The 56,678-nt window shown below is 60.5% G+C and carries 51 protein-coding genes and 2 pseudogenes (2 of these 53 running past the window's edge); 25 read left to right on the top strand and 28 right to left on the bottom strand.

The annotated features are described in order from the left end of the window. Nucleotides 1–1,330, top strand: the 3' portion of a protein-coding gene (locus AC1Z24_RS04375) for an Lnb N-terminal periplasmic domain-containing protein (protein WP_483744687.1). The gene continues 545 nt to the left of window position 1, outside the view; only the last 1,330 of its 1,875 coding nucleotides appear in the window; its start codon lies off the left edge, out of view; its stop codon occupies nucleotides 1,328–1,330. 79 nt (nucleotides 1,331–1,409) lie between these two features. Then, nucleotides 1,410–1,760, top strand: a complete 351-nt coding sequence (locus AC1Z24_RS04370) for a hypothetical protein (RefSeq protein WP_483744686.1) — start codon at nucleotides 1,410–1,412, stop codon at nucleotides 1,758–1,760. A 180-nt stretch (nucleotides 1,761–1,940) separates the two neighbouring features. On the opposite strand, the gene ettA is transcribed toward AC1Z24_RS04370, so the two are convergent. Next, nucleotides 1,941–3,605, bottom strand: coding sequence for an energy-dependent translational throttle protein EttA (gene ettA / locus AC1Z24_RS04365; protein ID WP_483744685.1), 1,665 nt, complete (start codon nucleotides 3,603–3,605; stop codon nucleotides 1,941–1,943). Nucleotides 3,606–3,973: 368 nt separating this feature from the next. Here ettA and AC1Z24_RS04360 point away from each other — a divergent pair, with 368 nt between their 5' ends. Continuing rightward, on the top strand, nucleotides 3,974–7,828 hold the full coding sequence (locus tag AC1Z24_RS04360) for a sensor domain-containing protein (RefSeq protein WP_483744684.1): 3,855 nt from the start codon (nucleotides 3,974–3,976) through the stop codon (nucleotides 7,826–7,828). 171 nt (nucleotides 7,829–7,999) lie between these two features. Then, the gene (gene glyA, locus AC1Z24_RS04355) at nucleotides 8,000–9,253 is read left to right on the top strand and encodes a serine hydroxymethyltransferase (RefSeq protein ID WP_483744683.1); all 1,254 of its coding nucleotides are present in this window, start codon (nucleotides 8,000–8,002) and stop codon (nucleotides 9,251–9,253) included. A 139-nt stretch (nucleotides 9,254–9,392) separates the two neighbouring features. Here glyA and yjiA read toward each other — a convergent pair whose 3' ends face one another. From yjiA to AC1Z24_RS04340, 3 genes are all read right to left on the bottom strand, one after another. Continuing rightward, nucleotides 9,393–10,373: a GTPase gene (gene yjiA, locus AC1Z24_RS04350; RefSeq protein ID WP_483744682.1), complete on the bottom strand. Its 981-nt coding sequence runs from the start codon at nucleotides 10,371–10,373 to the stop codon at nucleotides 9,393–9,395. A gap of 118 nt (nucleotides 10,374–10,491) precedes the next feature. Then, a complete protein-coding gene (locus AC1Z24_RS04345; protein WP_259103250.1) occupies nucleotides 10,492–10,689 on the bottom strand; it encodes a YbdD/YjiX family protein in 198 nt (65 codons plus the stop codon). 18 nt (nucleotides 10,690–10,707) lie between these two features. Then, entirely contained in the window at nucleotides 10,708–12,780 is a 2,073-nt protein-coding gene (locus AC1Z24_RS04340) for a carbon starvation CstA family protein (RefSeq protein ID WP_259104826.1), read from the bottom strand. Nucleotides 12,781–13,041: 261 nt separating this feature from the next. On the opposite strand from AC1Z24_RS04340, the gene AC1Z24_RS04335 reads away from it, so the two are divergent. Continuing rightward, a complete protein-coding gene (locus AC1Z24_RS04335) occupies nucleotides 13,042–13,416 on the top strand; it encodes a PilZ domain-containing protein (protein WP_483744681.1) in 375 nt (124 codons plus the stop codon). Nucleotides 13,417–13,434: 18 nt separating this feature from the next. On the opposite strand, the gene radA is transcribed toward AC1Z24_RS04335, so the two are convergent. Beyond that, a complete protein-coding gene (gene radA, locus AC1Z24_RS04330) occupies nucleotides 13,435–14,802 on the bottom strand; it encodes a DNA repair protein RadA (RefSeq protein ID WP_483744680.1) in 1,368 nt (455 codons plus the stop codon). 174 nt (nucleotides 14,803–14,976) lie between these two features. Between radA and mscL the strand changes: the two genes are divergently transcribed. Further along, nucleotides 14,977–15,441, top strand: a complete 465-nt coding sequence (gene mscL / locus AC1Z24_RS04325) for a large-conductance mechanosensitive channel protein MscL (RefSeq protein ID WP_259104822.1) — start codon at nucleotides 14,977–14,979, stop codon at nucleotides 15,439–15,441. Here the strand turns inward: mscL and AC1Z24_RS04320 are convergent. Continuing rightward, nucleotides 15,398–16,174, bottom strand: coding sequence for a ferredoxin--NADP reductase (locus tag AC1Z24_RS04320; RefSeq protein WP_483744679.1), 777 nt, complete (start codon nucleotides 16,172–16,174; stop codon nucleotides 15,398–15,400). The genes mscL and AC1Z24_RS04320 overlap by 44 nt on opposite strands. 338 nt (nucleotides 16,175–16,512) lie before the next feature. Here AC1Z24_RS04320 and AC1Z24_RS04315 point away from each other — a divergent pair, with 338 nt between their 5' ends. Then, nucleotides 16,513–16,746 carry a helix-turn-helix domain-containing protein gene (locus AC1Z24_RS04315; protein ID WP_483744678.1) on the top strand — a complete coding sequence of 78 codons (234 nt, stop codon included), beginning with the start codon at nucleotides 16,513–16,515 and terminating at the stop codon, nucleotides 16,744–16,746. Nucleotides 16,747–16,866: 120 nt separating this feature from the next. Beyond that, nucleotides 16,867–17,991 carry a methyltransferase gene (locus tag AC1Z24_RS04310; RefSeq protein ID WP_483744677.1) on the top strand — a complete coding sequence of 375 codons (1,125 nt, stop codon included), beginning with the start codon at nucleotides 16,867–16,869 and terminating at the stop codon, nucleotides 17,989–17,991. Nucleotides 17,992–17,994: 3 nt separating this feature from the next. On the opposite strand, the gene AC1Z24_RS04305 is transcribed toward AC1Z24_RS04310, so the two are convergent. The 3 genes from AC1Z24_RS04305 to AC1Z24_RS04295 all read right to left on the bottom strand — a co-directional run bounded on the left by AC1Z24_RS04305 (nucleotide 17,995) and on the right by AC1Z24_RS04295 (nucleotide 20,737). After that, nucleotides 17,995–18,165 carry a DUF2474 domain-containing protein gene (locus tag AC1Z24_RS04305; protein WP_483744676.1) on the bottom strand — a complete coding sequence of 57 codons (171 nt, stop codon included), beginning with the start codon at nucleotides 18,163–18,165 and terminating at the stop codon, nucleotides 17,995–17,997. A gap of 124 nt (nucleotides 18,166–18,289) precedes the next feature. Further along, complete coding sequence (cydB, locus tag AC1Z24_RS04300; RefSeq protein WP_483744675.1) at nucleotides 18,290–19,297, bottom strand: cytochrome d ubiquinol oxidase subunit II; 1,008 nt, start codon at nucleotides 19,295–19,297, stop codon at nucleotides 18,290–18,292. 3 nt (nucleotides 19,298–19,300) lie between these two features. Next, nucleotides 19,301–20,737: a cytochrome ubiquinol oxidase subunit I gene (locus tag AC1Z24_RS04295; protein ID WP_483744674.1), complete on the bottom strand. Its 1,437-nt coding sequence runs from the start codon at nucleotides 20,735–20,737 to the stop codon at nucleotides 19,301–19,303. 386 nt (nucleotides 20,738–21,123) lie between these two features. Here AC1Z24_RS04295 and AC1Z24_RS04290 point away from each other — a divergent pair, with 386 nt between their 5' ends. Next, nucleotides 21,124–22,371: an MFS transporter gene (locus AC1Z24_RS04290; RefSeq protein ID WP_483744673.1), complete on the top strand. Its 1,248-nt coding sequence runs from the start codon at nucleotides 21,124–21,126 to the stop codon at nucleotides 22,369–22,371. Nucleotides 22,372–22,520: 149 nt separating this feature from the next. Here AC1Z24_RS04290 and AC1Z24_RS04285 read toward each other — a convergent pair whose 3' ends face one another. After that, nucleotides 22,521–23,450, bottom strand: coding sequence for an alpha/beta hydrolase (locus AC1Z24_RS04285; RefSeq protein WP_483744672.1), 930 nt, complete (start codon nucleotides 23,448–23,450; stop codon nucleotides 22,521–22,523). A 164-nt stretch (nucleotides 23,451–23,614) separates the two neighbouring features. Then, entirely contained in the window at nucleotides 23,615–24,553 is a 939-nt protein-coding gene (locus AC1Z24_RS04280) for a choline ABC transporter substrate-binding protein (protein WP_483744671.1), read from the bottom strand. 367 nt (nucleotides 24,554–24,920) lie between these two features. On the opposite strand from AC1Z24_RS04280, the gene AC1Z24_RS04275 reads away from it, so the two are divergent. After that, nucleotides 24,921–26,216 (top strand): NCS2 family permease, encoded by a 1,296-nt coding sequence (locus AC1Z24_RS04275; protein WP_483744670.1) that lies wholly within the window; start codon nucleotides 24,921–24,923, stop codon nucleotides 26,214–26,216. Continuing rightward, the gene (gene trmA / locus AC1Z24_RS04270; protein ID WP_483744669.1) at nucleotides 26,213–27,298 is read left to right on the top strand and encodes a tRNA (uridine(54)-C5)-methyltransferase TrmA; all 1,086 of its coding nucleotides are present in this window, start codon (nucleotides 26,213–26,215) and stop codon (nucleotides 27,296–27,298) included. The genes AC1Z24_RS04275 and trmA overlap by 4 nt, the downstream gene beginning before the upstream one ends. 74 nt (nucleotides 27,299–27,372) lie before the next feature. Here the strand turns inward: trmA and AC1Z24_RS04265 are convergent, their stop codons facing one another. Next, nucleotides 27,373–27,678 (bottom strand): hypothetical protein, encoded by a 306-nt coding sequence (locus tag AC1Z24_RS04265; protein ID WP_483744668.1) that lies wholly within the window; start codon nucleotides 27,676–27,678, stop codon nucleotides 27,373–27,375. A gap of 457 nt (nucleotides 27,679–28,135) precedes the next feature. On the opposite strand from AC1Z24_RS04265, the gene AC1Z24_RS04260 reads away from it, so the two are divergent. The 9 genes from AC1Z24_RS04260 (at nucleotide 28,136) to AC1Z24_RS04220 (ending at nucleotide 36,446) form a co-directional block, all read left to right on the top strand. Continuing rightward, nucleotides 28,136–29,101 (top strand): hypothetical protein, encoded by a 966-nt coding sequence (locus tag AC1Z24_RS04260; RefSeq protein ID WP_483744667.1) that lies wholly within the window; start codon nucleotides 28,136–28,138, stop codon nucleotides 29,099–29,101. 26 nt (nucleotides 29,102–29,127) lie between these two features. Beyond that, entirely contained in the window at nucleotides 29,128–29,466 is a 339-nt protein-coding gene (locus tag AC1Z24_RS04255; protein ID WP_483744666.1) for a hypothetical protein, read from the top strand. 381 nt (nucleotides 29,467–29,847) lie between these two features. Continuing rightward, a complete protein-coding gene (gene ypfJ, locus AC1Z24_RS04250) occupies nucleotides 29,848–30,738 on the top strand; it encodes a KPN_02809 family neutral zinc metallopeptidase (RefSeq protein WP_483744665.1) in 891 nt (296 codons plus the stop codon). Between the two features lie 3 nt (nucleotides 30,739–30,741). Then, entirely contained in the window at nucleotides 30,742–31,728 is a 987-nt protein-coding gene (locus AC1Z24_RS04245; RefSeq protein ID WP_483744664.1) for an alpha/beta hydrolase, read from the top strand. Between the two features lie 110 nt (nucleotides 31,729–31,838). Further along, a complete protein-coding gene (locus AC1Z24_RS04240) occupies nucleotides 31,839–32,144 on the top strand; it encodes a nucleotide pyrophosphohydrolase (RefSeq protein WP_483744663.1) in 306 nt (101 codons plus the stop codon). Beyond that, nucleotides 32,141–32,890: a methyltransferase domain-containing protein gene (locus tag AC1Z24_RS04235; protein ID WP_483744662.1), complete on the top strand. Its 750-nt coding sequence runs from the start codon at nucleotides 32,141–32,143 to the stop codon at nucleotides 32,888–32,890. Before AC1Z24_RS04240 ends, AC1Z24_RS04235 begins: the two co-directional genes overlap by 4 nt. A 161-nt stretch (nucleotides 32,891–33,051) precedes the next feature. Beyond that, entirely contained in the window at nucleotides 33,052–33,651 is a 600-nt protein-coding gene (locus AC1Z24_RS04230; protein WP_483744661.1) for a DUF4136 domain-containing protein, read from the top strand. A 17-nt stretch (nucleotides 33,652–33,668) separates the two neighbouring features. Continuing rightward, nucleotides 33,669–34,229, top strand: a complete 561-nt coding sequence (locus AC1Z24_RS04225; RefSeq protein ID WP_483744660.1) for a DUF4136 domain-containing protein — start codon at nucleotides 33,669–33,671, stop codon at nucleotides 34,227–34,229. 219 nt (nucleotides 34,230–34,448) lie between these two features. Next, nucleotides 34,449–36,446 carry a pilus assembly protein TadG-related protein gene (locus tag AC1Z24_RS04220; protein ID WP_483744659.1) on the top strand — a complete coding sequence of 666 codons (1,998 nt, stop codon included), beginning with the start codon at nucleotides 34,449–34,451 and terminating at the stop codon, nucleotides 36,444–36,446. Between the two features lie 53 nt (nucleotides 36,447–36,499). Here the strand turns inward: AC1Z24_RS04220 and AC1Z24_RS04215 are convergent, their stop codons facing one another. Together AC1Z24_RS04215 and AC1Z24_RS04210 are read right to left on the bottom strand one after the other, a co-directional pair. Continuing rightward, entirely contained in the window at nucleotides 36,500–39,262 is a 2,763-nt protein-coding gene (locus AC1Z24_RS04215) for a PAS domain-containing sensor histidine kinase (protein WP_483744658.1), read from the bottom strand. After that, nucleotides 39,252–39,716, bottom strand: a complete 465-nt coding sequence (locus AC1Z24_RS04210) for a TadE/TadG family type IV pilus assembly protein (protein ID WP_483744657.1) — start codon at nucleotides 39,714–39,716, stop codon at nucleotides 39,252–39,254. Before AC1Z24_RS04210 ends, AC1Z24_RS04215 begins: the two co-directional genes overlap by 11 nt. Nucleotides 39,717–39,791: 75 nt before the next feature. On the opposite strand from AC1Z24_RS04210, the gene AC1Z24_RS04205 reads away from it, so the two are divergent. Both AC1Z24_RS04205 and AC1Z24_RS04200 read left to right on the top strand, forming a co-directional pair. Further along, nucleotides 39,792–40,274 (top strand): A24 family peptidase, encoded by a 483-nt coding sequence (locus AC1Z24_RS04205; RefSeq protein ID WP_483744656.1) that lies wholly within the window; start codon nucleotides 39,792–39,794, stop codon nucleotides 40,272–40,274. 147 nt (nucleotides 40,275–40,421) lie between these two features. Beyond that, the gene (locus AC1Z24_RS04200) at nucleotides 40,422–41,186 is read left to right on the top strand and encodes a response regulator transcription factor (RefSeq protein WP_483744655.1); all 765 of its coding nucleotides are present in this window, start codon (nucleotides 40,422–40,424) and stop codon (nucleotides 41,184–41,186) included. A gap of 61 nt (nucleotides 41,187–41,247) precedes the next feature. Here the strand turns inward: AC1Z24_RS04200 and AC1Z24_RS04195 are convergent, their stop codons facing one another. The 9 genes and pseudogenes from AC1Z24_RS04195 to cpaB form a co-directional block, all read right to left on the bottom strand. Then, on the bottom strand, nucleotides 41,248–41,514 hold the full coding sequence (locus AC1Z24_RS04195) for a DUF3613 domain-containing protein (protein ID WP_483744654.1): 267 nt from the start codon (nucleotides 41,512–41,514) through the stop codon (nucleotides 41,248–41,250). Nucleotides 41,515–41,528: 14 nt separating this feature from the next. Continuing rightward, the gene (locus tag AC1Z24_RS04190; protein WP_483746521.1) at nucleotides 41,529–42,236 is read right to left on the bottom strand and encodes a tetratricopeptide repeat protein; all 708 of its coding nucleotides are present in this window, start codon (nucleotides 42,234–42,236) and stop codon (nucleotides 41,529–41,531) included. An 8-nt stretch (nucleotides 42,237–42,244) separates the two neighbouring features. Continuing rightward, nucleotides 42,245–42,757, bottom strand: a pseudogene (locus AC1Z24_RS04185) (type II secretion system F family protein); the annotation flags it as partial. Between the two features lie 86 nt (nucleotides 42,758–42,843). Continuing rightward, a pseudogene (locus AC1Z24_RS04180) lies at nucleotides 42,844–43,108 on the bottom strand (type II secretion system F family protein); the annotation flags it as partial. 26 nt (nucleotides 43,109–43,134) lie between these two features. Beyond that, nucleotides 43,135–44,022, bottom strand: coding sequence for a type II secretion system F family protein (locus AC1Z24_RS04175; RefSeq protein WP_483744653.1), 888 nt, complete (start codon nucleotides 44,020–44,022; stop codon nucleotides 43,135–43,137). Between the two features lie 9 nt (nucleotides 44,023–44,031). Next, complete coding sequence (locus tag AC1Z24_RS04170) at nucleotides 44,032–45,285, bottom strand: TadA family conjugal transfer-associated ATPase (RefSeq protein WP_483744652.1); 1,254 nt, start codon at nucleotides 45,283–45,285, stop codon at nucleotides 44,032–44,034. Continuing rightward, nucleotides 45,285–46,475: a CpaE/TadZ family protein gene (locus AC1Z24_RS04165; RefSeq protein ID WP_483744651.1), complete on the bottom strand. Its 1,191-nt coding sequence runs from the start codon at nucleotides 46,473–46,475 to the stop codon at nucleotides 45,285–45,287. The genes AC1Z24_RS04170 and AC1Z24_RS04165 overlap by 1 nt, the downstream gene beginning before the upstream one ends. Further along, nucleotides 46,472–47,725: a type II and III secretion system protein family protein gene (locus tag AC1Z24_RS04160; RefSeq protein ID WP_483744650.1), complete on the bottom strand. Its 1,254-nt coding sequence runs from the start codon at nucleotides 47,723–47,725 to the stop codon at nucleotides 46,472–46,474. Before AC1Z24_RS04160 ends, AC1Z24_RS04165 begins: the two co-directional genes overlap by 4 nt. Before the next feature lie 20 nt (nucleotides 47,726–47,745). After that, on the bottom strand, nucleotides 47,746–48,720 hold the full coding sequence (gene cpaB / locus AC1Z24_RS04155; RefSeq protein WP_483744649.1) for a Flp pilus assembly protein CpaB: 975 nt from the start codon (nucleotides 48,718–48,720) through the stop codon (nucleotides 47,746–47,748). A gap of 321 nt (nucleotides 48,721–49,041) precedes the next feature. Here cpaB and AC1Z24_RS04150 point away from each other — a divergent pair, with 321 nt between their 5' ends. Continuing rightward, the gene (locus AC1Z24_RS04150) at nucleotides 49,042–49,227 is read left to right on the top strand and encodes a Flp family type IVb pilin (RefSeq protein ID WP_483744648.1); all 186 of its coding nucleotides are present in this window, start codon (nucleotides 49,042–49,044) and stop codon (nucleotides 49,225–49,227) included. Between the two features lie 44 nt (nucleotides 49,228–49,271). Further along, nucleotides 49,272–49,682: a response regulator gene (locus AC1Z24_RS04145; protein WP_483744647.1), complete on the top strand. Its 411-nt coding sequence runs from the start codon at nucleotides 49,272–49,274 to the stop codon at nucleotides 49,680–49,682. Between the two features lie 141 nt (nucleotides 49,683–49,823). On the opposite strand, the gene AC1Z24_RS04140 is transcribed toward AC1Z24_RS04145, so the two are convergent. The 5 genes from AC1Z24_RS04140 to AC1Z24_RS04120 form a co-directional block, all read right to left on the bottom strand. Then, nucleotides 49,824–51,503: a ShlB/FhaC/HecB family hemolysin secretion/activation protein gene (locus AC1Z24_RS04140; RefSeq protein WP_483744646.1), complete on the bottom strand. Its 1,680-nt coding sequence runs from the start codon at nucleotides 51,501–51,503 to the stop codon at nucleotides 49,824–49,826. 128 nt (nucleotides 51,504–51,631) lie between these two features. Beyond that, entirely contained in the window at nucleotides 51,632–53,242 is a 1,611-nt protein-coding gene (locus AC1Z24_RS04135; protein ID WP_483744645.1) for a collagen-like triple helix repeat-containing protein, read from the bottom strand. 348 nt (nucleotides 53,243–53,590) lie between these two features. Further along, nucleotides 53,591–54,199 carry an HAD family hydrolase gene (locus AC1Z24_RS04130; protein ID WP_483744644.1) on the bottom strand — a complete coding sequence of 203 codons (609 nt, stop codon included), beginning with the start codon at nucleotides 54,197–54,199 and terminating at the stop codon, nucleotides 53,591–53,593. Next, nucleotides 54,196–55,065 (bottom strand): acyl-CoA thioesterase II, encoded by an 870-nt coding sequence (tesB, locus tag AC1Z24_RS04125; protein ID WP_483744643.1) that lies wholly within the window; start codon nucleotides 55,063–55,065, stop codon nucleotides 54,196–54,198. The genes AC1Z24_RS04130 and tesB overlap by 4 nt, the downstream gene beginning before the upstream one ends. Nucleotides 55,066–55,192: 127 nt before the next feature. After that, entirely contained in the window at nucleotides 55,193–55,762 is a 570-nt protein-coding gene (locus AC1Z24_RS04120) for a GNAT family N-acetyltransferase (protein WP_483744642.1), read from the bottom strand. A 125-nt stretch (nucleotides 55,763–55,887) separates the two neighbouring features. On the opposite strand from AC1Z24_RS04120, the gene AC1Z24_RS04115 reads away from it, so the two are divergent. Further along, a protein-coding gene (locus AC1Z24_RS04115) for a histone deacetylase family protein (protein ID WP_483744641.1) crosses the window boundary here: on the top strand, nucleotides 55,888–56,678 show its 5' portion. Its footprint extends 127 nt past the window's final position; the window shows 791 of its 918 coding nt (coding positions 1–791); the start codon lies at nucleotides 55,888–55,890; the stop codon falls past the right edge of the window.

Genomic DNA, 56,678 nt, shown 5'->3' with positions numbered 1-56,678 from the left:
CTATATCGAAGGCTCCGACAACAGCATTCTGTACGCCTGGAAGGGACTGATGGGCGGTTATCCGGGCCTGTTCGCTCTGGTTCCATATCAGGAAAAGCTTTCGGAATACCGCAGCCTGGAAAACCGCGACCTGTGGGAATACCACCTGAACCTGACCGCCGAAGAAACCGGGCGCATGGTCGAGCATGTCTGGGAGCTGAAACAGATTCGCTTCGGCTACTTCTTCTTCGACGAAAACTGCTCCTACCGCCTGCTAGAACTGCTGCAAGTCGCCCGCCCCGGCCTCGACCTGCTGAAACAATTCCCCCTGACGGCCATCCCTACCGACACCGTAAAAGCGGTCAAGGCCTCGGGACTGGTGGAGAAAATCGACTACCGTCCGTCCCGCGAACGTGAGCTGCTGGAGCGAGCCAAGCCCCTGAGCCATGACGAGCAGGACTGGGTCCTTAAAGTCAGCGCCGATCAACGCCGGCTCAAGGACGCCGACTACCTGGCCGTACCCGCCGAGCGCCGTGCGCTGATCCAGGATGCCGCCTATCGTCTGGAGCGCTACAGGGCCAACGGTGAGGAACGGGATCCTGCGCGCGCGCAACGCAGCTTCGAATTGCTCGGTGCCATCAGCAAGAATCCGCCGCCGGAACTGGATATCCAACGCCCCGGCCTGCCGGAAGACGGCCATGAATCGCGCACCTGGCAGGCCGGTCTCGGCACCCGTGGCGACAAGGCATTCGGCGAATACGGCCTGCGCATGGCCTATCACGACCTCAATGACAACGCTTACGGTTTCCCCCTGGGCGCGCAGATCGAGATCCTGCAACTCAAACTGCGCCAGTACGAAGGCAATCACTGGCAGTTGCACCAACTGGACCTGGCCACCATTCGCTCCCTGACCCCGCGCAACGAGCTGCTGCAACCCTGGTCATGGCAGGTGGCAGGCGGGCTGGAGCGAGTGCTGGGCAAGCATGGTGATGAAAGCCTGGTCAGCCACGTCAACGGCGGCGCAGGCGGCACCTGGCAGCTGACCGACGACATGCTCGGTTTTGCCCTCGGCACCGTGCGGGTCGAGCACAACAACGACTTCGCTGCACTGATCTCCCCCGCTGCCGGGTTCAATACCGGCATGCTGTGGCGCAACCCGCTGGGCAACCTGAGCCTGGAAGCCAAGGGCGACTATTTCACCAATGGCGAAGTGCGCCGTACGGTCAGCCTCAATCAGCAGTGGGAGCTGTCGCGCAACCTCGGCCTGCGCCTGAGCGCCCAGCGCGAATTCAGCCAACTGGCTTCGCCTGAGAACGAAGTGATGCTGGAAGTGAAGTGGTACCACTACTGACAACGAATTTATAACAACGCTTTTACAGCCCACTGACAGTAAGGCTTCTAGACTTCCTCCATATGCAGAGGAATTCATCATGAACGCGCGTTGGGCTGTACTGTTGTGGGTTGTCGTACTGGCTGGTTGCCAGTCAACTCATGAACAGCTGATCGCCGAGGGCTATCCCCCTGCCTTCGCCGATGGTTTTCAGGATGGTTGTGGCAGTGGTCGCGATGCAGCAGGCGCCAATGGCCTGTACAAGAAGGACGTACCGCGATATTTGAAGGACAAAGTGTATGCAGGCGGCTGGGATGACGGTTTCCGTCAGTGCCAGGGGGAAGTGCTCAGTAAAGACCGGCCGGATGCCGGGAGCATCTACAACGACCGCCAGCGACGCTGGGAACAGCAGAAGACTCAGGATGCGGGTCGGGCCTATAAGCCTAAATAGCGAATAATTTGTGCCACAACACAGAACCTCTGTGGGACCGGCTTTAGCCGGGAAGAGGCCAGTACATCCGATACATATGCGTCGAATGTGATACTGCCTTCCCGGCTAAAGCCGGTCCCACGCAAATCATTCCAGCCGAAGAAAATGTGAGGGCGCAAATTACCGCCCTCACGTAGGCCCTCAAGCCAGCTTCTTGTGCCGTACCCGATGCGGCTGGGCAGCGGCTTCGCCGAGGCGTTTCTTGCGATCGGCTTCGTACTCGGTGTAGTTGCCTTCGAAGAAGATCGCCTGCGAGTCGTCTTCGTACGCCAGGATATGGGTTGCCACGCGGTCAAGGAACCACCGATCGTGGGAGATCACAATGGCGGCGCCCGGGAAGTCCAGCAGGGCTTCTTCCAGGGAACGCAGGGTTTCGACGTCGAGGTCGTTGGACGGTTCGTCGAGCAGCAGGACGTTGCCACCCTCCTTCAGGGTCAACGCCAGGTGCAGGCGGCCACGCTCACCACCGGAGAGGTCCTTGACGAACTTCTGCTGGTCGCCGCCCTTGAAGTTGAAGCGACCGACATAGGTACGCGACGGGATTTCATAGTTGCCGATACGGATCTGGTCGGAGCCGTCGGAAATCTGCTGGAACACCGTCTTACTGCCGTCCAGGTCATCACGGCTCTGATCGACGCAGGCCAGTTGCACGGTTTCACCGATTTCGATGCTGCCCGAATCCGGTGTTTCTTTGCCCATCAACATGCGAAACAGGGTCGATTTACCGGCACCGTTACCGCCGATCACGCCGACGATGGCGCCTTTGGGCATGGCGAACGACAGGTTGTCGATCAGCACGCGATCGCCGTAACCCTTGGTGACGTTCTTGAACTCGATAACCTTGTCACCCAGGCGCGGACCGGCCGGAATGTAGATTTCGTTGGTTTCGCTGCGCTTCTGGAATTCCTGGGACTGCATTTCTTCGAAGCGTTGCAGACGCGCCTTGGACTTCGACTGACGCGCCTTGGCGCCCTTGCGCACCCACTCCAGCTCTTCTTTCATGGCCTTTTCATGGGCCGACTGCTGCTTGGATTCCTGGGCCAGACGATCGGACTTGGCTTCCAGCCAGCCCGAATAGTTGCCCTCGTAAGGAATACCGGCGCCGCGGTCGAGTTCCAGAATCCAGCCGGCGACGTTGTCGAGGAAGTAACGGTCGTGCGTGATCGCAACCACGGTGCCCGGGAAGTCGTGCAGGAAGTGCTCAAGCCAGGCCACCGAATCGGCATCCAGGTGGTTGGTTGGTTCGTCGAGCAGCAGCATGTCAGGGGCCGACAGCAGCAGGCGGCACAAGGCCACACGGCGCTTCTCACCACCGGACAGGTGCTCGACCTTGGCGTCCCAGGCCGGCAGTCGCAGGGCGTCGGCGGCGACTTCCAGTTGACGATCAAGGTTGTGACCGTCAGAGGCCTGCAGGATGGCTTCGAGCTTGGCCTGTTCGGCAGCCAGCTTGTCGAAGTCGGCATCCGGCTCGGCGTAGGCGGCGTAGACCTCGTCCAGACGAGCCTGGGCATCCTTGATCACGCTGACCGCTTCCTCGACCACTTCGCGTACGGTCTTGCTCGGGTCCAGTTGCGGCTCTTGCGGCAGGTAGCCGACATTGAGGTCCGGCATCGGACGCGCTTCACCGTCGAACTCGGTATCGACACCCGCCATGATCTTCAGCAGCGTGGATTTACCCGAACCGTTGAGGCCCAGTACACCGATCTTGGCGCCGGGGAAGAACGACAGGGAGATGTTCTTGAGGATTTCCCGCTTCGGCGGCACAACTTTGCTCAGCCGATGCATGGTAAAGACGTATTGAGCCATGGAATGAAAACCTGGGTTTGTGACAGATAAATAGGATGCGAGCTTAGTCGTCGATCCCGAAAAAAGCTTTTTTTGCGACGGCGCTTGCTGTCCGGCAGTTCCCGGCCTTGAATCAATCCAGTTCGAAGCATTATCGAAAGGCATGAAAGGCAGGAGCTGGATCAATGTTTGCAAGCAATGCTGTTATGCGTGCAGGATTTGGCCGTACGTCGGGCAAAGCTACCCGAATGGCGCCGACAGGGCAAACGGCCCCGGATTTACGGGACTGGCACTTAGCCACAACTCCGGGCATGCTAGGCGCCATTTGGCCGTCCGGCTTATAGTGCGCTGCGCATTCGCTGCTTCTATCCAGTAGTCAGGGTCCAGGTTTGCCTACACCTAAACATACATCTCCTTCGCGCACGAACAACGGCGCGACAGCGACGCCTTGGCGTGGCTCACTGAAAGGTGGGCTAGCGGCACTGGTGCTGTTGATGCTCGCCCTGCTTTTGTGGCAACTGATCGAGCAGTTTCACCTGACCCAGGAGCGCCAGCGTCAGCGCAGCGTCGACTACAGCGTGCAGTTGGCAGACCGCCTGAGCCTGAATATGGCCCTCAGCGCCCAGGTCGCCCTGAACCTGCTCGACGATTCCCGACAGAAGGCACAGGGCATGGGTCAGCAGACCATGCTGCTGGACATGCTGCGCCAGGCCCTGCCCGGCATCCGCAGCGTCGCCTGGCTCAACGCGGCGGGCGACATCGCCCGCGACAGCCTCGAAGGCACCAACGACGACGATTTCCTCAAGCGCTCGTTCCAGCAGGCGCTGGGGCGGCCTTATTACTACGACAACTCCGAAGACAGCTCGCAACTCTATCTGCTGGTACGCCAGCCCGGCGAGCTGACGCCAGGCTATTGGGCCTTACGGATGGCCCCGGACACCCTGAAAACCCTGACCCGCCAGACGAGCCAGGACTTCCAGCCCCTCTGGCGTCTGGAAAACCGCACCACGCAAAAAGTCATCTTCCGCGACACCAATGGCATCACCATCACCGGCCCACAGGTCATACCCGATGATCGCCCGGAAAGCGTATTGCTCGAGGTGTTGACCAACAGTGACTGGCAACTGCGCGGCCTGTTCGACGCTAACAAGGCCCGTGAGGACCTGCTGGCCCCTTTGTTCATAAAGTGCCTGATCGCCCTGGCCTGCTCCATCGTGCCGCTGCTGGCCCTGCTCAGCCTGCGTCGCCGCCAGCGTCAGTTGCATGAGAGCCAGAAGCGCTACCAGAACATCTTCGACGGCGTCGGTATCGCCATCTGCGTACTCGACATGTCCGGGCTGCGCCACTACCTCGACACCCTGCAACTGCGCAGCAGCGAAGACCTGACGCATCTGCTGGAACGCCAGCCCGGCCAGCTCAAGGGCCTGTTGCAGAGCGTGCGCATCACCGAGGTCAACCAGGTTGCCCTGAGCCTGCTCAAGGTCGAGTCCAGTGACGAGGCCTGGGAGAAGCTGATCTTCGGCAACCCGCGCTCACGCCAGAGTGTCGGCGAGTTGCTGATTCATGCCGTACTGGATTCGCGCGACCAGTTGGAACTGGAAGTGCGCCTGAGCCACGAAAACGGCGCCGATCAGCATCTGTGGCTGGTGGTGCGCCTGCCCGCCGATCAGGAAGACCGTCATTCGGTCATTTTGAGCATTGGTGACATCACCAGCCGCAAGCAAGTTGAACTGTCTTTGGTCGAGCGCGAGGGTTTCTGGTCCGATGTGGTGCGTACCGTGCCTGATCACCTGTATGTGCAGGATGTCCTGACGCAGCGGATGATCTACAGCAACCATAATCTCGGCCAGACCCTGGGCTACAGCCGCACCGAGCTGCACCGCATGGGCGAGTACTTCTGGGAGATCCTGCTGCACCCGGATGACGCCGAACGTTATCAGGACATGCGCCTTCGCCAGCGCCACCATGGCCACAGCGAACTGCTGCACTGTCAGTTGCGTTTCCGCGATGTGCATAACAACTGGCGCCGCTTCGATATCCGCGAACAGGCCCTGTCACGGGATCGCAACGACCAGGTCACGCGAATCATTGGCGTGGCCAAGGACATCACTGAACAGCTGGAGGCCAGCGAGTCCCTGCGTGACAGCGAACAGCGCTACCGCATGCTCGCCGAAAGCATCAGCGACGTGATTTTCTCCACCGACAGCCGCCTGCAACCCAACTACGTCAGCCCGTCGGTCACCAGCGTGCTGGGTTACGACGCTGAGTGGATCTTCGAGCACGGCTGGAACTCCACGGTTGCCAACCCGCAGCAACTGGCCGGCGTCTACACCCTGATCGAGCGTATCGGCAAGGCCTTGGGCAAGCCGGAAGAACTGGCCAAATTGCGCCATGAGATCCCGACCCAACTGTTCCTGTTCGACTGCCTGCGTGCCGATGGTCGCAAGATCCCCATCGAGCTGCGTCTGGTGCTGGTCTGGGACGAAAACGACACCTTCGAAGGTATCCTCGGCGTCGGCCGCGATATCAGCCAGCAGCGCCGCGCCGAGAAAGATCTGCGCATGGCCGCCACCGTCTTCGAGCACTCCACCTCGGCGATCCTGATCACCGACCCGGCCGGCTACATCGTTCAGGCCAACGACGCCTTCAGCCGCGTCAGCGGTTATGCGGTGGCTCAGGTCCTCGACCAGCTGCCGACCATGCTCACCGCCGACGAGCAGCAGGAAGCCCATCTGCAATACATCCTCAAGCAGCTGCATCAGCGCGGCAGCTGGGAGGGCGAGGTCTGGCTCAAGCGCCGCAGCGGCGAGCATTACCCGGCGTGGGTCGGCATCACGGCGGTGTTCGACGAAGAAGGCGACCTGGCCAGCTACGTGTGCTTTTTCACCGATATCAGCGAGCGCAAGGCCAGCGAACAGCGCATCCACCGCCTGGCCTACTACGACGCCCTGACTCACCTGCCCAACCGCACCCTGTTCCAGGACCGCCTGCATTCGGCCCTGCAACAGGCCGAGCGGCAGCAGGCCTGGGTGGTGCTGATGTTCCTCGATCTGGACCGCTTCAAACCGATCAACGACTCCCTGGGCCACGCCGCCGGCGACCGCATGCTCAAGGAAATGGCCACGCGCCTGCTCGAATGCGTCGACGATGACGACACCGTGGCGCGCATGGGTGGCGACGAATTCACCCTGCTGTTGCAACCTGGTGCTACCCGGCAGATCGCCCTGACCCGGGCCATTCATGTGGCCGAACAGATTCTCAACAGTCTGGTCACGCCCTTCGTGCTGGAAGGCCGCGAGTTCTTCGTCACCGCCAGTATCGGCATCGCCCTCAGCCCGCAGGATGGCAAAGAGCTGAGCCAGCTGATGAAGAACGCCGACACGGCGATGTATCACGCCAAGGAACGCGGCAAGAACAACTTCCAGTTCTATCAGGCCGATATGAACGCCTCGGCTCTGGAACGTCTGGAGCTGGAAAGCGATCTGCGCCATGCTCTGGAGCAGAAGGAATTCACCCTGTTCTATCAGCCTCAGTTCAGCGGCGACGGTAAACGCCTGACCGGTGCCGAAGCCCTGCTGCGCTGGCGCCATCCGCGGCGCGGGCTGGTCTCGCCCATTGAGTTCATTCCGGTGCTCGAAGAACTCGGTCTGGTGGTGGAAGTCGGCGACTGGGTACTGACCGAAGCCTGCCGCCAGCTCAAGGCCTGGCATCAGGCCAAGGTGCGGGTGCCGAAGGTGTCGGTGAATATCTCGGCGCGGCAGTTCTCCGACGGCCAACTGGGCACGCGCATCGCCAATATCCTCAAGGAAACCGGCCTGCCCCCGGCCTGCCTGGAGCTGGAACTGACCGAAAGTATCCTGATGCGCGAAGTCAGCGAAGCCATGCAGATCCTCGACGGCCTCAAGTACCTGGGCCTGAGCATCGCCGTGGACGACTTCGGCACCGGCTATTCGTCGCTCAACTACCTCAAGCAGTTCCCCATCGACGTGCTGAAGATCGACCGTACCTTCGTCGACGGCCTGCCCTCCGGCGAGCAGGACGCGCAGATTGCCCGAGCCATTATCGCCATGGCCCACAGCCTCAACCTCGCGGTGATCGCCGAAGGGGTCGAGACCCACGAGCAACTGGACTTCCTGCGTGAACACGGTTGCGACGAAGTGCAAGGCTACCTGTTCGGCCGACCGATGCCGCCGAATCGCTTTGAAGCGCAATTCAGCAATGATGCGTTGTTCATGTTTGACTAGAGACAGCTGCAAGCTTTAAGCCTCAAGCGGCAAGTGAGCCTGAGGCCGCGCCTTCTTGTCGCTTGAAGCTTGAAGCTCGCAACTGATCAACATGACTGCCTTTCATATGCCAGATAAAACCCGATGCGTTAGAATGCCCTCCTTTTCCCCTGCCAGACCCCGAGGAACGCTATGTTCAGCCGTAATTTGACTATCGCCAAGTACGACTCCGACCTGTATGCCGCCATGGAGCAAGAAGCTCAGCGCCAGGAAGAGCACATCGAGCTGATCGCCTCGGAAAACTACACCAGCCCTGCGGTCATGGAAGCTCAGGGCTCGGTTCTGACCAACAAGTACGCCGAAGGCTACCCAGGCAAGCGTTACTACGGCGGCTGCGAATACGTCGACGTGGTTGAGCAACTGGCCATCGATCGCGCCAAAGAGCTGTTCGGTGCCGACTACGCCAACGTCCAGCCACACGCCGGTTCCCAGGCCAACAGCGCTGTCTACCTGGCTCTGCTGCAAGCGGGCGACACCATTCTGGGCATGAGCCTGGCTCACGGTGGTCACCTGACCCACGGCGCCAGCGTCAGCTCCTCGGGCAAGCTGTACAACGCCGTCCAGTACGGCATCGACGGCAACGGCCTGATCGACTACGACGAAGTTGAGCGCCTGGCGGTCGAGCACAAGCCAAAAATGATCGTTGCCGGTTTCTCGGCCTACTCGCAGATCCTCGACTTTCCGCGCTTCCGCGAAATCGCTGACAAGGTCGGCGCTTACCTGTTCGTCGACATGGCCCACGTGGCCGGTCTGGTTGCCGCTGGTGTCTACCCGAACCCGGTGCCATTCGCTGACGTCGTGACCACCACCACCCACAAGACCCTGCGCGGTCCTCGTGGCGGTCTGATCCTGGCTCGCGCCAACGCCGACATCGAGAAGAAACTGAACTCCGCGGTATTCCCGGGCGCCCAGGGCGGCCCGCTGGAGCACGTGATCGCCGCCAAGGCCATCTGCTTCAAGGAAGCACTGCAGCCTGAGTTCAAGGTCTACCAGCAACAAGTGGTGAAAAACGCCAAGGCCATGGCCGACGTGTTCATCGAGCGCGGTTTCGACGTGGTTTCCGGCGGCACCGAGAACCACCTGTTCCTGCTCTCGCTGATCAAGCAGGACATCTCCGGTAAAGATGCCGACGCCGCTCTGGGCAAGGCATTCATCACCGTGAACAAGAACTCCGTACCGAACGACCCACGCTCCCCGTTCGTGACCTCCGGCCTGCGCTTCGGCACCCCGGCTGTCACCACTCGCGGCTTCAAGGAAGCAGAGTGCAAGGAACTGGCTGGCTGGATCTGCGACATCCTGGCTGACCTGAACAACGAAGCGGTGATCGACGCCGTTCGTGCGAAAGTCAAAGCTATCTGCGCCAAACTGCCGGTATACGGCGCTTAATCAGCCCCGTTTCAACCGTCACGAAAAAGCCCGCCATTCTCATGAGTGGCGGGCTTTTTATTGGCTTGTGAGAAAACCCTATAGGACCGGCTTTAGCCGGGAGGACATTCTCGCGGCTAAAGCCGATCCTATAGTCCAGTCATGACCGGGTCATCGCCTCAAACCCCGCACGGATTTTCTCTTCCGGCAAGTCATCGGCAATGAACACAATCACGCTTTCGCGCAGCTCACCCTCGGCCCATTCAGTGTCCCAGTCGAAGCCGTACAGCTTGAGCACGCCCTGGAACACCAGCTTGCGATCTTCCCCGGCAATGTTCAGCACGCCCTTGTAGCGCAGCAACTGCTTGCCGTGATCTTCCAGCAACGCGTTCATAAATTCGCTGAGCTTGTCGATATCCAGCGGCTTTTCACTGCGTAGCACCAGGCTGCTGATACGGTCGATGCCATTGCCCGCAGGCTTGACCGGGCGCAGGCTGAAACCGCCGCCCAGATCAGCATTAAGATTGAAGCCGCGCACATCCAGCAGTTCAGCCAGGTCGATCTTGCCGTGCTCGACCACGCGGATTGGCGCACGGCGGTTGATTCGGGTCAGGCGCTCGCTCAGCGCTTCAAACGCGGCATCGTCCACCAGATCGCGCTTGCTCACCAGCAGACGGTCAGCAAAACCAATCTGCGCTTGAGCGATGGTCTGGGCCAGGTGGGTGTCGGCGTGTGCCGCATCCACCAGGGTAATGATGCCGTCGAGGATATAACGCTCGCGCAGCTCCTCATCGATAAAGAAAGTCTGGGCCACGGGGGCCGGATCAGCCAGGCCGGTGCACTCGATCACCAGCCGGTCGAAGGCAATTTCGCCGCTGTCCAGACGCTCCAGCAACAGGAACAGCGCCTTGGTCAGATCGGTGTGGATGGTGCAGCACACACAACCATTGGACAGGGTCATGACCTGCACCGGGTCGGTCCCGAGTAACTGGGTATCGATACCGGCGTCGCTGAATTCGTTTTCAATCACGGCGATTTTCAGGCCGTGTTCTTCCTTGAGCAGATGCCGCAACAAGGTGGTCTTGCCTGCCCCGAGAAAGCCACTCAGAACGGTAACGGGGATGGGTTGCGCAACACTCATGCCGACTCCTGCCTTCAAATCGAGTTGTAGACCGACCGTAGGAGCGGCCGCTCTGAAACGACAACGCGCCACGATGAGTGGCGCGTTGGGTTAAACCTTGTAGCGATCCATCAGGCCGTTAGCAACACTTGGGCCCGCCCTTGCCGCCATACCGAGCCTCTTGACGTTCCCGGAAGAACATCTCGTAGCTCATCACCGGTTTGTCCGGATGGGTGGCCTGCATGTGCTCGACGTAAGTGTCGTAGTCCGGCATGCCGACCATCAGGCGGGCAGCCTGGCCCAGGTATTTGCCCAGGCGACTCAGGTCATTGAACATGGGCTGATCCTCCGTTCATCACGAGTGTTGCACCGGTTGCGCCTGGAATGGCGCTTCCTTGTCGGTACGCTCTTTCTTGCCCCAGGCCGCAACACCGACCTTGATGGCGTAGAACAGAATGCTCAGGACCACGAACAGGAACAGAACAGTCAGGGTCGCGTTGGTGTAGGCGTTGAAGATCACATGCTGCATCTGGTCCATGGTCTTGGCCGGAGCAATGATCTGACCGGCGTCGGCGGCGGTGCTGTATTTCTTCGCCAGGGCGAGGAAGCCAACGGCCGGGCTCGGGTCGAACAGTTTGATAAAGCCTGCGGTCACGGTGCAGATCAGCAGCCAGGACGCTGGCAGCATGGTCACCCAGATGTAGCGCTGGCGTTTCATTTTGATCAGCACGACGGTGGCCAGCATCAGGGCGATCCCCGCCAGCATCTGGTTGGAGATGCCAAACAGCGGCCACAGGGTGTTGATACCGCCCAGTGGATCGATCACGCCCTGATACAGCAGGTAACCCCAAAGGGCCACGCAGCCACCGGTGCCGATGGCGTTGGCGGTCCACGACTCGGTGCGTTTCAGCGCCGGCACGAAGCTGCCCAGCAGGTCTTGCAGCATGAAGCGACCGGCACGGGTACCGGCGTCAACCGCCGTCAGGATGAACAGTGCTTCGAACAAAATAGCGAAGTGATACCAAAACGCCATGGTGTTCTGCCCCGGCAATGCCTGGTGCAGGATCTGCGCGATACCCACCGCCAGGGTCGGCGCACCGCCAGCACGGGCCAGTACGGTGTTTTCACCGATGTCATGGGCCACGGCCGTGAGCATGTCCGGGGTAATGGCAAAGCCCCAGCCGCTGATGGTCTGGGCCACGGCAACCACATCACCGCCGACCACAGCGGCCGGGCTGTTCATGGCGAAGTACACGCCTGGCTCGATCACCGAAGCGGCAACCATGGCCATGATGGCCACGAAGGACTCCATGAGCATGCCGCCGTAACCGATGTAACGGGCGTTCTTCTCGTTATCCAGCAGTTTGGGTGTAGTACCCGAGGAAATCAGCGCGTGGAAACCCGACACCGCACCGCAGGCAATGGTGATGAACAGGAAAGGAAACAGCGCGCCTTTCCAGACCGGGCCCGTACCGTCGGTGAACTGGGTCAGGGCCGGCATTTTCAGCTCGGGCGCCAGAATCAGGATGCCGATGGCCAGGGCCACGATGGTGCCGATTTTCAGGAAAGTGGACAGGTAGTCACGCGGTGCCAGCAGCAGCCAGACCGGCAGCATGGCGGCGACAAAACCGTAGCCCACCAGCATCCAGGTGATCTGCACGCCGGTGAAGGTGAACATCGGCGCCCACGCCGGGTTGGCGGCAATCTGCCCACCCATCCAGATAGAAGCCAGCAGCAGGACCACGCCAATCACCGAGATCTCGCCGATGCGGCCCGGGCGGATGTAGCGCATGTAGATGCCCATGAACATCGCCACCGGAATGGTCGCCAGTACCGTGAACATGCCCCATGGGCTCTCGGCCAGGGCCTTGACCACGATCAGCGCCAGCACCGCGAGGATGATGATCATGATCAGGAAGCAGCCGAACAAGGCGATGGTGCCGGGAATGCGGCCCATTTCCTCGCGGACCATGTCGCCCAGAGAGCGACCGTTGCGGCGGGTGGAGAGGAACAGGATCATGAAATCCTGCACGGCCCCGGCCAGCACCACACCGGCAATCAGCCAGAGGGTGCCTGGCAGGTAACCCATTTGCGCAGCCAGCACCGGACCGACCAGCGGGCCTGCACCGGCAATGGCGGCAAAGTGGTGACCGAAAAGGATGTGTTTGTTGGTCGGCACATAGTCCAGACCATCGTTGTTGACCACCGCCGGCGTGGCCCGGGTCGGGTCCAGTTGCATGACGTGGTTGGCGATGAACAGGCTGTAGTAGCGGTAGGCAACCAGATAGATCGCCACAGCCGCGACGACTATCCACAAGGCGTTAATCGCCTCTCCGCGGCGCAAGGCCACGACCCCAAGGGCGCAGGCCCCGACAATTGCGACAATCAGCCAAGGCACATGGCGCAGCAGACTATTATTATTTTTCATTTTTTATTCCAGCTCAGAGGACTAGAAGACAACAAGAGCAGTTTAGCTGTGTCCCGGAGAAAAGGGCCACCCCCACGAACGTCTAGAAATATCCGACAGAACAGCAAGACCAGTCCTGCATTCACTGCAAAAAAGCCGACTTGAAACTGTTCGTAAACGCTTATCAGCGCTATTGTCGTGAAGATTGTCCCTGATCAAAGAACGGGCTTTCAGGCCACTCTGCTACCGTATAGCCACAAGACTCGAAGAGACGCTACTGAGATGACCGAATCACAAGAAGATCGCCGACGTTTCAAACGTATCGATTTCGATGCCAAGACCAGGCTCAGCCAGGGTTCGAAGACGTGGCAGGTGCAGTTGCTCGACCTGTCCCTCAAGGGCTTGCTGATCGAGCGACCGACGCCATGGGAATGTGATCCGGGCCAGCCGTTCGCCGTGGACATCCAGCTCAGCCCCGATGCCGTGGTGAAGATGGATGTGAACCTGACCCACGTCGACGCCAACAAGAATCACCTGGGCTTCGTTTGCCTGCATATCGGCCTGGAATCGATCAGCCACCTGCGCCGCCTGATCGAACTGAACCTGGGCGACCCGCAGGAACTGGAACGCGAGATGGCGGCACTGATCGAAATTTGAGCAGCAGCCTGGACGCCACTACTCGAACAAGGCATCCAGCGCCTGTTCCAGGCGTGTCACGGCAATGACCTGCAAACCGGCCGGCGCCTCTTTCGGGGCATTGGCCTTGGGCACGATGGCTCGCTTGAAACCGTGCTTGGCGGCCTCCTTGAGCCGCTCCTGACCACTGGGCACCGGCCGCACCTCCCCCGACAGACCGATTTCACCAAACACCAGCAGGTCGTGGGGCAACGGGCGATTGCGCAGGCTGGACATGATCGCGGCCATCAAGGCCAGATCGGATGCGGTCTCCAGCACTTTGACCCCGCCGACCACGTTGAGAAATACGTCCTGATCGTGGGTAGGAATACCTCCATGACGATGCAGGACGGCCAACAGCATGGCCAGACGATTCTGATCAAGACCCAGGGTCACCCGGCGCGGGTTGGCCAGATGGCTGTCATCGACCAAAGCCTGCACTTCCACCAGCATCGGCCGAGTGCCTTCCCAAGTAGCCATGACCACGCTGCCCGGTACTTCTTCCTGTGCACGAGTGAGAAAAATCGCCGAAGGGTTGGAGACTTCTTTCAGCCCCCGGTCAGTCATGCCGAATACGCCCAGCTCGTTGACCGCACCGAAGCGGTTCTTCACGGCCCGCAGCAAACGCAGGCGGCCATCGGACTCGCCTTCGAAATACAGCACGGTATCAACCATATGCTCCAGCACTCGAGGCCCGGCCAAAGCGCCTTCTTTGGTGACGTGGCCGACCAGGAAGATCGCCGTGCCGCTCTGCTTGGCATAACGCACCAGCAGCGCCGCACTTTCCCGCACTTGCGAAACACCGCCGGGAGCCGATTGCAGTTGCTCGGTAAAAATGGTCTGGATCGAGTCGATCACCATGACCTTGGGCTGTTCGACCCGCGCCGTGGCAATGATGCTTTCGATGCAGGTCTCGGTCATGACCTTGAGCTTGTCCTGGGGCAGCCCCAAACGACGGGCGCGCATGGCCACCTGCTGCTGGGACTCTTCCCCCGTGACGTAGAGCGCCGGCATGGTTGCGGCCATGTTGCACAGGGTCTGCAAGAGAATCGTCGACTTGCCGATCCCCGGATCACCGCCGATCAGCACCACCGAACCGTCCACCAGGCCGCCGCCCAGGACACGGTCCAGTTCGGTTGAATGGGTGGAGAAACGCGGAATTTCCTCGACGCTGACTTCAGCCAGAGTCTTGATCTGAGCCTGTTGCCCGGTCCAGCCGGTTCGCCCGCTGGGAGCTGCCGCCGCGCCACTTTCCAGCACGGTTTCGACCAGGGTATTCCAGGCGCCGCACTCGCTGCACTGGCCCGCCCACTTGGGAAATGTCGCGCCGCACTCGGTGCAGCCGTACAAGCGTTTGGCCTTGGCCATGGCAACCCCCGTCAGAAAAAGGGAGCAATCATAACGCAGCCTGACCGCTGTATTTTTTCAAAAACCAATAAAACCTATGCAGCAGACGTCGGTCGATTGCATAAGCACTGCTATATACATGAAGGGCTGGATTAAACTGCCCGGATAAATTCATCTGCAACAAGGAACCTACCCATGAGCGTACTAAGCGAGTTCAAGGCCTTTGCCGTCAAAGGTAACGTGGTCGATATGGCCGTCGGTATCATCATTGGCGCGGCATTCGGCAAGATCGTTTCGTCGTTCGTCGGCGATGTAATCATGCCGCCCCTCGGGCTGCTGATCGGCGGCGTGGACTTCAGTAACCTGTCGGTCGTCCTGCGTCCTGCCGAAGGCGCTGCACCGGCCGTGGTGCTGGCCTACGGCAAATTCATCCAGACCGTGATCGACTTTATCATCGTCGCTTTCGCCATCTTCATGGGCGTCAAGGCGATCAACCGCCTCAAACGCGAAGAAGCCAAGGCGCCGAGCCTGCCGCCAGTACCGAGCAAGGAAGAAGTGCTGCTGGGTGAGATCCGTGATCTGCTTAAAGAACAGAACACTCGCCCTGCCAGCGTCGTTACCAATAATTCTCCACCGCAACCTGGCCCGGTCGTCGGCTGAGACTGAGGTTCAGATCACGCTGTTTGAGCAGCTTGCGGGTGTCGTCGATCATCTGCGGGTTGCCACACAGCATCAGGCGCGAGTGCTCCGGCGTCAGGGGCAAGCCCGCCGCCTGTTCCAGCTCGCCATTCTCAATCAGTAGCGTGATGCGCCCGTGCAATGCCCCCGGATGCTCTTCGCGGGTAACGATGGGTATGAACAGGAACTTGTCGGCATATTCGGCCAGGTATTCGCGGCTCATCAACCCGGCAATCAATTCCTGATAAGCCAGTTCCCGGGCCTCGCGCACGCTGTACACCAGAATGACCCGTTCGAAGCGCTCCCAGACCTCGAAGTCCTGCAGGATCGACAGAAACGGTGCAACCCCCGTCCCCGTAGACAACATCCACAAATCACGGCCGTCGACAAAGCGATCCAGGGTCAGGAAGCCAGTTGCCTGTTTTTCGACCAATAGCGTGTCGCCTTCACGCAGGCGGCTCAGCTCGCTGGTGAACTCGCCTTCCGGCACCACGATGGAAAAGAACTCGAGAAACTCGTCGTGGGGCGATGAGACCACTGAGTAAGCGCGCCATACGGTGCTGCCATCGGCCTTGGTCACGCCCAGGCGGGCAAACTGCCCGGCACGGAAACGAAAGCCCGCATCACGGGTGGTGCGCAGGGTGAACAGGCTGGGCGTCAGCGGTGTGACGGCCAACAGGGTCTGGCGGGTGAATTTTTCGTCGCTGGCGGTCATGGGTACTCCTGACGCCTCGTCTATAAAGGGCAAACTCTATGTGCAAGTGTCCTGCAAAGTGACGTCGATAAACACCGGCAATGGGTAAGGACATCCTGTGGCAGCGGTCTGCGCGAGTTTTTTAGAGTATTTGGCTCTTCCCGTTATCGCGCCAAATTAGCTTGCGAGACGGACAATCCCCGGCGCCCCCCGCTCGCACTTGGGTTTTACCATCGGCCTTTAAATGCGAGCCTAGAACGTTAATTGTCCATCTGTCCGGCCAGACTGTACCGCCGCTGTTTGCGCGGTGGCGCTCTCTACACTGAACAAGGGACCGGTTTATAGCAGGGAGACGCTCAATGGAAGCCTTGGACTTGGACCCGGCTTATCAATGCTCGCGCCACAGACTCACGCACAGGGAAATAGAAACCCTGAAATGGTCGGCCGTTGGCAAGACCGCAGCCGATATCGCCATGATTCTGTGCATCAAGGAGCGCACCGTTCATTTTCATATCGCCAGTGCCGTACAAAAACTGGGCGTACCCAATAAAACCGCAGCCGTAGTGCAGGCCATCTCAGAGGGCATGTTCTGAACGCGGCCCAAATCTGAGGGTGCCAACGGGCAAAAAGGACGTAAAATCGCCTGTTTGAGCGAGCCACGAGTTTTTCGGGCTGCGCAGATCCCCGTCGATTGCCCAGAGTCCTTTTTGCCCATGCCCTTGCTTATCAGTCCTTTCGCCCAGCTCGATCTTATCCGCCAACCCGAGCAACAGGACGAGCCATTGCAGGCGTTCGACGCAGCCGACGAATACCTGCTCAATTACGTGGCCGAGCAAGGCCTGAGCCTGCAAAGCAAAGTATTGGTGCTCAACGACAGCTTCGGTGCGTTGGCGGCGAGCCTGATGCCCCATGCCAATGTGGTCAGCAGCAGCGATTCGTTCCTGGCGGTGCAAGCCCTGGAAAAGAACCTGGTCCGCAACGGCATGGCCTATGACGCCGTCCCGGTGATTGCAGCCAGCGAGCCTCTGACCGGGCCTTTTGACTGGGTGCTGATCCGTATCCCCAAGACCCTGGCCCTGCTGGAAGAACAATTGATCCGCCTGCAAGGCCAACTGGCGCCCGGCGCCAAAGTCATTGCTGCGGCCATGGTCAAGCACCTGCCGCGCTCGGCCGGTGAACTGCTGGAAGAGTATGTCGGCCCGGTGCAGGCGTCCCTGGCGGTGAAAAAAGCCCGCCTGCTGTTCGCAGAGCCACAAGCGGCAGAAATCCTGTCCTCGCCCTACCCCACGCGTTACAAGCTCGATCAGCCAGCCATCGAACTGGTCAACCACGCCAATGTGTTCTGCCGTGAAGGGCTGGATATCGGCACCCGTGCGTTCCTGCCCTACCTGCCCAAAGACCTGGGCGCGGCCAGGGTCGCGGACCTGGGTTGCGGCAATGGCGTATTGGCGATCGCCAGTGCCCTGGACAACCCGGACGCTCAGTACACCCTGGTCGACGAGTCTTTTATGGCGGTGCAGTCGGCTCGGGAAAACTGGCAGGCAACACTCGGTGAACGCGAGGTAACGATTCGTGCCGCCGACGGCCTGGAGGGTCAGCCCGCCGATTCACTGGATGTGGTGCTGTGCAACCCACCGTTCCACCAGCAACAGGTAGTGGGTGATTTCATCGCCTGGCGCATGTTCCTACAGGCTCGGGCCGCATTGGTTACCGGTGGCTCGCTCTATATCGTCGGCAACCGCCACCTGGGCTATCACGCCAAGCTGGCGCGGCTGTTCCGCGGCGTTGAACTGGTCGCGGCCACGCCCAAGTTCGTCATTCTCAAGGCACGCAAATAAGTGTCAGTGCGTGGTCAGCCCGGCCGCGCTCATGAATAAGCGCATGAGGCTGGCGAAGATAAACAGCGTCAGCACACTGCCCGCCCAAATTGCCAGCAGCCAGCCCAGGCGCTGCCAGAACGGTCTGTTGCGGGCCGGGTCCTGCTGATCGTCGAGCGTGGGTTTGCTGGACATGGGGTAGTTCTCCTCTGTTCTGAATCAACGCGATTTTGTAGGAGCTGCCGAAGGCTGCGAATGACTTCACAACCATTTCGCAGCCTTCGGCAGCTCCTACAGGTTCTTCGTTACCCGCTGATGCCTAGTGATACCCGTCCGCCGGCGTGACTTTCCCGCGGAACACGTAGTAGCTCCAGAAGGTGTAGCCGAGGATGAAAGGGATGATGAACAGCGTCCCCACCAGCATGAAACCCTGACTTTGCGGCGGCGATGAGGCGTCCCAGATGGAGATCGACGGCGGTACAATATTCGGCCACAGGCTGATGCCCAGGCCGCTGTAGCCGAGGAAGATCAGCACCAGGGTCAGCAGGAACGGCATGTAGTTGGCGTTGCGCGCCACGGCCTTGAAGAACGCCACCAGGGTCACCAGCACCAGAATCGGCACCGGCAGGAACCAGAACAGGTTCGGCAGGCTGAACCAGCGATGGGCGATATCGGCATGGGCCAGGGGCGTCCAGATGCTGACTACGCCTGTTACCGCCAGCAGCGCCAGGGCCAGAGGACGGGCCAGGTCATGCATGGCCTTCTGCAAGCCGCCTTCGGTTTTCATGATCAGCCAGGTGCAGCCGAGCAAGGCGTAGGCGACGATCAGCGCCAGGCCGCAGAACACGCTGAAAGGTGTCAGCCAGTCCAGTGAGCCCCCGGCAAACTGGCGATTGACCACCGGAATACCATCGATAAACGCACCCAGTGCCACGCCCTGGAAGAAGGTCGCCGCCAGGGAGCCGCCAATAAAGGCCTTGTCCCACAGGTGGCGCTTCTCAGCCGTAGCCTTGAAACGAAACTCAAAGGCCACACCGCGAAAGATCAGGCCGACCAGCATCAGGATCAGCGGCAGATACAGCGCCGACAGCACCACCGAATAGGCCAGGGGAAAGGCGCCGAACAGCCCCGCGCCGCCCAGCACCAGCCAGGTCTCGTTGCCGTCCCAGACCGGCGCCACGGTGTTCATCATCACGTCGCGGTCGGATTCATCCTTCATGAAAGGAAAGAGAATGCCGATGCCCAGGTCGAAGCCGTCCATCACCACGTACATCATGACGCCGAAGATGATGATCACGGCCCAGATCAGCGGAAGATCAATACCCATGATTCAATTCCCCTTGTTCAGGCTGTGAGAGTGATCGCCATTGCTGTCATCAGCCGCAGACAGAGGACGTGCCGGTGTACGTTGCTGACCAGGACCACCTTGTTTCGGCGCATCACCCTCGTGACTGACCGGACCCTTGCGGACCAGGCGCATCATGTAGCCGAAGCCGGTGCCGAACAGCAGGAAGTACACCACCACGAACAGCACCAGGGTGATGCCCATCTGCGCCACGCTATGCCCGGACGAACCGTCCGCCGTGCGCAACAGGCCGTAGACGACCCAGGGCTGGCGGCCCATTTCCGTAGTGATCCAGCCGGCAAGCAGCGCGATCAGCCCCGAGGGCCCCATCCACAACGCCAGATAAAGGAAGGCTCGCGAGCTGTACAGCGTGCCGCGCTTGCGCAGCCACAGGCTCCACAGGCCGGTAAAAATCATCAGGAAACCCAGGCCAACCATGACCCGAAATGACCAGAACACCGCCGTCGAATTGGGCCGGTCTTCAGGCTTGAACTCCTTGAGCGCCGGGACCTGCTTGGTCAGGCTGTGGGTCAGGATCATGCTGCCCAGATAAGGAATTTCCAGGGCGTACTTGGTGCGCTCTTCCTTCATGTCCGGCAGACCGAACAGAATCAGCGGGGTCGGCTCATTACCGACGTTTTCCCAGTGGCCTTCGATGGCGGCGATCTTCGCCGGTTGATGCTCAAGGGTGTTGAGGCCGTGGAAGTCGCCGATCACGGCCTGGGCCGGTGCGACGATCAGGGCCATCCACATGGCCATCGACAGCATCTTGCGTACCGGTGGCGTATTGCGACCACGCAGCAGGTGCCAAGCCGCCGAGGAACCGACGAAGAACGCCGTGGCGACGAAGGCTGCCGTAGCCATGTGGGCCAGGCGGTAAGGGAACGACGGGTTGAAGATCACCGCCAGCCAGTCCACCGGAATCACCCGGCCATCGACGATTTCAAAGCCCTGAGGCGTCTGCATCCAGCTGTTGGACGCAAGGATCCAGAAGGTTGAGACCAGGGTCCCAATGGCCACCATCACCGTCGCGAAGAAGTGCATGTTGCGCCCGACGCGGTTCCAGCCGAACAGCATCACCCCGAGGAACCCGGCCTCGAGGAAGAACGCGGTGAGCACCTCGTAGGTCAGCAAAGGCCCGGTCACCGCCCCGGCAAAGTCGGAGAAGCGGCTCCAGTTGGTGCCGAACTGATAGGCCATCACCAGACCCGAGACCACGCCCATGCCGAAGTTGACGGCGAAAATCTTCGACCAGAAGTGGTACAGGTCGCGATAAACGCCGTTGTTGGTCTTGAGCCAGAGGCCTTCGAGTACCGCCAGATAGCTGGCCAGACCGATGGTGATGGCAGGAAACAGGATGTGGAAGGACACAGTAAACGCGAACTGGATTCGGGCGAGCTCGAGGGCATCTAGGCCGAACATAGGAATTCCTCTATCTATCAGGTGACCGGCACGGTGACGGCATGCGTGTAGGAATTATTCGAGTGCGTTGCGCAAACCGGGAAACGCTGAAAATCGACTACACAGCACGCCTGCTGGCGTATTGATGCAGATCAATCAACGCTAAAAGCGTAGTCCTATTTCCTCCCGGCAGTTATGTGGTCGTTTGCCGCGTGGCAGGTTGTCTCACCCCCGCAAACGGCTTGAATCCGGGGCCATGAAAACACTTTCAGCGAAGGCCGACGACCATACATTCGGTGCTTGAAACCATACTTTCGGGTCTAAAGCTGACAGGTTTTTCACGCAATTTATTGTTACAAAATGATATTCTCCCCTCCCCCCTCCTTCACCTCAGGCTGCTGTTGCTCATGCCGACCCAAGCGCCCGTGTTGTTGCGCCACCATCGTCCGTTCGTCGCGTTCTGGTTTGCCCGCATCTTTACCGCCAGCGGTTTTCAGATGCTTACCGTCGCCATTGGCTGGAACCTCTATCAACTGACCGGCAATGTGATGGACCTGGGTCTGGTCGGACTGGTTCAATTCGCTCCCCGCGTGCTGTTCATGCTGCATACCGGGCATGTGGCCGACCGCTATGACCGGCGTATCGTCTCGGCGATCTGCCAGTCGGCACAGGCGCTGATTGCCCTGGTCCTGTTCGTCAGCAGCCTGACCAACAGCGTCACCCGGGAAATGATCTTTATCCTGTCGTTCATCTTCGGCATGGCCCGCTCGTTCGAGATGCCGACCACCCAGGCCCTGTTGCCGAGCATCGTCCCGGCGAGCCTGTTTCCCCGGGCCGTGGCGTCGGCGCAGTCGGCCCAGCAATCGGCCACCATCATCGCCCCGGCGCTGGGCGGTTTTCTCTACGCTTTCGGCAGCAACTGGGTCTACGGCCTGACCGTCGGCTTGTATGTGATTGCCTGCAGTCTGATGCTCACACTGCCTGCCCGGCAGACGCCGCTGAACAAGAACAAGGCCACCCTGGAATCACTGATGGCGGGGATTCACTTCATCCGCAGCCGTCCGGACATTCTTGGCGCCATTTCCCTGGACCTGTTCGCGGTACTGCTGGGCGGCGCCACCGCGCTGTTGCCGGTGTTCGCCAAGGACATTCTGCTGACCGGCCCCTGGGGCCTGGGCATGCTGCGTTCGGCACCGGCCATCGGCGCCCTGGGCATGTCCCTGTGGCTGGCGCGCTATAGCGTTGATCGGCATGTCGGGCGGGTGATGTTTACGGCGGTTGGCGTGTTCGGCGTAGCGACCATTGCCTTCGGTCTGTCGACCTCGTTCTGGTTTTCCTTGGTCGTACTCGCAGTGCTCGGCGCCGCCGACATGATCAGCATGGTGATCCGCGCCTCGTTCGTGCAACTGGAAACCCCGGATGAAATGCGTGGCCGGGTCAGCGCGGTGAACGGCCTGTTTATCGGCGCCTCCAACCAGCTCGGCGAGTTCGAATCCGGCATGACCGCCCACTGGTTCGGCACGGTTCCAGCCGTCGTGCTCGGCGGTGTCGGCACCCTGGCAGTCACCGGGATCTGGATGAAGCTGTTCCCCGGCCTGGCCAAACGTGACCGGATGCGCGATATCGTTGAAGAGGCGGAGAAACAGACGGCCTGACTCAAAAGCCCGTGTGAGGCCAGCTTGGGTGGGACCGGCTTTAGCCGGGAAAACGACGGACCAGACGATATAAACGTATCGACCGTACGATCGTCTTCCCGGCTAAAGCCGGTCCCACAAGGAAAATCTCAACCGCTCAGCCTGATCTGCTACCAAAGAAAATCCCGCAAAGCCCCCACCAGCCGCTCATACAACTCATCTACCTCTGCCGCCTCACGGGCGCGCAGGCAGCCGTGGATCAGCCCCATGCCCAGCTCAAGCCGCGCCCGCACACCCGCCGCGCGCAACGCCTGTTCAAAGGCAATGCCGTCATCACGCAACGGATCAAACTGCGCCACCGCGATAAACGCCGGGGCCAGGTGGCTGAAGTCCTCGGCCAGCAGCGGCCGGGCGTAGGGTGAGCGCCAGTCTTCGGGTTCGCTCAGATACAAACCCAGATATTCATCCACCTCTGCGCTGCTGAGCAACGGCGCGTCAAAACACTCATGACGTGACGGCAGGCTCGCCGCACCGCCCAGTCCCGGATAGATCAGGGCCTGGCCCAGAGGCTGTGGTTCCCTGGCATCACGCAAGGCCAGGCACAGCGCGGCGGCCAGATTGCCACCGGCACTGTCCCCCGCCACGGCGATGCGCGCCGGGTCGATGCCGAGGTTGTGCGCTTGCTCGCGCAGACCGCGCCAGACTGCCAGGCAATCGTCGAATGCAGCAGGAAAAGGGTGCTCCGGCGCCAGACGATAGTCCACGGCGACGACCACAGCGCCGAGGTCAGCGGCCAGCGCGGCGGTGACGAAATCGTGGGAGTCCAGGTCGCCGACCACCCAGCCGCCGCCGTGCAGATACAGCACGCAAGGCGCAGCTTCGTTGTCAGGCCAGTCATCGGGACGGTAACGCCGCACCTTGACCCCGGCCAGGGTGAAATCCTCGACCTGCAAACCCTGCGGGCGCGGCGGTGTATAGGCTCGGCACATACGCGAATAGGCGTCGCGCTGGCCGCTGATGCCAGGTTCGGTAACGGTAAACGTCAGGCTGTGACGGACGAACTCGGTGAGTTCAAGGGAAAGGGGGTATGGATGAGTCATTCAGCGCTCCTGCCTGTGGAGACTGCGACAAACGCAGAACGAATGTGGGACCGGCTTTAGCCGGGAAGGCGCCTTCCCGGCTAAAGCCGGTCCCACACAATAAACACACTCGCCAGGTCAGCCCTGCAGGCATATCCGCAGGGCCATACTGGTCTCGAAAAGCCTTACTTAAGCGCCGCCGTTACAACCGGCGCAGCATCCTTGCCATCAAACGTAGTCACACCGGCCAACCAGCGCGTCAGATCTTCAGGGTGATCCTTGAGCCATTGCTTGGCAACGTCATCCGGCGCCTTGCGGTCCATGATCGGGACCATCATGGCGCTTTCCTGGGCGGCGGTGAACGTCAGGTTGGTCATCAATTGGCTGACGTTCGGGCAACGGGTGGCGTAGTCAGGGGCGGTAACCACCGAAACGGTCGCTGCGCCTTCGTTCGGACCGAACACATCTTCACTGCCGGTCAGGTATTCGATCTTCATGTTGATGTTCATCGGGTGCGGGGTCCAGCCCACAAAGACTACCCACTCGCCGCGCTTGATGGCGCGCTGCACTGCAGCCAGCATGCCGGCTTCACCCGACTCGACCAGCTGGAAACCGCCGAGGCCGAACTGGTTCTTGTCGATCATGCCTTTGATATTGCCGTTGGCGCCGGTGCCTGGCTCGATCCCATAGATCTTACCGCCGAGCTTGTCCTTGAACTTGGCGATATCAGCGAAAGTTTTCAGCCCGCCAGCGGCCACGTAGTCAGGCACTGCCAGGGTTGCCTGGGCATCGGCCAGACTTGGTTTTTCCAGAACCTTGACCTGCTTGGCTTCCAGGAAAGGGGCGATGTTCTTGTCCATCGCCGGTTTCCAGTAACCGAGGAACACGTCCAGGCGATCATCACGCAGGCCGCCGAAAACGATCTGCTGGGCGGCGCTGGTCTGCTTGACCTCGTAGCCCATGTTCTTGAGCAAGACTTCAGCCATGGCGCTGGTAGCGATCACGTCGGTCCAGTTGACCACGCCCATGCGTACGTTCTGGCACTTGGCCGGTTCCGCCGCCAGCAGCGCAGTGCTGCTCAACATCAAAACACCACAACTGATATGACGAATAAATCTCTTCATGCGTGCTCCCTCGGGTCGGCTCGTTATTTTTTGGCTCGTTCGTGTGGCAGTGAGCTTTCAATCAGCGGCAATGCGGATGTTGCTGCGTGGCCTCAAATTACGCAGCGGCAAGGGGCGCGAAACGCACCAGTGCGACCTGTGTTTGCACTCTGGCGACATTGACGGTTTTGCGATCTTGACAGCGCCGTCGCGGGATTGGCACTGGCGTGCAGGCAACTGATGATCCGCCGCAGCCATCGCCTCGCGCTACTGGTATCATGCGCGGCTTTTTCTGACCCACGGAAAATGCCCAGACCGCCCCGGCGACCTGTGCTTTGCTGTTGGAGTCGATTCATTCACGACGCCATGGCGTCCAGGGGAGCCAGACATGCTGGAGCGGCTGTTTCAACTCAAGGCACACAACACCAACGTGCGCACCGAGATTCTCGCGGGCGTGACCACGTTCCTGGCCATGGCCTACATCCTGTTCGTCAACCCGAGCATCCTCGGCGCCACCGGCATGGACAAGGGCGCGCTGTTCGTCGCCACCTGCCTGGCCGCAGCCATTGGCTCCACAGTCATGGGGCTGATCGCCAACTACCCGATCGCCCTGGCACCGGGCATGGGCCTCAACGCCTTCTTTACCTACACCGTAGTCCTGCACATGGGCCATACCTGGCAAGTGGCCCTGGGCGCGGTGTTCATCTCGGCGGTGATGTTCTTCATTCTTTCGATCTTGCGCATCCGCGAATGGATCATCAACAGCATCCCCCTGCCCCTGCGCTCGGCCATTGCGGCCGGTATCGGCCTGTTCCTGGCGCTGATCGCCCTGCATAACGCGGAAATAGTGGTCAGCAACCCGGCCACCATGGTCGGCCTCGGCGACCTGGCCAAACCGGCGCCGGTGCTGGCGATCCTCGGTTTCTTCCTAATCGTCGCCCTGGAAAAACTTCAGGTACGCGGCGCCGTGCTGATCGGCATCCTCGCCGTGACCATCGTTTCCATCGTCCTGGGCTTCAGCCCGTTCGGCGGGATCATGTCGATGCCGCCATCCCTGGCCCCGACCTTCCTGCAACTGGATATCAAGGGCGCGCTGGATATCGGTCTGGTCAGCGTGATTTTCGCCTTCCTGTTCGTCGACCTGTTCGACAACTCCGGCACCCTGATCGGCGTCGCCAAGCGCGCCGGGCTGATGGACAAGAACGGCCACATGCCGAAAATGGGCCGCGCCCTGATTGCCGACAGCACCGCGGCCATGGCCGGTTCCCTGCTGGGCACGTCCACCACCACCAGCTATATCGAATCCGCGGCGGGCGTCAGTGCCGGCGGCCGTACCGGCCTGACCGCCATCGTCGTCGCCATCCTGTTCCTGCTGGCGCTGTTCTTCGCGCCACTGGCCGGTAGCGTACCCGCCTTCGCCACGGCCCCGGCGCTGCTGTTCGTCGCCGTGCTGATGACCTCGGGCCTGGCGGAAATCGACTGGGACGACATCAGTGTCGCCGCGCCGGTGGTCATCACCGCCCTGGCGATGCCGTTCACCTATTCCATCGCCAACGGCATCGCCTTTGGCTTCATTTCCTGGACCGCGATCAAGATCCTCTCCGGCCGAGCGCGTGAGCTCAATTCGGCCCTGGTGATCCTGTCGATCCTGTTCGTGATCAAGCTGGGCTGGTTCAACGCATGAGTGTTCCCTTCGACCCCGCGAGCTACGACCGTCAGCTCGAAGACAAAGCCATCCGCCTGCGCGAGCTGCTGGCGCCGTTCGACGCGCCCGAGCCGCAGATATTCGACTCGCCCCGCGAGCACTACCGCCTGCGCGCCGAATTTCGTCTGTGGCGCGAGGCGCAGAAGCGTCACTACGCCATGTTCGCCCCCGGCGATAACAAGACGCCGATCCTGCTCGACGGCCTGCCTATCGCCAGCCAGCGCATCAACGCGCTGATGCCGGTGCTGCGCGACCGTTGGGAAGCCGACCCGATCCTCAATCACAAGCTGTTCCAGGTGGATTTCCTCACCACCCTGGCCGGTGATGCGATGATCACTATGTGCTATCACCGCCCGCTGGACGATGCCTGGAAAGCCGCCGCCAAAGTACTGGCCGCCGACCTGGAGGTCAGCCTGATCGGCCGTTCCAAGGGGCAGCGTGTGGTGATTGGTCGTGATTACGTGACTGAAAAGCTTGAAGTCGCCGGTCGCACCTACAGCTACCGTCAGCCCGAAGGCGCCTTCACCCAACCCAACGGCACGGTGAACCAGAAGATGCTCAACTGGGCATTTGAAGCCCTGGGCGAGCGCACGGATGACCTGTTGGAGCTGTATTGCGGCAACGGTAACTTCACCCTGCCGCTGGCTATGCGTGTGCGTAAAGTGCTGGCCACGGAAATCAGCAAGACCTCGGTCAACGCTGCCCTGAGCAACCTGGCCGACAACGCTGTGGATAACGTCGCCCTGGTGCGCCTGTCCGCCGAAGAGCTGACCCAGGCCCTCAACGAAGTACGCCCCTTCCGCCGCCTGGAAGGCGTGGATCTGAAAAGCTACGACTTCGGCAGCGTCTTCGTCGACCCGCCCCGCGCCGGCATGGACCCGGACACCTGCGAACTGACCCGGCGCTTCGACAATATCCTGTACATCTCCTGCAACCCGGAGACCCTGGCGGCCAATATCGAGCAACTGCACGACACCCACCGTGTCGAGCGCTGCGCCCTGTTCGATCAGTTTCCGTATACCCACCATATGGAATCCGGGGTGTTGTTGGTCAGACGCTGAAAAGAGCTGAACTGTGGGACCGGCTTTAGCCGGGAATACGCCTTCCCGGCTAAAGCCGGTCCCACAGAATGCAGCTAAAGCGCAAGATCCGGCGCAATGCCTGCCTCACAACCGCGCCACAACCGCTGCTCAATAACCCGATCCACCGCACACGCCTCCTGCATCAGCAAATGTAACGTCCCGGCAATAGCACTCCAATCATGTTCATCGCCATCGGTGCAAGCCAGGCCATCGAGAAAGCGCGCGGCCAGGCTGAATCGCAGGCTGGTATAGGCATGCAGCTCGGTCAGGGGCGCTTGGGTATCGAGCAGCAGGATGGGAGAGTCTTGGCCGGATTGGGTAAGGGGGAGGTAGCGGTCGGATGGGGTGAGGTGTTTCATAACGTACTCCTACAGAAAATCGATACCACCTTCATCCTCGTCAAACGGATTGGGTGGCAACTGTGTGCGGGTTGACGAACCGGGCTGTAGGAACCGGCAGATCCGAAGATCTCCCACACACAGCTGCCATGAAACTATCGTGCAAACACAGTGTTTGAACAAAGACTCAAAAGCGCTACGCGATTACAGCAACGGATCGTCAAATCCGCTCGTTGCTTAGGCAACAATGGCGCGCAAGTTAGAGATTTGGCAGGTAATGCAGGTGGTATTTATGTCTATTTTTTCTCGCAATTACAGTCGACGTGTATTACTGAATATTATTACTCTAATAAATTTGTAGGAAATCTAACTTTAGTACGTAGGCACTTTCGGAAAAGCCGACAAATCCCGCCTGCACTATCGCCAGCCCCTTTTGGCTTTCATAACCTCGCACCTCCACTTACAGGGAGTACAAGATATGAGCAGGGCTTATTCGTTCATCAACGATAAAATGCAGAGCGATAACACGATCAAAACGCAACTGGGCGCCAGCAATAAATTCGACACGTTGAATATCCATATCCGCAATCGCGTGGTCATGCCGGGAGAGATAATTATCGTGCCGGACAGCAGTACACCCTCCTGCACCCTCGAAGAAACCGAGTTCATGCGCATGGCGCAGCATGTCAGCCATCAGATCAGCCATAACTCCCTGGGCTCCGATGGCCTGGCGCTGAAGCACTACGATATCCTTCAACGTATGCTGGGCCACGCCTCACTGGGTATTGGCGCCGTTTCCGGCAGTTGGAGCAACCACCTGACCGCCATCGAAAAGACCCTCGACGACATCCAGAAGTTGCACAAGCTATCGCTCACCCGCGGCACCCCCATCGCCCGCCAGGAGTTCATCAATCAGCGTCAGGTGTTGTTTGCCCGTCTCGACGAACAACTCAAAGGCGTTGCCCGTTGGGGAAGCGGACTGCAGAACAGAGGCTCGATCAAGAAAATGCTCGGCATCTCCACCAAAAGCTACCTGCATACCGGCGAGATGCGCGATTACGCCAGACGTATGGAAGGTATAGCGCGCACGGCAAAGTTGCTTAAGCACGGCACCGCAGTTGGCATCGGGTTGAATGTCGTGGCGTCTGGGTTGGAGGTGAAAGAGGCGTGTTCGGTGGGGCGGGAGGAGAAGTGTGAGAAGGCGGCGTATGTGGAGGGGGGTAAATTGGCGCTGGGTGTGGGTTTTGGCATGAAAGGTGGCAGTTGGGGGGCTGCAAGCGCCGTATCGACATGTGTTGCGGTTTTTACGATACCGTCAGTGGGCTGGGGCGCTCTGGCCTGCGGCATCATTGGCGGCATCGCGGGAGGGTACATAGGCGGAAAAGTGGGTGAAGGTCTCGGCGAGACGGCAGGCGAGAAGCTTTACGAGTGGAGACCGAAATAATGACAGATACGGAGTTTACGATAGGCATGATTATCGCTCTGAATATTTTCATAAGCTTCGGCTTCACAGGCTATTTTCAATACGGAAAGTTGAGTGAGTTAGAGCATCATTTGGACGGCAACGAGTCTGTCGAATGGAACCGTACAGTATGGGGCTCCGGTTTCATCGGACGGCAAATGAGACTGAATATGATTGTAGTCACAATCCTTATGGCTCGTCGGCTACACCGAAACGGCTTTCTAGGCAAAGATGAAGAAAAGAAAATACCGAAAAAGTTACGCATCCAACTTTTAGCTGCTTATGCCTACGAAAGTGTTGCTGTACTTTCTTCGTTTATCTTCTACTTCATTGTCATTGCAGATTAACACCAGACAGAGCTTGGCAGGAGCCAACTTTTTCGCAAGGCAATGAGCGAGCCCCACAGCCCTCTCGCCAACAAGCTGGCTCCCGCCACTATCAAATAGCCCGATCCGTCAGTTCCCCATCCACCAACCGCCGAATCCCCAGCGGGCTGGCGTTCAGCATCAAAGCAACCAGTCATGGGCGGCCAGTTCTTTGCTTCGCCGATGACTGTCGCCGCTAGGTGCCTTTGGTGGACAGTCGGTACATCCATCGCCGTAAGAGCGACGGCGAAATCGCCCTCCCGGCTAAAGCCGATCCCACAATTACCTCCCCCGACGATCAAACTGGCGCCAAGCCTGTCTAAGAGCAACACTCTCTTACATCCCTCCCGAAAGGACTCTCCCATGCTCTGGAAAAAAGGTCGGCGCAGCGACAACGTAGTCGATGCTCAGGACGGCGCAAGTGGCGGTGGGGGCGGTGGTTTCAGGATCGGTGGCAAGGGCCTGAGCCTGGGCGGGGTGGTGTTGATTGTCGCGTTCGGGCTATTGACTGGCCAGGACCCGATGCAGATTCTCGGGCAACTGGCCGGGCAGATGGGGCAGCAGTCCACCAGCGTCAGCCCGCAAACCCGACAGGCACCGGCCGCCAACGATCCGCAGACGGACTTTGTCCGGGCAATCCTCGGCGACACCGAAGACACCTGGCGGGCAATCTTTGCCCAGAGCGGCCGCCAGTACAAAGACCCGACGCTCGTGCTGTTTCGTGGCCGGGTACAGTCAGCCTGTGGCTTGGCGTCTTCGGCCAGCGGCCCCTTCTATTGCCCGGCCGATCAGCAGGTTTATCTGGACCTGGATTTCTTCCGGGAAATGTCGCAGCGCTTCAAGGCAGCCGGTGACTTCGCGCAAGCCTATGTAATTGCCCACGAAGTAGGCCATCATGTGCAGACGTTACTGGGTATTTCGGCCAAAATTCAGACGGCCCGGCAACAGGGCCAGCGCATGGAAGGCAGCAATGGTTTACTGGTGCGCCAGGAACTGCAGGCCGATTGCCTGGCCGGGGTCTGGGCCTGGCATGCACAAAAGCGTTTGAACTGGCTGGAGCCGGGTGATATTGAAGAGGCCCTGACCGCGGCCAACGCCATTGGTGATGACCGGTTACAGCAACAAAGTCAGGGTAGGGTTGTGCCTGACTCGTTTACTCACGGGACGTCGGCCCAACGGGTGCGCTGGTTCAAAACCGGCTTTGCCCAGGGTCAAATCAATCAGTGCGACACGTTCGCCGCAAAGAGCCTTTGATCAATGATGAAACCGCTTTTGGTCCTGATGTTGGGCACCCTTCTGAGCGCCACGGCTCACGCCGAGGACCACGCGGTCCAATCGATCAGTCCTGATCGACTGGTGATCAATGGCGTCGAGGCCACCCTGGGCCTGAGTCAGGAGTGGGTCAAACCCAAGCCGCAGATCCAGCGTGTGGTCATCGTCATCCACGGCCGCCTGCGCAACGCGCCAACCTATTTGCGCAGCATCGAGCGCGCGGCCAACCAGTCCAAGCAGCGGCAGAAAACCCTGCTGATCTCGCCGCAGTTCCTCGATGAAAAAGACATCGTTGCCCACCACCTGCCGGAAAAAATCCTGCGCTGGCACGAAAACAACTGGATGGCAGGCGACACGGCAGTCGGGCCCAAGCCGATCAGTTCATTCGTGGTGCTGGACCATATCCTCAAGCGCCTGAGCGACAGCAAGCTGTTCCCCAACCTCAAGGAAATCGTGATCGCCGGTCACTCCAGCGGCGCCCAAGTGGTGCAGCGCTATGCGGTTCTCGGCGGCCGTGAAGATGCCCTGCTGAAAAAGGAAGGCATCCACCTGCGCTATGTGATCGCCAACTCCTCGTCCTATGCCTATCTCGACGCCCAGCGGCCGTTGCCAGTGACGGCGGCGACCTGCCCGAGCTTCAACGACTGGAAATACGGCCTGAACAAGCTGCCGTTCTACGCTGGCCAACAAACTCCGGCGGTTATCGAGCAGAACTATGTGAAGCGCGATATCACCTACCTGCTCGGCCAACTGGACACTGACCCCAATCATCCGGCGCTGGACAAGTCCTGCGGCGCCGAAGCCCAGGGTTCGTCACGGCTGACCCGTGGCCAGAACTACTTTGAGTATTTGCAGAAGCGCCATCCCGATGGGACCAGCCAGCATCTGGTCGTAGTGCCGGGGGTCGGCCATAACGGCGACGCTATCTTCACCTCCCCTGAAGGCCAGAAGGCCCTGTTCACTCCGCTCTGAGTGAATGTACGGCGTCTGAATAGCGCTTGAATCGGTCGGCAAGCGGCGCAAACCAGGCTTGCTTCCCGACCGGTTCCCCTTGAAGCTATGCGCCTCAAGGAGCCTCCCGCATGAATCTCGAAGAACTCACCCAACGCCTGCACCGTATTCGCGACCAGAACGACTGGCGGCAATTTCACAGCCCCAAGAACCTGGCCATGGCCGCCAGCGTCGAAATGGCCGAGCTGGTAGAGATTTTCCAGTGGCTGACCCCAGAACAATCCCAGCAGTTGCCGCCTGATCAATTGGCTCATGCCGGACAGGAAATCGGCGATATCGTCCTTTATCTGCTGCTGATGTGCAGCGAACTTGGGCTGAGCATGGACGAAGTGGTGCGCAGCAAGCTGGCCGACAGTGAACGGCGGTTCGCCAAATGAGTGACCGTCATTTCGACCAGTTGGCGACGCGCTTTGCCGAGAAAATCTACGGCGGCGCAAAAGGCGCGATTCGCCTGGCGGTACTCCAGGCCGACCTGCTTGAAGCCCTGCCCGACCGCCCGCTGCGGGTACTGGATATCGGCGCCGGGCTGGGCCATATGTCGCTGTGGCTGGCTGAACGCGGTCATCAGGTGACCCTGGCCGAGCCTGCCGAACCGATGCTCGAAGGCGCCCGCCAGCGCTTCGCCGACGCGGGGCAGAGCGCAACCTTCATTCAGGCGCCCTGGCAGGAACTACTAGGGCAACTGACCGAACCCTACGATCTGGTGCTGTGCCATGCGGTGCTGGAATGGCTGGCCGACCCCCACGCGATCCTGCCGGTGCTGCATCAACTGACCCGTCGCGATGGCTGGCTGTCCCTGGCTTTCTACAACCGTGACGCGCTGATCTACCGCAACCTGCTCAAGGGTCATTTCCGCAAGATGCGCAAGAATGACATGGCCGGGGAAAAGCAGAGCCTGACCCCGCAACAACCCCTTGATCCGCGTGACCTGGCAGCGCAACTTGAGCCGCTGTGGCAAGTCCAAACCCGCAGTGGTGTGCGCGTATTCCACGACTATATGCCGGTGGAGTTCCAGGCCAAGGCCGATCTGGCGGACCTGCTGGAAATGGAACTGGCCCACCGCCGCCATCCGGCCTATGCCGGGTTGGGGCGTTATCTGCATTGGGCGTGTCGGCCGATTTAGACGCCGCGACAAGTACAAAACCTGTTGGAGCGAGGCGTGCCCGCGAAGGGGCCAGTGAGCCAGATACACATTTGAAACCTGTTAAATGTCTTCGCGGGCACGCCTCGCTCCAACGAGTTCGCTTTACCTTCATTAAATAAGAGAGGCCCAAGGAGACCATCATGAAATCCCGCCTCGCCACACTCGTCCTGACCCTGGGCCTGGCCGCCTGCCAGAGTGAAAACCCGTACGTCGCCAGTTCCAGTCCATTGCCCCCTGCCCCTACACAGGCCGCCAATACCCTGGACCTTAGCGCCTATCCAGCCGCGCCTCGGGACTACGGGCGTTATCGCGACTGGGCCTGGCTAAACGGCCAGTTGCCCATCGGCTCGACCTGGGCCGACCCGGCGCAGATCGCCGAAGCCGTCAGTAATGGCCTGGACCAACGCGGGTTGCGCCCCGGGCGTAACCCCCAGGGCGCCGACCTGTATGTCAGCGCCGAATTGCATCCGGAAACCCGTCTGCGCCAGGTCCGTGACGACTACTATGACCCGTACTACGGCGGCTACCGCAATGGCTACGGCGGTTATGCCACGGTGCCGGTGGTGCGCACTTATCAGGAGCAAGTGATCGTCGTCACTATCAGCCTGTTCGATGGCCGCAGCGGCCAACCCGTCTGGAGCGCCCGCGCCGAAGCCGCTGCCGCTGGCAACCAGGCACAACGCGGCAAAGCACTGCGCGACGCCGTACAAGGCGCCCTGAGCACTTATCCCCCAGCCTGACTTTTCGGAGAACTGCCATGTTCCGCTACCTTGCCGTACTGGGTGTTGCCCTGCTGCTCAGTGCCTGCGACACCACACGGGTCAACCGCGACTTCGACACCCAGCGCGACTTCGGCGGCTATCGCAGCTGGAGCTGGAAAGAGCCCGGCGTGCAATTCCAGCCCAATGACCCGCGCCTGCAAAGCGACCTGACCGAACAGCGCATCCGCCAGGCCGTGGCCGGGCAGCTGGATCAACGTGGTCTGCGCATGGCTGCGGCCGGTACGACGCCGGACCTCAAAGTACAGACCTGGGTTGTAGTGGAGAACCGCCAGCAATTGGTCAACACCCAATACGGCAGTGGCTGGGGCGGCCCGTGGGGTGGTTATTGGGGTTATCCGCCAGTGAGCAGTGAAACCCGCAGCGTCGATTACAAGGTGACGACCCTGCAGATCGACTTGCTCGACGGCAAGGACGGCAAACTGGTGTGGCGTGGCAGCACCGAGCAGATCCTCAACGACAGCCCTGATCCGGTGGCTCGCGATACGGCCATCCGTACCACCGTGGCGAAGATCCTGAGCCAGTATCCGCCGCGCTAACCCGTCGACCAAGGGGTCTTGGGACCGGCTTTAGCCGGGAAGACAATATGACAGACGATAGAAATGTATCGACCCTGCCTACGCTTTCCCGGCTAAAGCAGGTCCCACCTTTTGATCCTGCATTTACCCCATCTGTCACTTAGCCAGCACCCATCCCACGCCTTAACTACACTCCTGCCACAGGTGAGTAAGCGAACGGCGTGGCCGAAGGAGTGCTGGATGTCTCCCCTGAATCATCTGCGTCAGCGCGGTGCCATTGGTGTGATGGCCGCAGGCACCCTGACCCTTGCGCTGCTGTGCATGCTGGTGGTACTCGACAGCGGCCGCCTGTTTCTGGAAAGGCGCAATCTGCAACGTGTCGCGGACATGGCGGCCCTGGAAGCGGCAGGTCGTCATGGCAACTGCCTGCCCGCAACCACTGCCAGCGCGGTTGCCTTCGCCACGCAGAACGCCGCGCGCAACCGTTTCGTCGTCGGCAGCGACAACCGCGCCCTCAACGTCACCTGTGGAACCCTGTTGGTCACCGCTAATTTGCGCACGTTCGTCGCCGATGCAACCAAATTCGAGGTAATCAAGGTGGTTGCAAGCCATCCGGTACCCAGAAGCATAGCGTCGCGGATCAGCACACTTTTCTCGACCACCGCGCCGCCGGTGAACATGTCCATGAGTGCGACCGCTGTCGCCCTGCAATCATCACCGGTGGTGCAACTGACCCTGCGCAGCGCCGCCATGACCGTCACCTCGGCCAATGCCGCCGTACTCAATCCGCTGCTCGGCGGCCTGCTTGGCGGCAGCCTGAATCTCAGCGTCGCGGGTTGGCAGGGCCTGGTCAATACCGACCTGAACCTGCTGAGTTATCTGAACCGGCTCAATACCGATCTGAACATTACGGCAGGCAACTACACCCAACTGCTCAGCACCAATATCGCGGTCAGCCAGTTGGTGCAGAGCGCGATTAACATTCTGGACTCCAACAACACCGCCACGATCAACGCCTTGAACGGCATCAAGGCGGCAGCCGGGGCCACCACCATCGCCTTGGGCGATCTGCTGCAAGTCCAGAGCGGCAGCAACCTGGCGGCCCTGAACACCAATATGCGCGTGTTCGATCTGGTCCAAGGCCTGGTACAGGTTGCCAACAAAAAGAACGGTCTGATGTCCTCCGTACAAATGAACGTGCCAGGGCTGGCGCAGGTCACGGCCAAGGTCCAGGTGGTTCAGGCACCGCAACTGTCGGCCTTCGGCGACCCGCGCAAAATCGATCCGGCCAACCCGCTGGGCGCCAACCGCATCTATGTACGCACTGCGCAGACCCGCGCATTGCTGTCGATCAACCTGCCGGTCCTGGGTACGATTACGCCGCTGCTCAACGCCGCTACCAACCTGCTGACGCCGCTGACGCCGGTGATCAATAACGTGCTGAGTCTTAACCTGGTCGCGAGCCTGAACTCGGCAAGCTGCCTGGTGGGCGCGGGCTGCACAATGTATGACTTTCAGTGGCTATCATCCGGCAGCACCGGCCCACAGATTGACGTGAGTGTTTCCACCTCCAGCGCCCAGAGCTATGTCACTGGTTTTACCTGCACCAGCAACACCAACAAAACCCTGACTACCCATACAGACAGTGCGCTGCTGAACCTGAAAATCGGCCAAATCAGCTCAGCGGCTGCTTTCCCCGCCAGCACGGATCCCAATGCTGTCGTCGCTCTGCCCCTGCCGGTTCTGGATATTGGTAGTGCAACGTGCAAAAAAATTCTGGGAATAGGGACATGTGGCGCACGGACCCCCTTCACGGGTGGCGGCCTGGGGGTCAGCGTCAACAGTCCGATCGGCCAAGTACAAAGCACCTCCACAAACTTCACCTATACCGCTCCGTCGGCCCCTAACCAAGTGCCGGATATCAATACTGACCCGTACTTCCCCCTCGCGCCGAACGCCACACTGCCCAGCAGCCTGCTGGCAGGGACCGTCGCCGGGGTACAGGTGCACATGTATTCGCCGCCCACCAACAATGTGCTGGGTTCGCTCATGAGTGGCGCGGAATCCTTGTTGAGCACGCTCACTACCAGCCTGGACAGCACCATCAACAGCACTTTGTCACCGCTGCTGACCAGTGTGCTCGACCCTTTGCTTGCGGGCCTGGGCGTGACCGTCAACCCGGTCAACCTCGGCGCCAATATGAGCTGCAATATCGGGCAGGCGACGTTGGTGATTTAGAGGAGGGGCCAATCCCAACAGCATCAAGCACATCTGACTGATGCCTGACCGGATCACCCCTGACTGATCGGCAAACTGATCTGAAACCGCGCGCCCTCGCCGGAATTGCTGACGCTTAGCAGGCCGCCCATTTGCTGGACGATGCCATAGCTCACCGACAAGCCCAGGCCGGTGCCGATACCCGATGGTTTGGTGGTGAAGAAGGGTTCGAAGATCTTTTCCAGCAGCCGTGGGTCGATGCCGCCGCCGTTATCTTCCACGTTAATAAAGAAGTTCTGCGCGTCTCGCCCGGTTTGCAGGCTGATCCAGGGTTGCAGCTCGGGATTGCCTTCCTTGCGTGACAGCAACGCATCACGGGCGTTGACCATCAGGTTGATGATCACCTGTTCCAGTTGATCGCCATGGCCGCGAACCTGCACCGGCTCGCCCAGCTCGCCCACGCGCAGCTCGACACCCTTGCCTTTCATGCCCTCGGCGAGCATCCCCAGCGTGCCCTCGACCGAATCGTTCGGATTGAACAACTGCTCCTGAACCTCCGAACGACGGCCAAACACGCGCATATGGTCGACGACCTTGCCGGCACGCTGCACCTGAGCGTCGATACGGTTGAGCTTTTCGATCAGATACTCCGGGTCGACGATGCCGTTGTTCAGACGCTTGAGGACGTTGACCACGGCCATGCGCATGACGTTGAGCGGCTGGTTGATCTCGTGGGCCAGACCGGTGGCCATCTCGCCCAGGGTCGCCATTTTCGCGCTTTGGTTGAGCTGCATGCGCGAACGGCGCACGTCGGTGTTATCCCGCCCGACGGCCTGGATCTCTACCAGTTTGCCTTGCTCATCAAACACACCGCGGTCAGCCCAGACCCACCAGGCATGTTCGCGGCCCGGCAACTCCAGGCAGATTTCCGCCGTGCTCATGGGCGACTCCGGCGTCAGTTGGGCGATGCGTTGAAGAAAGTCTTCGCGCTGCTCGGCCGAGAACCAATCGCCCAGATTGACCCCGGCCAGTTGCTCGGTGGTGCACTCCAGATAATTGGCCAATGGCCGGTTGCCGAAACTGAGGACCAACTCCGGGCTGTAGCGGCAGATCATCGCCGGGGAGTCTTCCACCAGGATCCGGTAGCGCTCTTCGCTCTCGCGGACCCGTTCGGCGGCCAGGGTGGCCTCCGTTACATCCAGCCACAGACCGACGGCCTCCACCGGAATGCCCAGGTCATCGCGCAGCAGGCGCGCTTCGTCGAGCAACCAGTGATAGACGCCGTCGCGCCCGCGCAAACGGTAACGGCGGCTGACGAAGCCTTCTCGCAGCAACAGACGGGTGCGCTCGAACCAGATATCACGGTCATCCGGGTGAATGTACTCGGTCAACTGGCCGTCAACGCAATCGGCCAGTTTCCAGCCCAGCACCGGCGTCAGGCTGGCGCTGAAAAAGGTCGGCTCCAGGCTGCCTTGATCGTAGCGCTGCACGTAAATAACCGCCGGGGAACTGGCGATCAGGTTGTCCAACCGCGCATGGGCAGCGGCGGCCTCGGTTTCCTGATTTTTGATATCACTGACATCGAGCATGAAACCCAGCACTCGGCGACTCTGGCCACTGATCAACGACTGACCCTGAATACGGAACCACACTGGCGCCTGGTCCGGATCAAGGCTGCGCAGGCGCACGCAGAGCAACAGCGGGGTATCGTTTTCCCGCAGCTCGAGCAGGCGACTGTTCAACTCTTCGCGATCAGCCGGGTGAATCATCGCCAGCCAGTCCGGCCGCGACAGACGATCAAGCCGCCCATGCAGGCCCAGGCTATCGATCAATTGCGGCGCCAGTTGCACCTCGTCGTTGGGCAACCATTCCCACCAACCGGTGCCGAGCAGGTCCTGCAGGACGCTCAGGCGCTCGATATGGTGACGGTGTTGATGTTCGGACTGGCGAAACAACACCGGCCCGCCAATGGCCGAACACAGGTTCAGCCACTCGCGCTCGCCCAGATCCGGGGCTTGCCTGGCGGCATTGTAGAAACCGAAAAGCAACCATGCCTTGGCCACGCCCTCACGGCTGTGGGGCAGCAGGAAGCCATCGGCATTGCCGAAGATGGTCTGCAGCGGCGCCAGATGCGGATGGTTGCCGAAGGTCAGTTGTTGAGGCTGTCCGCCATCGAACAGATCCAGTTCAGTGCCCAGGCGCTGACCCGGCTGCCACAGTTCGGGGGCGGTATGGGCGTGATACTGCGCGAATACCCGCCAGCCGATGCCGCCGGCTTCGGGCAGGGCCAACGCCATGCACGGCACATTCCAACGTTGGCCCAGCTCTTCCAATTGCTCGGAGACCACCTGGCCCAGACGGTCGAAATTGCACACGCGAATCTGCTCGGCTACCTGACCGGCAAAACGCAGGCATTGCTGGCGGCTGCGGGCGATGCTGGCCTCTTCCATCAGGTCGCTGATATCGAGCAACTGCAGAAGCCAGCCGCCGTCATGGTGCTGGATCCAGCCACGGGTGTGCAGGGTATTGGCGGTCGAAGCCTTGAAGTCGAGATCAAGCATATGGTCGATCCAGTCTTCCGGCACACCCTCGACCACCATGGCGCTGTTGGGCATCAGGTAGGCGATCAGGCGCTGGGCGGAAACGATGGGCGTGGGCATGCCCAGACGGCTACGCAGCTGCGCACTGGCGTTGAGCACGCGGCCATCGTTGTCCAGCACCATATACAGCTCGGCACTGATTTGCGCAGGCTCGGCTTTCGCCGGGTCCGTAGCGGGGGTTGCCGGCGACTCGCTTCGTCCCAGCAGACGGTTCAGCATCACTTTATTAAGGGACAAGTTGCATGCTCGCCTGTGCGGACAACGTGGCTGGGAGGTTTGGTATCTGGCCTATGCCCGGAAAGGTCAGGAACGGGATGACCTGATTGATTCTGTTGCTGGGATAACTGATCCGCACCGACAGAACGCCCGTCGCCGGGGTATAGCTGATAACGGCGTCGGTCGTGGGATTGAAAGCCAGGGTACTGGGCAGCCAGGCCAACTGAGTGACCAGCACGCTTTGCGCCTGAGTCTGGATCAGCGTCTGATAATTCGCGATGCCGGGGCTCAAGGCCACACTGCGGCGAACCGCCTCACTGGCGGCCGAATTGAATGACTGCAACATCAACAACGGCAGGCAGTAACTGACCAGCCCGTAAAAAACCGCAAAAAAAGCGATGAACACCGCCGCAAACTCAATGGCGGCAGCGCCTTTCTGTCGATGAGCAGAGAAATTCCGTGGGGGTGATTGCATGCCGACGTCTACCCTGACAGTGCCTACCGTTATTGAGCATAGGTCCTCTCCAGAAAACAGGATGTTTTTTACTAGATGGAATTACTTTTCCTACTCATATGGATGGCGTTTTGTGCCGAGCAAGATGCCCGGCAACGACAGATCGCCAATATCCTGACCCTCGGCGTGGCCTGCCTGGCGCTGATCTATCTGCTGCTGCAAGGCCGGACCTGGCTTGGCGCACCAGCCAGTGAGGGTGGCTGGGCATTGTTGCTGGCGGTGCTATTCACCCTGCCTGGCTACGCACTGGGGCGAATGGGCGCAGGGGACGTCAAACTGATGGCAGCTCTCGCTCTTTTGACCGATCGCCTGCATGTACTGGGCAGCTTTATCGGCGCCGCCGTCGTGACCTTGCTGTGGCTGGCACTGCGTCAGAAAATCTGGCCCTTTATGGGTCAGGGACTTGCCGGGCGATACCGCCTTTTGAATGACCCTTCGTCAAAAAAATATCCATTCGCACCCTTCCTGTTCGTCGGTTTTCTCCTCGCAGACCTGCTGATCCGCCAGTCGCAATCGTAGGACCGTGCTATGTACATAGTAGTAAAGTGCGACTACGTTTAACCCGATATAAACAGTAATGGATTGCGACTCGGCGTATGGCGAAGGGTTGCCGCTACCCCGCACCCCGGTCAGTTGTACCTCGCAAACATGGAGTACTGCGTAAACATGCATTCGACAGTGAAAATACTGGTCGTCGACGACGAGATCATGATTGTTGAGGAGCTCACCGATTTCCTCGAAAGCAGCGGCTACCGTTGCGTCCCATGCAGTTCAAGCCGGGAAGCCTTGCAGCGGTTTCGTGAGGACACCGAAATCGGCATCGTGCTGTGTGACCTGGACATGCCCGAATTGAACGGCATCGAACTGGTTGAAGCCATGAAGCTGCTGGCGGGTAAACAGCGGGTCTTCGAATCCATCATGCTCACCGGCCGCGCGGAAAAACAGGACGTGATCAAGGCCCTGCGCGCCGGTATCGCCGACTACTATCAAAAGCCGGTCGATCTGGAGGACGTGCTCAAGGGCATCCAGCGTCAGGAGATCGAGCTGCAAGAGCGGCAAAAGGGCTTGAACAACCTGGGCCAGCTCAACGAAAAGCTGCAAAACCTGGCGGCCTCCATCGACGATCTGTATCAGGATCTGGACAAGAAACGCACCCAGGTGGTCATTACACAACCGGGCGAGCACGAGGCCGAGGTCGAGATTCCGGCGATTTTCGATCAGTTGTCCCCGCGCCAGCTGGACGTCGCCAGACTGGTCGGCAAGGGCCAGACCAACTACCAGATCGCCTGCGAGCTGGGCATTACCGAAAACACCGTGAAGCTGTATGTGTCACAGGTGCTGCGCCTGACCCATATGCATAACCGCACGCAACTGGCGCTGGCTCTGTCACCGGGCAACCCCTCGGCGCGGCAGCGAGTGACGGTGAATTAAAGGATTTGCCGTGCGGCGGCACGGCGCCAAAGACCGGGCGGGGTCTGCTGCCAACCCCGACTCAGCCACCAGACCCCGTCTTGCCGCCTTTTTTCTGCTCGAAGAAATCCGGAATCTCATGCTTATAGCTGTCGAGCCAACGTTGCATGCTCTGCTCGCGCTCAGCCGGGGTGGCGGCTTGCGGCGTCGGTGACGCATGGCGGCCCTGGGATTGCAATTGCAGCCAGTTCTGCGTCTGTTCCTGCCAGGGTGAGTCGCCCTTCTCGGCGGCCCAGGCGCCCTGCGCTATGGCCAGCAGGCTGACAATGCCGATGATTGCCGCTTTCATACCCTTCTCCCTGCTCATTTGAGCGCGCTCTGTGCAGCCACCGCGGCAACGGGCTCGGCAACCACCGGTCTTACCGCCGCGGGTTTCTTCAAGGCTTCGGCCCGGGCACGGGCGTCGTTGAACTGCTCCGGGCTCAGACCATTGCGGGTGACCCACTCGGCCGCTTGATTCCAGTGGTCCTGATACAGCAGCATGGTCAGCAGATTCTCCGCAGCCAGGGTGTCCGACTGCTTAAGTTCCATGGCGGTCAGGAACTGAAATCGTGCCTGTTCGAACTTGAGCTGATTGAGGTAGACCACGCCCAGATCGTTGCGGATTTTCTCGTTGGTCGGCGCCAGTTTTACCGCCTTGAGCAAATGGGCCAGCGCATCGTCGTTATTGCCACGCGCCGCCGCCAGTTGTCCCAGACCGTGTTCACCCTCGTCGCTGCGGCAGGTGCTGAGCAGGCTTCGGTACAACGGTTCTGCTTCGCTGCTGCCCAACTGGCGCAGTATCTGCGCCTTGCGCAAGCGTACGTCGACACTGTCGGGCAAGGCTTCAAGATTGGCCAGGGCGGCATGCAGGCGGCCTTCACCGGCCATATCCTGAGCCAGGTTCAGCTTCAATTCGTCGTCGGACGCCAGTTTCGAGCAACTATTGGCCGCCGCCAGCCACGGCGCGCTGCCATCACTGGCGCAACCGCCCAGAACGAGCATTCCGGCCAGCAGCATAACGCTCTTGATATGCACCACTAAGAACCTCCAAAGGCTCGGCTGATGGCGGTAAAACCCGGCCCCGCCAGAACGATCAATAACGCCGGAAACAGAAACACCATCATGACCACCGACATCTTTGCCGAGAGCTTGGAGATGTACTCCTGCAAGCGGGTCATGCGCCGGTCGTCGAACAGTTGCTTGAGCGACAACAGCGACTTCATCGCCCCGCCGCCCTGATGGATCAATTGGTTGAGAATCACACAGGTGTCGCTGAATTCATCTACCGCCAGCAGCTGCGCGGTCTTGCTCAGTTCTTCTCCCAGCTCCAGGCCAGAGTCGACCCGGCTCAGCACGATCTGGATCTCCGAAGACAGCACCGGCAGCAGGGCCTTGCCTTCGTTACTGAGCACGCGCAGGGCCTGTTCCACGGCCATGCCGGACTCGAACAGGATGCGCAGCAGCGGGATAAAGGTAGAGATCTCCACCACCACGCGCTTCTGCCGATGCTTGGCCACTGCCACCAGGATTCGCTTGGGCAACAGAAACCCCACGCAAAAGCCGCAGATAGGCAGGATGAGTACCGGCACCTCGTCACCGAAAAAAAACAGATCAACGAGAAAGCCGAACACCAGCGCGCCCAGCGGCACGCCTACCTGACAGGCGGCGAACAACGAGCGCTTACTGGCCCGGCGCCAGCCCACACGGTTGAGCAATATCTGCGTTTCAGTGTCCATGCTCAGCGAGCGCTGGCCGATGGGTGTGTCGCCCAACAGGCGCAGCCAACTGCCCACCCGGCTTTCGCGGATCACCTGACCGTGCAGCCGCTGCGTCACCAGACGCTCGTTACGCCGCTGTTGGGCCAGACCCGAAATCAGCAGCAATACGGCGAGCAAAATCATCAGCAGGCTGATCAGCAAGACTTTCATCAGATACTCCGCAACATGCGCCAGATCAGCAGCGTGCCCATCGTCTGCATGGCGAAGGCAATCATCAGCATCGTCCGGCCAGTCTCGTCGTTCCACATATGCATCAGGTAACCGGGGTTGGCGACCAGAAAATAACCGGCCATCAATACCGGCAAGGCCCCCAGAACAAGGGCGGTCATGCGGGTTTCACCGGTCATGGCGCGCAACTGGCGCGCCGCCTGTTCCCGCTCGCGAATCAGGCGGATCAGGTTTTCCATCAGCTCGCTGGCGTTGCCGCCGTAGCGGCTGTTGACCCGCAGGCCAAGGGCGAACAGGCGAAACTCGTCGCGCTCATACAGATCGGCGAAATCCTGGGTGGCGTCAGTCAGGCTGACCCCCAACTGCACGCTGCGTGGAATCCGGCTCATGCCTTCCTTGAGCGGTTCGTTGGCGGCTTCGATGCCATGCAATACCGCATCGGCCAGGGTGCGTCCGGATTTGAGGCTGCGCACGGTGTAATCAAGCATTTGCGGCAATTGCTCGATCATCCGCCGCACCCGCTTGCGATAGCGCCAACTGATAAACAGGCGCACCAACAGTGGCGTCGCTACGGAGAACACCGTCAGGCCGGGCCATTCCCAGAGCTGGTAACCGAGAAACATGCTCACGGCCCAACCGACCAACACCAGTTTCATCCGATCCGTCGCCCGCCCCAGCCCGGCCTGCAGAAAAGCACGCTCCAGATATTGCCAGCCCGGCTTGTGGGCCACCGGCTGGGGCAGGCCTTCGGTGAGCCGCTGCATGACCCGCTCCCGAGCCCCGGCGGTCATTGCCCGGTGGAACAAATAGATCGAGCCGCCGAGCAGCAGCAGGAATATCACCCCCAGCAGCAGCGCGCCCTTGCTCATGTCGGCACCTCAATAATCCGCCGCCCGCAGCTTGTCACCCGCTGCGTGCATGGCCTCACGCTGGAAGCCGACGTTGTTGCGGCGATCCAGGCGGAACAGTGTGTTGGTCACATAGACATCGTCTCGGATGCCCACCACTTCCACCACCTCGCTGACACAGCGGCGCCCGTCGGGAAGGCGCGCCAGTTGAATGATCACGTCCAGGGCTGCGCAAATCATCTGCCGAAGTGTGCTGGTAGCGATCTGCCGCCCGGTCAGGCCGACCAATGTTTCCAGGCGCAGCAGGGCATCCTGGGCGTTGTTGGCGTGCACGGTACTCATGGAGCCATCGTGGCCGGTGTTCATCGCGGTCAGTACATCGAGCACTTCCACGCCGCGGATCTCGCCGAGGATGATGCGGTCCGGGCGCATCCGCAGGGCGTTACGGATCAAGTCACTGGCGCGAACCTCGCCGTGACCTTCAGCATTGGGCGGACGTGTCTCCAGGCGCACCACATGGGGGTGGCTGAGTTGCAGTTCGGCCACATCCTCGATGGTGACCAGGCGCTGATGCGGGCTGATCAGCTGGCTCAACACGTTGAGCAGCGTGGTTTTCCCGGTGCCGGTGCCGCCACTGACCAAAATGTTGCAGCGCTTGCCCACCGCTTCCGCGAAGAAATCGAAAATCATCTGGTCGATGGTTTGCATCGCCACCAGATCCGCGCTTTTGAGCATGTCCTTGCGGAATTTCCGGATCGACAGGCACGGCCCGTCCAAGGCAATCGGCGGGATGATTGCGTTGACCCGGCTGCCGTCGGGCAGACGGGCATCGACCATCGGCGACGACTCATCCAGGCGGCGACCCATGGGCGCGAGAATGCGCTGCATGACCCGCTCGACGTGCTGCGAGTCGATAAAGCGCAGGTCGGTGTGATGCAGCACGCCGTTGCGCTCGACGAACACTTTGCTCGGTCCGTTGACCAGGATTTCCGTCACCGAGGCGTCGCGCAGCAAAACTTCCAGTGGGCCGTAGCCGGTAAGTTCGTCGACCAGTTCTTCGCCCAGGCGCTCCATTTCATAACGGGAAATCGCCAGGCGCATGCGCGCGACGTAGTCGGCCACGCGGTCCATGACGAACTGGGCCAGGGCCGGACGCGAGCCTTCCAGTACGTTGCGGCCGCTTTCTTCGATGGCATCGATGATGTAGCGATGCATCACCAGCTTGAGCCCTTGACCGTCGTCTTCATTGGCCCGCGACGCAACCCCGAACAGTTTTTCCGGCATCACCTATTCCCCCACAACCGATTGAGCCAGCTTGCGGCCGGCCTCTCTTGTGTCACCGAGTGACTGGCCAGCAGTTCGCCCAGATGGCGCAAGCCACTGCTCAAGGCATCACGGGCGGCCAGCTCGAACAGGGTGACGCCCTGATTCTTGGCATTGAGGCGCAGCTCAGGGTGAAACGGCAAAACCGCCGCCACGGGCAGGCCAAAGGTCTTTTCCAGCGTTTCGGTATTCGGCGCGACCGAGCGCAGGTAGCGGTCGATCAACATGCTGGCGTGTTGCAGTTTCATGCCCTTTTCCCGCCACAGATTGAGCACTGCCAGATTGCGTCGGCACTCCATCACACTCTGGTCGGTGTACCAGAGCAACTGGTCGCAGTGGCTGACAAAGGTGCGCAAGGCATCGCTGTCGGGCTGCCCCACCAGATTGACGATGACATGCTGGAAATGCTGGCGCAGCGAGCTGAGCAGCATGTACAGCTCGGCGGCGCTGGACTGCACCAGCGGGTCGTCCTCGGAGGTATAAGCAAGAATGCGCAGCCCGGCATCGGTGGTGGTAAAGGCGCTGTCGATCAGGGTCGCATCAAGCCTGCGCAGATGGCGCAGGGCGTCGCCAAAACTGAACGAGGATTCCAGACCAATCATCGCCAGGCTGTCGCCACGGGACAGGCCCAGATCAAGCAACAGCGTACGCTGCCCGGTCTTCTGCACCACCAGTGCCAGATGGGTAGCGATCAGCGCGCCATCGCCGCCGGTCTGGGCGCCGTAAAGCACCGACAGCCCGCCCATGTTCGGATTCGGCGCCACTGGCGGCAGACGTTTGCTCAGGCGCCGCACCAGGCCAGCCACTTCACTGGAGCGTGAGCCATAAGCGACGAAATCCCGCGCCCCGGCACGCATGGCATTGAGCACCAACTGGTTGTCCATACCGTCACCCAGCGCGACGATGGCCAGCATCGGCTTGGCTTCCAGCGCACCTTCGATCAGAGCGCTCTGGTTCATCAGATGCTCGCGATCGAGGCCGACAAAGACCAGGCTGGCGAAGGTCACATCGATCAGCGCCAACAGTTCGTCGAGCGTACCGGCCCCGGCGCTGACGACCTGACCCAGGGGCGCCAGGGCCCCCTGCAACCATTCCAGATCGGTGCTGTTGCGGGTGATTGCCAGGAAGGTCTGGCTCAGGCTCTGGCTCATTGGGATAACCCGTTACGGCGCTCGAAATTGCCGTTCTCAAGGAAATACAAACGCAGGAAGCTCGGATCGTAATTGCGCAGCGCTTCGCCCGGCAGCGACGGCAACTGGGCATTGGCAGCCAGCGGCTGGACCAGGTGCGGAGTGACGATCATCAGCAGCTCGCGCTCGTCATTGTTGACCTGGGAGTTACGAAACATCGCGCCAAGGATCGGGATGTCGCCCAAACCGGGAAACTTGTTGACCTGCGCGGTATTGCGCGTATTGATCAGGCCGCTGATCACGAAGCTTTCGCCATCGGCCAGGGAAATACTGGTGTCGGTGCGGCGGATATTCAGCGCCGGCACCGAGATCCCGGCCAGGACAATGCCGGCGGTAAAGTCCAGTTCACTGACTTCCGGAGCCACCTTGAGCAGGATGCGGCCATGGGCGACCACCGTAGGCGTGAGCGTCAGACGGACTCCGTACTCCTTATATTCGATGGTGATCTGATCGCCTGTGCCATTGGGCACCGGTACAGGGAACTCACCCCCGGCCAGAAAGCTAGCACTCTGCCCGCTCAAGGCCACCAGGCTGGGCCGCGCCAGAGTGTAGGCAAAGCCGCTGCCTTCCATGGCGTTGAGCATGCCCAATACCTTGCTGCTGCCACCGCCCCAGATGATGTTGAAGCTTTCGTTATTCAGCGGAATATTGGGTCGGGCCTGACCGACCGCACCGGTATTGACGGTGAGATTGGGGGTACCGGTTCCCGGCACAGTTCCTGGCGAACCGAACAGGAAGTTGTTGGAGCCACGCCCGAAAATCGAGGTACTGGCTTCCTTCAGTTTGGTTCGGCTGACCTCGACGAAGCGGATGTCGGTCTGCACCTGGCTGGGCAGCGACGGGTCGTCGGCCACCTGACTCATGTCACGAGTGGCCTTGCCGCGCACGAACACCATGCTCTGGCGCGGGGACGGCGAGCAATCGGTCCAGACCATCAAGGTCGTGGCCCCCGGACCGACTCCCGTCAGCAAGACGTTGTTATCTCCCGCTGCGACCACATCGGCGATTTTCGGATCGCCGATGGCCAGGCGGGTAATCGCCACGGGCGAATTGATATTTTGCTGCACGCCCTGCCCTACTTCGATGGCGCCGGGCAAGGCTGGCAGCCCCGCGCAACCGGCGGTGGCCGCCCAGGCCGAATTCATCCCTGTGCCTGCCACCACTACAGTCCATACCAACATCGTCACAACAGGTACGAAACGGCTACTCATCAAAGGCAATCCTTGCGTGATCAGGGAGTCGGTTGCGATGCCGCCTGGGCACCGCGTATTACAGGCACCTGGCGCGGCGCCGCAGGTGCAACGGGCGTTGCAATGCCCGGCACGGCCGAAACAGGCAGCGGCGCGCTCTGGCTCAGTTTGTTGAAGGGCAGCAGGCCACGTTTTTCCGTGTCCAGACGCAGGGCAATATCTGGTTTGCCCGCGCTGTCACTGGCCCAGTACTGCTCAAGATTCTTCTCATCGGCACTGCGTACGGCCAAGCGCAGCGTACCGCTCTGGGAAGCCAGCATCAGGCGATTGATCAGGCTTTCCGGCACGGCCAGAACCACAGTACGCGCGGCCGCCCGGCGCTGTTCGAGCTGCAGGCGATCAGCGCTGCCAATATCCTGAGCCGGCCGACCATCGTTGGTAGGGCCCAGAACCTCGCCGATACTCAGCACGCGCAAGGCCGGCGCGACGATCTGGGCGGAACGGTCAGGATTGGCGGTTTCCTGGGGCAGGAACAGCAGGACATCGACGTAATCCCCAGGGCTCAACTGACCACCGAGGGTCATCACCTCATCGACGCTCAACCCCAGGGCGCGCTCACCGGGGCGAATCATCCGGGCCAGGGTGCCTCCGGCGGCAAAGCTCTGCGCGCTGAGCCAAGTGCCTGCACTCAAGGGGCGCCAGCTGACGCGATTGACCACATCGTCGACGCTGGAAAAGCTGCCGACAGGAGCGACTTTCAGTTTTTCTACCAACAGGTCTTCGGCCTTGAGCGGCACATTGGCAGGCACGTCATGGGCCAGGACAACCACAGGCTGACGCAGCGGATCTTCATGGGGAGGTGGAGCCGGCGCGACGACCGGTTGCGCGTCAGTTGCCATGGGTGCTACCACGGCGGGAGTCTCGGGCTGACGACTCAACACCGTTCCCCAATACCCGGCCAGCAAAGCGCCCAATAACAACAGGACCGCAAGCCCCATGGTAACGCGACTGTTCATGACGGCCCTCCCTTTGCCACTGCACGACAACCTGGCCTACTGGCCAGCATTGCAATCTGGTCGTGATGAACATCCATCCATTTGGCTATGAAAATAGACCACCTAATCCAAAGCGCCATCAGTACAGGGAAAAATTAGATGTTTTATTCCATGGGGTTATGAGCCCTCCCTCACTGAAAACCGCAGGCGACGTATAACTTTATGATTAATGCTTTATTACGGTTGTGGCTTTAGGCCGGGAGGTCAATGCTGTGATTGCGTCGGGACAGTTGGCGCGTATCACTTGTATTACCGGCGCCCCATGGCGCAAGGAGATCTGATATGACCTTTACCAAACTCAGCAACGGCGTCACGCGTTTCATCAAAAACAAAGAAGGTGCATCCGCAATTGAATACGTGGTAATCATTGCTCTTGTCGCTTTGGTGATTGTTGGCTTGATGCCGGGTGTGAGTACTGCGATTACCGGTGTATTCACTCGACTCACAACGATGCTCAATGGCTTGTAGTGCGACGTTTGTAATTCTCAACTCATGGCTCAGGTGTAATCTCGATGCCCGTCCAACCGACACGCCAACAACTGCTCCTCGTTGACGATGAAGAGGACGCCAATGAAGAGTTGGCAGAACTGCTCGAAGGTGAGGGTTTTTGCTGCTTTACGGCGTCCTCGGTCAAGCTGGCCCTGCAACAACTGACCAAGCATCCCGACATTGCCCTGGTGATTACCGATCTGCGCATGCCAGAAGAAAGCGGCATGTCGTTGATCCGCCGCCTTCGCGAACATACCTCCCGGCAACACTTGCCAGTGATCGTCACCTCCGGCCACGCCGATATGGAAGATGTCAGTGACATGCTGCGCCTGCAGGTCCTCGATCTTTTCCGTAAACCCATTTACCACGTCCGCCTGATCGAAACCCTCAATAACCTGTTTCCGGTACCGCGGGTTTATCAGGTCGGGCAGTAAGCCCTGATCACTCTTGAATTATAACTGTGGGACCGGCTTTAGCCGGGAAGACGCAGGCAGGATCGATACATTTTTATCGCCTGCCATATTGTCTTCCCGGCTAAAGCCGGTCCCACATTCGTTAAGTGTCACTCTTGTTGCTCACAACTGATAACTGAAACTCAAGGTCAGCCTCGGCCTGCGGTTAAGGCTGTCCAGAGCGATATCGGACATGGGCTTGGCCACTTCCAGGGCAATGTTGTAATACCGCGCGTCGCCAAAACGCACGCCCAGCGCCGCTGATGACATCTGTGCGGTCGGCACCTCGAAGGTATTGAACCAGGCCTTGGCAGCATCGAGCACCACATAGGGCTGTACGACTTTCAGCCAGTTGCCGTCGCGGTTGAAGCTGTAGTTCAACTCGTAAGCCACGCCCCAGCCCTTGTCGCCCGAAGCCTGATCGGTGGAGTACCCGCGCCCGAAGTTCTGCCCGCCAAACTGTGCCCGTTCACTGTCCGGCAGGCTGTTGTTGCTCCAGTACAATGCCGCCGACGCCACGCCCTGCCAGTTCTGCAAGAACTTGTCGCTCTGCACCCCGGACAGGCGCACGCGAAAGAAGTCGAGGTCGTATTGACGGTCATCGGCCTTGGCGCCCATGCCATGCAAGCCCTGGTAGACCCCGGCACTGAGGATGCGCAGCTGACTGGCGTCGGACTTGCGCCAGTCACCTTCGAAGGCGACCGCGCGGCTGTCAACGCGAGTGTCGATTTGTAACGGCAGACCGATCACCTGATAACGAGTCCGATCGTTGACCCCGTACAGGCGTACTCCGGCGCTGAGCCACTGGTTTTGCGCCGCAATCAGCGGGTGACTGATACCGATGGAGAAGCGGTCGTTCTCGCGATGCTGTTCCAATTCAATACCGTTACCGAGGCTGACATTGGTGTGAGGGTCGCTGCGATAACGGGCGGCCCACAGGCTCAGTTGCGTGCCTTCAGCGTTGAGGTACTGGCTGTAATCGAGACGATAGTAATGCTCCTGATCCTTGCCCGGCGGCAACAGACCGCTGAAGGTCAGTTGCTCGGCCATGGCGGTCTGCGAGTTACTGCTCAAACCCAACAATGCCTGCAGGCCCTTGCGATTGTCATCGGTCAGGCTGAGGTTGCTGGTGATGGGCTTGCGCGACGCCGTGGCGACCAGAGTCGTGGCGCCGTCGGTGGTGCCGGGCGGTGGCACCTGAGCTTGCAGTGTGACACCAGGCACACGGCTCATCAGGGCGGTGTAGCGCTCGAAAGTCTTGCGGGTCAGTGGGCGTTCCTGACGAATCTTGTCGACCAACTCCTGCAGGTAGGCCGAGACCCGTCCTACATCGCCCTGAAGCTGATAATCCCGCACGTAGCCTTCCACCAGCACCACTCGCACCAGCCCGTCCTTGAAGTCTTGGGGCGGCAGGAAGGCGTAGGACAGCAGGTAGCCGTCGTCCTGATAACGCCGGGTCAAGCCACGGGTTGACTCGATCAATTGCTCCAGCGTGGCCTCGTGGCCGATCAGCTGGGTATAGGCAGCGCCCAGCTCCTCCAACGGATACACCGTACCGCCTTCGATACGAATCTTGTTCACCGTCACTTTTGTGCTCATCAGCAGCGGCGCAGCCTGGGGCGGCGTCGGTGCGGGCACCTGCAAGGCCGGCGTCACCGGGCGGTAGGCATCAGCGGGAAGGTTGGGCTGCGGCAGGTTGCGCTGCTGATCGTTGCTGTTGAGAAATGCGGGAAGGGTATCGGCCAGAGCCAGGCCAGGGCAGAGAGTGACGCTGGCAAGCAGCATCGGCAGACAAACGCGCATAAGGACACTCCATGATCCAGAAAAGCAGCGGTCTTGAGCCAAAAAAAGGCAGGGTGCCATTACGACTCCCTGCCTGAACAAGCTTAGGTGCTGTAGGAAAACTCGCTCACTACACAACTACAGCGAACCTACTTACGGCTATTCAGCAAACCACTGCCGATACCACTGCCGCCACCCAAGCTACCACCTACAACACCCAGCACCCCGCCGAGACCTGTTGCCGCGCCACCGGCACCCGTAACCAGACCGCCGACTTGCGCCACGGTGTTACCGACACTGCTGACCGTTGTACCCACGGCACTGGCCACCGGATTACTGCTGCTGGCCGTCACCTGAGTACCGATGTTATTGACCGCGCCGCCCACCTGGCTCAGCAAACCGTTGACCGGTGCACCGATGCCCGTGGCCGCACCTACTTGCTGAGTCAGACCGGTGACGCCACTGACTACTGGCGTTACCGCTGCACCGACGTTGCTGGTAAGGGCCGCTACCGGAGCGGCGATAGCGTTGTTGGCGATGCCGTTGCCACCAACTACTGTGCCCAGGGAAGCCACGGTCTGGCCGATAGCGCCGCCATTGATGCCTGCAGCACTGAGCAGACCGTTGCTGCTGCCGGCGTTCAGGCCATTGCCTGCACCGGCCACCAGCCCGCCGACGCTTTCGATAAGGCCGACGCCGCCGATACCCGGTACGCCCGGTACGCCCGGTACACCCGGCAGACCTGCGCCACCGCCAGTGCCACCACCGATTGGCAGCGGTGCACCGGTGCCTGCGGCCAGATAACCGCCGGCTGCACCGGCGACGTTACCCAACCCGGCCAACGTGCCACCCAGGCCGACCATGGTCGGATTGTTCAGGTCAGAACCCACCCGCGATCCGGCATTGTTCAACGCACCTTGAATCTGTTGCAGTGCACCACTTACTGGCGCACCAAGCCCTGTGGCGTCACCCACTTTGGTTGTGGTGGATTCGAGCATGGCCACCACCGGCACCAGACGGCTGCCAACAGCTTGTGTGGTCGAACCCAAAGGCCCGCTGGTAGTGGCGGTGCTGAGGGTGTCGCCGAGCATGGTGACTTTCTGGCCGACGCCATCGACTACATCGCCGACCTTGCCAACCACTGTGCCCACCAATGGCACCTGTTCAATCTGCGAGTTTGCGGCAAAGGCCGACACCCCCCTGCCCAGAGAGGAAACGCCGCCGCCCAGGTCGCCAGTAGCCGTGCCGACGCTGGACAGGGTCACCCCCAGTGCATTGCTGTCGGTGCCCAGAGTACCCAGGCCGTCGGTCAGGCCGCTGCCAAGGCTGTTGGTGGCAAAGCCCACCGAAGCGACAAGCCCGCCAGCACCGCCAGTCAGGTCGGTATTACCCGCCAGGGACATGCCCGACAAGGTGCCACCAATACCAACCACCGTATCGCCCAGTTGCCCCAGGACATCGCCGCTGGAAGAACTGGTGTTGGCCGTGGCGAAGCGTGCGTTGGTACGCACTGGCGTAACCGGGTTTGTAGGGGTTGTGGTACTGCCACCACCACCAGCACCTGTGCCGCCACCCGTACCGCCGCTGCCGGTGCCAGTGCCGCCGCCACCGGCCATTGAACCGCCAGTATCCGGAATGACACCGATGCCGCCCGAGCCATCACTGCCCGCCACGCCATCAGTTGCCGCTTCAGAGCCCGACCCTGTACCGGATCCCGAACCATCCGTTGCCGACGTTGACGTCGGCGACGCTGAATCCACGTGACTTTTCGATCCTCCACCGCCGCTGCTGCAACCTCCAAGGCAAACCGCCATGACCAAGGCCAACGCCGTACTTGCCCGAAGCATTCCGTGAGTATTCATGAGCGAATCCGTCCACCGTCTGATTATCCGAGAGCCTCATCCGAGTAGCCGCTCTCTGTCCTGGATCCATGACATTCCTTTCGCGACGGGGGTGCAATTCACAACTTGGTATTAGTCGGTTTTATAGCGGGATTTAAGGCGAGATAAAGGCGTTTTAAATCAATAGATTAAGGTATTTACTGTGGGACCGGCTTTAGCCGGGAAATGCGTCTTCCCGGCTAAAGCCGGTCCCACAGACTGTCGCCGTCAGTCACTGCCCAGCATCGTGCGCAACACCTGGCAATCCAGCGCATAACTGTCGGTCAACTCCGGCCAGGGATTTTCCGGCAGGTTGACGAGGATGGTGTACGCCCCGGCCGCGCGGCCACAGTCCAGGTCGTAGCGGTAGTCGCCGATCATGACCATGTTCGCAGGCTCGACCTGCCAGTTCGCCGCCAGATGCAGCAGGCCGCCAGGATCGGGCTTGGGCGGGGCTTCGTCGCGGCCCAGCACGTCGTCCACGGCAAAGCAGTCGGCCAGGCCAATCGCCTGCAGCGTCACATGGGCCAGTTCGCGAGCGTTGCGGGTCAGGATACCCAGGCGATAGCCACGCCCGGCCAGTTCCCGGACCAGCTCAACGGCCCCCGGCGCCGGCTGCGAGGCCAGGGCCAGTTCGCGTTCGTGATCAAGCAGCCAGGCATGTTTGGCGGCCGATTCCTCGGCAGGCAGCGCGGCCAGATGGCCGAGAATGTCGTCCTCCTGAGCAATACCCAGTACCCGCTTGATCGCCGGAAAATCATGGGCCGCCACCGTCAGGGTGCCGTCCATGTCGAACACCCAGTGGCGGATATCACTCAAGCGCCGGGACGCACTCATGCCCAGTCCTTGCGGTGACGGATCAGCCCTTCCTGACTCACCGACGCCACCAGTTGCCCGGCGCGGTTGTACACGCTGCCACGAGAGAACCCACGGGAGTTGCCCGCCCAAGGGCTGTCCATGGCGTAAAGCAACCAGTCATCGGCGCGCAGGTCACCGTGAAACCACAGGGAATGGTCGAGGCTGGCGATCTGCATGTCTTTCTGCCAGACCGACTTGCCGTGGGGCAGCAGGGAGGTGGTCAGCAGATTGAAGTCCGAGGCATAGGCCAGCAGGTATTTGTGCAGGGCCGGGATATCGGCGAGGCTGCCGTCGGCGCGGAACCACACATATTTGACCGGTTCGCCGGGCTGCGGGTTGTACGGGTCGGTAACCGTGATCGGGCGGAACTCGATGGGCTTGGGGCACAGCAGCTTGTCGCGCAGGCGCTCGGGAATCTGCTCGGCGCGCAGGCGGAACAGTTCCTGCTCCGATGGCAGGTTTTCCGGGCCGACTACTTGCGGCATTTGCGTCTGATGCTCCATGCCGCCCTCGTCGTACTGGAACGACGCGCTGCAGGTGAAGATCGGCTGGCCTTTCTGGATCGCACTGACCCGACGCGTGCTGAAACTGCCGCCATCGCGTACCCGGTCAACCTGATAAACCACCGGCAACTGGGCATCACCCGGGCGCAGGAAGTAACCGTGCAACGAATGCACATGGCGTTCGTCTTCTACGGTCTGGCTGGCCGCCGACAGCGACTGGCCCAGCACCTGGCCGCCAAACAGCTGGCGAAAGCCCAGGTCCTGGCTGCGACCGCGGAACAGGTTTTCTTCGATCGACTCCAGCGCCAACAGGTCAACCAGATCATCCAACACTTGGCTCATGGCCCATCCTCGCTCAGCCGCACACGCACAGGCGGCAATCGACATTCAGCGCAGGGCCGCCTCTGACGGGGCATGTGCCTGCGCAACTCAGGGCGAAATCATACAGAATTTAGCGCCGCGATCCCGATCAAGCTTGCAGGGTGTTCAGCCATTGTTCGCGAGTAATCCGATACAACACGTGAGGCCGCAAGGGGTGCCCCTCAGGAACATTCGGGTGCTGGAAATCGTTTTCGACATCAAGCTGCATGCCGATGGCCTGCATGACTTTCTGCGACGGTTCGTTGCTTTGCGCGGTAAAGGAGACGATTTCGTCCAGCCCCAAGCGCTCGAAACCGGCACCCAGCGCAGTCCAGGCCGCTTCACTGGCATAGCCGTAGCCCCAGTGCTCCCGAGCCAGGCGCCAGCCGATTTCCACGGCCGGGGCGAAAGGTGCCTCGAAGCCCACTACGCCGAGCCCGGTAAAGCCGATAAAGGCACCGGAGTCCTTGCGCTCCAGTGCCCACAGGCCAAAGCCCAGTTCAGCGAAATGCCCGCGTATGCGCCCGATCAGGGCGGCGCTTTCCAGGCGGGTCATAGGCTCCGGAAAGTAACGCATGACCTGGGGGTCAGCACACATCTTGGCGAATGCCGGTAAATCATCATCCCGCCACTGGCGCATCAGCAATCGCGCACTGTCGAGTCTGAGTATCGGCTCCATCGGTTTTCTCCCATAACCGGCCAGTGAGTGTGTGGCGGCAAGTGTAGCGCGGTGATTTGCGCAAAGGCTGTGCGTTGTCTGCCAATACTGGCAAGATCAGCCTTCGTCCCTGTCCTGCACGCCAAATGTCCCTGCCACTGATCTACCACGACGACTACAGTCCCGCGTTCCCGCCTGACCATCGTTTCCCGATGGACAAGTTCCGTTTACTGCGCGACCACTTGATCGACAGCGGCCTGACCACGGATGTTCAATTGCTTCGTCCAGAGGTTTGCCCGGACGACATTCTCGCCCTGGCCCATGACCCCGGTTATATCCGCCGCTACATGGACGGCGACCTGTCCCGCGAGGACCAGCGTCGCCTCGGCCTGCCCTGGAGCGAAGATCTGGCGCGACGTACGGTACGCGCCGTGGGCGGCTCGCTGCTGACCGCCGAGCAAGCCCTGCAACATGGCCTGGCCTGCCATCTGGCGGGCGGCACCCACCATGCGCACTACGACTACCCGGCGGGCTTCTGCATCTTCAACGACCTGGCCATTATCAGCCACTATCTGCTGCAAAGCGGCCGGGTCGGCAAGATACTGATCTTCGATTGTGACGTGCATCAGGGCGATGGCACGGCGCGGATCCTCGCCGACACCGAAGACGCCATCACCGTGTCCCTGCATTGCGAAAAGAACTTTCCGGCGCGCAAGGCCACAAGCGACTGGGACATTCCGCTGCCCATGGGCATGGCCGACGCCGACTATCTGCAGGTGGTCGACGAAACCCTCAATTACCTGCTGCCGCTCTATCAGCCGGACCTGGTGCTGTATGACGCCGGGGTCGATGTGCATCAGGACGATGCCCTGGGCTACCTGCGCCTGACCGATGCTGGAGTCGCCGCCCGCGACGAGGCGGTGATGCGTCATTGCCT

The organism is Pseudomonas sp. JL23 (assembly GCF_056933585.1).
The sequence above is the reverse complement of the archived record's forward strand: the minus strand, read 5'-3'. Positions and strand labels throughout refer to the sequence as shown.

What these genes read in the sequence shown, in the direction of transcription:
- AC1Z24_RS04160 (WP_483744650.1), bottom strand. Translation starts at nt 47,725, where the DNA reads ATGAGTAGCCGTTTCGTACCTGTTGTGACGATGTTGGTATGGACTGTA.
- AC1Z24_RS04165 (WP_483744651.1), bottom strand. Translation starts at nt 46,475, where the DNA reads ATGAGCCAGAGCCTGAGCCAGACCTTCCTGGCAATCACCCGCAACAGC.
- AC1Z24_RS04340 (WP_259104826.1), bottom strand. Translation starts at nt 12,780, where the DNA reads ATGAAAAATAATAATAGTCTGCTGCGCCATGTGCCTTGGCTGATTGTC.
- AC1Z24_RS04245 (WP_483744664.1), top strand. Translation starts at nt 30,742, where the DNA reads ATGATGAAACCGCTTTTGGTCCTGATGTTGGGCACCCTTCTGAGCGCC.
- AC1Z24_RS04275 (WP_483744670.1), top strand. Translation starts at nt 24,921, where the DNA reads ATGCTGGAGCGGCTGTTTCAACTCAAGGCACACAACACCAACGTGCGC.
- AC1Z24_RS04220 (WP_483744659.1), top strand. Translation starts at nt 34,449, where the DNA reads ATGTCTCCCCTGAATCATCTGCGTCAGCGCGGTGCCATTGGTGTGATG.
- AC1Z24_RS04265 (WP_483744668.1), bottom strand. Translation starts at nt 27,678, where the DNA reads ATGAAACACCTCACCCCATCCGACCGCTACCTCCCCCTTACCCAATCC.
- AC1Z24_RS04305 (WP_483744676.1), bottom strand. Translation starts at nt 18,165, where the DNA reads ATGTCCAGCAAACCCACGCTCGACGATCAGCAGGACCCGGCCCGCAAC.
- cydB (WP_483744675.1), bottom strand. Translation starts at nt 19,297, where the DNA reads ATGGGTATTGATCTTCCGCTGATCTGGGCCGTGATCATCATCTTCGGC.
- mscL (WP_259104822.1), top strand. Translation starts at nt 14,977, where the DNA reads ATGAGCGTACTAAGCGAGTTCAAGGCCTTTGCCGTCAAAGGTAACGTG.
- AC1Z24_RS04290 (WP_483744673.1), top strand. Translation starts at nt 21,124, where the DNA reads ATGCCGACCCAAGCGCCCGTGTTGTTGCGCCACCATCGTCCGTTCGTC.
- AC1Z24_RS04130 (WP_483744644.1), bottom strand. Translation starts at nt 54,199, where the DNA reads ATGAGTGCGTCCCGGCGCTTGAGTGATATCCGCCACTGGGTGTTCGAC.
- AC1Z24_RS04205 (WP_483744656.1), top strand. Translation starts at nt 39,792, where the DNA reads ATGGAATTACTTTTCCTACTCATATGGATGGCGTTTTGTGCCGAGCAA.
- AC1Z24_RS04240 (WP_483744663.1), top strand. Translation starts at nt 31,839, where the DNA reads ATGAATCTCGAAGAACTCACCCAACGCCTGCACCGTATTCGCGACCAG.
- AC1Z24_RS04345 (WP_259103250.1), bottom strand. Translation starts at nt 10,689, where the DNA reads ATGTTCAATGACCTGAGTCGCCTGGGCAAATACCTGGGCCAGGCTGCC.
- AC1Z24_RS04200 (WP_483744655.1), top strand. Translation starts at nt 40,422, where the DNA reads ATGCATTCGACAGTGAAAATACTGGTCGTCGACGACGAGATCATGATT.
- AC1Z24_RS04295 (WP_483744674.1), bottom strand. Translation starts at nt 20,737, where the DNA reads ATGTTCGGCCTAGATGCCCTCGAGCTCGCCCGAATCCAGTTCGCGTTT.
- yjiA (WP_483744682.1), bottom strand. Translation starts at nt 10,373, where the DNA reads ATGAGTGTTGCGCAACCCATCCCCGTTACCGTTCTGAGTGGCTTTCTC.
- ypfJ (WP_483744665.1), top strand. Translation starts at nt 29,848, where the DNA reads ATGCTCTGGAAAAAAGGTCGGCGCAGCGACAACGTAGTCGATGCTCAG.
- AC1Z24_RS04260 (WP_483744667.1), top strand. Translation starts at nt 28,136, where the DNA reads ATGAGCAGGGCTTATTCGTTCATCAACGATAAAATGCAGAGCGATAAC.
- ettA (WP_483744685.1), bottom strand. Translation starts at nt 3,605, where the DNA reads ATGGCTCAATACGTCTTTACCATGCATCGGCTGAGCAAAGTTGTGCCG.
- AC1Z24_RS04145 (WP_483744647.1), top strand. Translation starts at nt 49,272, where the DNA reads ATGCCCGTCCAACCGACACGCCAACAACTGCTCCTCGTTGACGATGAA.
- AC1Z24_RS04230 (WP_483744661.1), top strand. Translation starts at nt 33,052, where the DNA reads ATGAAATCCCGCCTCGCCACACTCGTCCTGACCCTGGGCCTGGCCGCC.
- AC1Z24_RS04210 (WP_483744657.1), bottom strand. Translation starts at nt 39,716, where the DNA reads ATGCAATCACCCCCACGGAATTTCTCTGCTCATCGACAGAAAGGCGCT.
- AC1Z24_RS04140 (WP_483744646.1), bottom strand. Translation starts at nt 51,503, where the DNA reads ATGCGCGTTTGTCTGCCGATGCTGCTTGCCAGCGTCACTCTCTGCCCT.
- AC1Z24_RS04170 (WP_483744652.1), bottom strand. Translation starts at nt 45,285, where the DNA reads ATGCCGGAAAAACTGTTCGGGGTTGCGTCGCGGGCCAATGAAGACGAC.
- radA (WP_483744680.1), bottom strand. Translation starts at nt 14,802, where the DNA reads ATGGCCAAGGCCAAACGCTTGTACGGCTGCACCGAGTGCGGCGCGACA.
- AC1Z24_RS04150 (WP_483744648.1), top strand. Translation starts at nt 49,042, where the DNA reads ATGACCTTTACCAAACTCAGCAACGGCGTCACGCGTTTCATCAAAAAC.
- cpaB (WP_483744649.1), bottom strand. Translation starts at nt 48,720, where the DNA reads ATGAACAGTCGCGTTACCATGGGGCTTGCGGTCCTGTTGTTATTGGGC.
- AC1Z24_RS04280 (WP_483744671.1), bottom strand. Translation starts at nt 24,553, where the DNA reads ATGAAGAGATTTATTCGTCATATCAGTTGTGGTGTTTTGATGTTGAGC.
- AC1Z24_RS04285 (WP_483744672.1), bottom strand. Translation starts at nt 23,450, where the DNA reads ATGACTCATCCATACCCCCTTTCCCTTGAACTCACCGAGTTCGTCCGT.
- glyA (WP_483744683.1), top strand. Translation starts at nt 8,000, where the DNA reads ATGTTCAGCCGTAATTTGACTATCGCCAAGTACGACTCCGACCTGTAT.
- AC1Z24_RS04310 (WP_483744677.1), top strand. Translation starts at nt 16,867, where the DNA reads ATGCCCTTGCTTATCAGTCCTTTCGCCCAGCTCGATCTTATCCGCCAA.
- AC1Z24_RS04370 (WP_483744686.1), top strand. Translation starts at nt 1,410, where the DNA reads ATGAACGCGCGTTGGGCTGTACTGTTGTGGGTTGTCGTACTGGCTGGT.
- AC1Z24_RS04255 (WP_483744666.1), top strand. Translation starts at nt 29,128, where the DNA reads ATGATTATCGCTCTGAATATTTTCATAAGCTTCGGCTTCACAGGCTAT.
- AC1Z24_RS04315 (WP_483744678.1), top strand. Translation starts at nt 16,513, where the DNA reads ATGGAAGCCTTGGACTTGGACCCGGCTTATCAATGCTCGCGCCACAGA.
- AC1Z24_RS04225 (WP_483744660.1), top strand. Translation starts at nt 33,669, where the DNA reads ATGTTCCGCTACCTTGCCGTACTGGGTGTTGCCCTGCTGCTCAGTGCC.
- AC1Z24_RS04235 (WP_483744662.1), top strand. Translation starts at nt 32,141, where the DNA reads ATGAGTGACCGTCATTTCGACCAGTTGGCGACGCGCTTTGCCGAGAAA.
- AC1Z24_RS04320 (WP_483744679.1), bottom strand. Translation starts at nt 16,174, where the DNA reads ATGACCGCCAGCGACGAAAAATTCACCCGCCAGACCCTGTTGGCCGTC.
- AC1Z24_RS04195 (WP_483744654.1), bottom strand. Translation starts at nt 41,514, where the DNA reads ATGAAAGCGGCAATCATCGGCATTGTCAGCCTGCTGGCCATAGCGCAG.
- AC1Z24_RS04175 (WP_483744653.1), bottom strand. Translation starts at nt 44,022, where the DNA reads ATGAGCAAGGGCGCGCTGCTGCTGGGGGTGATATTCCTGCTGCTGCTC.
- trmA (WP_483744669.1), top strand. Translation starts at nt 26,213, where the DNA reads ATGAGTGTTCCCTTCGACCCCGCGAGCTACGACCGTCAGCTCGAAGAC.
- AC1Z24_RS04335 (WP_483744681.1), top strand. Translation starts at nt 13,042, where the DNA reads ATGACCGAATCACAAGAAGATCGCCGACGTTTCAAACGTATCGATTTC.
- tesB (WP_483744643.1), bottom strand. Translation starts at nt 55,065, where the DNA reads ATGAGCCAAGTGTTGGATGATCTGGTTGACCTGTTGGCGCTGGAGTCG.
- AC1Z24_RS04120 (WP_483744642.1), bottom strand. Translation starts at nt 55,762, where the DNA reads ATGGAGCCGATACTCAGACTCGACAGTGCGCGATTGCTGATGCGCCAG.